This window comes from Streptomyces sp. NPDC047085 (genome assembly GCF_040643735.1).
Taxonomy (GTDB): Bacteria; Actinomycetota; Actinomycetes; order Streptomycetales; family Streptomycetaceae; genus Streptomyces.
On sequence record NZ_JBEYUW010000010.1, the window covers coordinates 165,558 to 222,495 of the forward strand.

Annotated in this window: 50 protein-coding genes and 6 pseudogenes (2 of these 56 only partly in view); 32 read left to right on the forward strand and 24 right to left on the reverse strand. The window is 69.2% G+C overall.

Going from position 1 to position 56,938, the window contains the following annotated elements:
- Window positions 1-898: the 5' portion of an alpha/beta hydrolase gene (locus ABZ865_RS29595; RefSeq protein WP_361236842.1), read on the reverse strand. It extends 32 nt beyond the left edge of the window; only the first 898 of its 930 coding nucleotides appear in the window; its start codon is at window positions 896-898; its stop codon lies off the left edge, out of view.
- Between the two features lie 110 nt (window positions 899-1,008).
- Between ABZ865_RS29595 and ABZ865_RS29600 the strand changes: the two genes are divergently transcribed.
- Window positions 1,009-1,455, forward strand: a complete 447-nt coding sequence (locus tag ABZ865_RS29600) for a MarR family winged helix-turn-helix transcriptional regulator (RefSeq protein WP_361236845.1) — start codon at window positions 1,009-1,011, stop codon at window positions 1,453-1,455.
- A gap of 511 nt (window positions 1,456-1,966) precedes the next feature.
- Here the strand turns inward: ABZ865_RS29600 and ABZ865_RS29605 are convergent.
- Window positions 1,967-2,872, reverse strand: a complete 906-nt coding sequence (locus ABZ865_RS29605; protein WP_361236847.1) for a LysR family transcriptional regulator — start codon at window positions 2,870-2,872, stop codon at window positions 1,967-1,969.
- A gap of 146 nt (window positions 2,873-3,018) precedes the next feature.
- Here ABZ865_RS29605 and ABZ865_RS29610 point away from each other — a divergent pair, with 146 nt between their 5' ends.
- The 4 genes from ABZ865_RS29610 to ABZ865_RS29625 all read left to right on the forward strand — a co-directional run bounded on the left by ABZ865_RS29610 (window position 3,019) and on the right by ABZ865_RS29625 (window position 7,080).
- On the forward strand, window positions 3,019-4,137 hold the full coding sequence (locus ABZ865_RS29610; RefSeq protein WP_361236850.1) for a PrpF domain-containing protein: 1,119 nt from the start codon (window positions 3,019-3,021) through the stop codon (window positions 4,135-4,137).
- Window positions 4,134-5,531, forward strand: a complete 1,398-nt coding sequence (dctA, locus tag ABZ865_RS29615) for a C4-dicarboxylate transporter DctA (RefSeq protein ID WP_361236853.1) — start codon at window positions 4,134-4,136, stop codon at window positions 5,529-5,531. The genes ABZ865_RS29610 and dctA overlap by 4 nt, the downstream gene beginning before the upstream one ends.
- A 248-nt stretch (window positions 5,532-5,779) precedes the next feature.
- Window positions 5,780-6,247, forward strand: a complete 468-nt coding sequence (locus tag ABZ865_RS29620; protein WP_361236855.1) for a hypothetical protein — start codon at window positions 5,780-5,782, stop codon at window positions 6,245-6,247.
- Window positions 6,248-6,684: 437 nt separating this feature from the next.
- Entirely contained in the window at window positions 6,685-7,080 is a 396-nt protein-coding gene (locus ABZ865_RS29625; protein WP_361236858.1) for a DUF3592 domain-containing protein, read from the forward strand.
- A 117-nt stretch (window positions 7,081-7,197) separates the two neighbouring features.
- On the opposite strand, the gene ABZ865_RS29630 is transcribed toward ABZ865_RS29625, so the two are convergent.
- Window positions 7,198-7,365 (reverse strand): hypothetical protein, encoded by a 168-nt coding sequence (locus ABZ865_RS29630; protein WP_361236861.1) that lies wholly within the window; start codon window positions 7,363-7,365, stop codon window positions 7,198-7,200.
- A gap of 387 nt (window positions 7,366-7,752) precedes the next feature.
- Window positions 7,753-9,000, reverse strand: coding sequence for an MFS transporter (locus ABZ865_RS29635; protein WP_361236864.1), 1,248 nt, complete (start codon window positions 8,998-9,000; stop codon window positions 7,753-7,755).
- Between the two features lie 104 nt (window positions 9,001-9,104).
- Here ABZ865_RS29635 and ABZ865_RS29640 point away from each other — a divergent pair, with 104 nt between their 5' ends.
- Both ABZ865_RS29640 and ABZ865_RS29645 read left to right on the forward strand, forming a co-directional pair.
- Window positions 9,105-10,061, forward strand: a complete 957-nt coding sequence (locus tag ABZ865_RS29640) for a DUF5937 family protein (protein WP_361236867.1) — start codon at window positions 9,105-9,107, stop codon at window positions 10,059-10,061.
- 249 nt (window positions 10,062-10,310) lie between these two features.
- Entirely contained in the window at window positions 10,311-10,439 is a 129-nt protein-coding gene (locus ABZ865_RS29645; RefSeq protein WP_361236870.1) for a hypothetical protein, read from the forward strand.
- 23 nt (window positions 10,440-10,462) lie between these two features.
- Here ABZ865_RS29645 and ABZ865_RS29650 read toward each other — a convergent pair whose 3' ends face one another.
- Window positions 10,463-12,091, reverse strand: a complete 1,629-nt coding sequence (locus tag ABZ865_RS29650) for a CocE/NonD family hydrolase (protein WP_361236873.1) — start codon at window positions 12,089-12,091, stop codon at window positions 10,463-10,465.
- Window positions 12,092-12,265: 174 nt separating this feature from the next.
- On the opposite strand from ABZ865_RS29650, the gene ABZ865_RS29655 reads away from it, so the two are divergent.
- From ABZ865_RS29655 to ABZ865_RS29670, 4 genes and pseudogenes are all read left to right on the forward strand, one after another.
- On the forward strand, window positions 12,266-12,982 hold the full coding sequence (locus ABZ865_RS29655) for a TetR/AcrR family transcriptional regulator C-terminal domain-containing protein (RefSeq protein ID WP_361236875.1): 717 nt from the start codon (window positions 12,266-12,268) through the stop codon (window positions 12,980-12,982).
- Between the two features lie 410 nt (window positions 12,983-13,392).
- Window positions 13,393-13,548, forward strand: a pseudogene (locus ABZ865_RS29660) (recombinase family protein); the annotation flags it as partial.
- A 65-nt stretch (window positions 13,549-13,613) separates the two neighbouring features.
- Window positions 13,614-13,848: pseudogene (locus ABZ865_RS29665) on the forward strand (chloramphenicol phosphotransferase); the annotation flags it as partial.
- A gap of 366 nt (window positions 13,849-14,214) precedes the next feature.
- Window positions 14,215-14,871 (forward strand): class I SAM-dependent methyltransferase, encoded by a 657-nt coding sequence (locus ABZ865_RS29670; RefSeq protein ID WP_361236878.1) that lies wholly within the window; start codon window positions 14,215-14,217, stop codon window positions 14,869-14,871.
- A 144-nt stretch (window positions 14,872-15,015) separates the two neighbouring features.
- On the opposite strand, the gene ABZ865_RS29675 is transcribed toward ABZ865_RS29670, so the two are convergent.
- Both ABZ865_RS29675 and ABZ865_RS29680 read right to left on the reverse strand, forming a co-directional pair.
- Window positions 15,016-15,390 (reverse strand): ATP-binding protein, encoded by a 375-nt coding sequence (locus ABZ865_RS29675; protein ID WP_361237301.1) that lies wholly within the window; start codon window positions 15,388-15,390, stop codon window positions 15,016-15,018.
- On the reverse strand, window positions 15,381-16,211 hold the full coding sequence (locus ABZ865_RS29680; RefSeq protein ID WP_361236881.1) for an NAD(P)H-binding protein: 831 nt from the start codon (window positions 16,209-16,211) through the stop codon (window positions 15,381-15,383). Before ABZ865_RS29680 ends, ABZ865_RS29675 begins: the two co-directional genes overlap by 10 nt.
- Window positions 16,212-16,293: 82 nt before the next feature.
- Between ABZ865_RS29680 and ABZ865_RS29685 the strand changes: the two genes are divergently transcribed.
- From ABZ865_RS29685 to ABZ865_RS29695, 3 genes are all read left to right on the forward strand, one after another.
- Window positions 16,294-17,235, forward strand: a complete 942-nt coding sequence (locus ABZ865_RS29685; protein WP_361236883.1) for an AraC family transcriptional regulator — start codon at window positions 16,294-16,296, stop codon at window positions 17,233-17,235.
- 573 nt (window positions 17,236-17,808) lie between these two features.
- Complete coding sequence (locus ABZ865_RS29690; RefSeq protein ID WP_361236886.1) at window positions 17,809-18,093, forward strand: hypothetical protein; 285 nt, start codon at window positions 17,809-17,811, stop codon at window positions 18,091-18,093.
- A 373-nt stretch (window positions 18,094-18,466) separates the two neighbouring features.
- The gene (locus ABZ865_RS29695) at window positions 18,467-19,006 is read left to right on the forward strand and encodes a hypothetical protein (RefSeq protein ID WP_361236889.1); all 540 of its coding nucleotides are present in this window, start codon (window positions 18,467-18,469) and stop codon (window positions 19,004-19,006) included.
- 85 nt (window positions 19,007-19,091) lie between these two features.
- On the opposite strand, the gene ABZ865_RS29700 is transcribed toward ABZ865_RS29695, so the two are convergent.
- On the reverse strand, window positions 19,092-19,502 hold the full coding sequence (locus tag ABZ865_RS29700; RefSeq protein WP_361236892.1) for a RidA family protein: 411 nt from the start codon (window positions 19,500-19,502) through the stop codon (window positions 19,092-19,094).
- 205 nt (window positions 19,503-19,707) lie between these two features.
- Between ABZ865_RS29700 and ABZ865_RS29705 the strand changes: the two genes are divergently transcribed.
- Window positions 19,708-20,160, forward strand: coding sequence for a hypothetical protein (locus ABZ865_RS29705; protein ID WP_361236895.1), 453 nt, complete (start codon window positions 19,708-19,710; stop codon window positions 20,158-20,160).
- A 41-nt stretch (window positions 20,161-20,201) separates the two neighbouring features.
- Window positions 20,202-20,411, forward strand: a pseudogene (locus tag ABZ865_RS29710) (transposase); the annotation flags it as partial.
- Window positions 20,412-21,019: 608 nt separating this feature from the next.
- On the opposite strand, the gene ABZ865_RS29715 reads toward ABZ865_RS29710, so the two are convergent.
- From ABZ865_RS29715 to ABZ865_RS29725, 3 genes are all read right to left on the reverse strand, one after another.
- A complete protein-coding gene (locus ABZ865_RS29715) occupies window positions 21,020-21,505 on the reverse strand; it encodes a hypothetical protein (RefSeq protein WP_361236898.1) in 486 nt (161 codons plus the stop codon).
- Between the two features lie 550 nt (window positions 21,506-22,055).
- Window positions 22,056-22,859, reverse strand: coding sequence for a phosphatidate cytidylyltransferase (locus ABZ865_RS29720; protein ID WP_361236901.1), 804 nt, complete (start codon window positions 22,857-22,859; stop codon window positions 22,056-22,058).
- Window positions 22,856-24,619, reverse strand: a complete 1,764-nt coding sequence (locus ABZ865_RS29725; RefSeq protein WP_361236904.1) for a histidinol-phosphate transaminase — start codon at window positions 24,617-24,619, stop codon at window positions 22,856-22,858. The genes ABZ865_RS29720 and ABZ865_RS29725 overlap by 4 nt, the downstream gene beginning before the upstream one ends.
- Window positions 24,620-24,888: 269 nt before the next feature.
- On the opposite strand from ABZ865_RS29725, the pseudogene ABZ865_RS29730 reads away from it, so the two are divergent.
- Window positions 24,889-25,002, forward strand: a pseudogene (locus ABZ865_RS29730) (GNAT family N-acetyltransferase); the annotation flags it as partial.
- Window positions 25,003-25,604: 602 nt separating this feature from the next.
- On the opposite strand, the gene ABZ865_RS29735 reads toward ABZ865_RS29730, so the two are convergent.
- Complete coding sequence (locus tag ABZ865_RS29735; protein WP_361236907.1) at window positions 25,605-26,774, reverse strand: hypothetical protein; 1,170 nt, start codon at window positions 26,772-26,774, stop codon at window positions 25,605-25,607.
- Complete coding sequence (locus ABZ865_RS29740; RefSeq protein ID WP_361236910.1) at window positions 26,771-27,916, reverse strand: hypothetical protein; 1,146 nt, start codon at window positions 27,914-27,916, stop codon at window positions 26,771-26,773. The genes ABZ865_RS29735 and ABZ865_RS29740 overlap by 4 nt, the downstream gene beginning before the upstream one ends.
- 872 nt (window positions 27,917-28,788) lie before the next feature.
- Between ABZ865_RS29740 and ABZ865_RS29745 the strand changes: the two genes are divergently transcribed.
- The 4 genes from ABZ865_RS29745 (at window position 28,789) to ABZ865_RS29760 (ending at window position 32,444) form a co-directional block, all read left to right on the forward strand.
- On the forward strand, window positions 28,789-29,487 hold the full coding sequence (locus ABZ865_RS29745; protein ID WP_361236913.1) for a recombinase family protein: 699 nt from the start codon (window positions 28,789-28,791) through the stop codon (window positions 29,485-29,487).
- Window positions 29,488-29,562: 75 nt separating this feature from the next.
- Window positions 29,563-30,819: an SLC13 family permease gene (locus ABZ865_RS29750; protein ID WP_361237304.1), complete on the forward strand. Its 1,257-nt coding sequence runs from the start codon at window positions 29,563-29,565 to the stop codon at window positions 30,817-30,819.
- A 5-nt stretch (window positions 30,820-30,824) separates the two neighbouring features.
- Window positions 30,825-31,325 carry a universal stress protein gene (locus ABZ865_RS29755; protein ID WP_361236916.1) on the forward strand — a complete coding sequence of 167 codons (501 nt, stop codon included), beginning with the start codon at window positions 30,825-30,827 and terminating at the stop codon, window positions 31,323-31,325.
- Between the two features lie 303 nt (window positions 31,326-31,628).
- Window positions 31,629-32,444, forward strand: a complete 816-nt coding sequence (locus ABZ865_RS29760; RefSeq protein WP_361236919.1) for a hypothetical protein — start codon at window positions 31,629-31,631, stop codon at window positions 32,442-32,444.
- 493 nt (window positions 32,445-32,937) lie between these two features.
- Here the strand turns inward: ABZ865_RS29760 and ABZ865_RS29765 are convergent, their stop codons facing one another.
- The 3 genes from ABZ865_RS29765 to ABZ865_RS29775 all read right to left on the reverse strand — a co-directional run bounded on the left by ABZ865_RS29765 (window position 32,938) and on the right by ABZ865_RS29775 (window position 34,597).
- Window positions 32,938-33,402: a DinB family protein gene (locus tag ABZ865_RS29765; RefSeq protein WP_361236922.1), complete on the reverse strand. Its 465-nt coding sequence runs from the start codon at window positions 33,400-33,402 to the stop codon at window positions 32,938-32,940.
- Window positions 33,403-33,555: 153 nt separating this feature from the next.
- Window positions 33,556-33,756, reverse strand: a complete 201-nt coding sequence (locus tag ABZ865_RS29770) for a hypothetical protein (RefSeq protein WP_361236925.1) — start codon at window positions 33,754-33,756, stop codon at window positions 33,556-33,558.
- A 259-nt stretch (window positions 33,757-34,015) separates the two neighbouring features.
- Window positions 34,016-34,597 carry a TetR family transcriptional regulator gene (locus tag ABZ865_RS29775; protein WP_361236928.1) on the reverse strand — a complete coding sequence of 194 codons (582 nt, stop codon included), beginning with the start codon at window positions 34,595-34,597 and terminating at the stop codon, window positions 34,016-34,018.
- A 124-nt stretch (window positions 34,598-34,721) separates the two neighbouring features.
- Here ABZ865_RS29775 and ABZ865_RS29780 point away from each other — a divergent pair, with 124 nt between their 5' ends.
- Window positions 34,722-35,852, forward strand: a complete 1,131-nt coding sequence (locus ABZ865_RS29780) for an FAD-dependent monooxygenase (RefSeq protein WP_361236931.1) — start codon at window positions 34,722-34,724, stop codon at window positions 35,850-35,852.
- Window positions 35,853-35,954: 102 nt separating this feature from the next.
- Window positions 35,955-36,965, forward strand: coding sequence for a GNAT family N-acetyltransferase (locus ABZ865_RS29785; protein WP_361236934.1), 1,011 nt, complete (start codon window positions 35,955-35,957; stop codon window positions 36,963-36,965).
- A gap of 552 nt (window positions 36,966-37,517) precedes the next feature.
- Here the strand turns inward: ABZ865_RS29785 and ABZ865_RS29790 are convergent.
- The 3 genes and pseudogenes from ABZ865_RS29790 to ABZ865_RS29800 form a co-directional block, all read right to left on the reverse strand.
- On the reverse strand, window positions 37,518-38,984 hold the full coding sequence (locus ABZ865_RS29790) for a membrane-associated oxidoreductase (RefSeq protein WP_361236937.1): 1,467 nt from the start codon (window positions 38,982-38,984) through the stop codon (window positions 37,518-37,520).
- 141 nt (window positions 38,985-39,125) lie between these two features.
- A complete protein-coding gene (locus ABZ865_RS29795; RefSeq protein WP_361236940.1) occupies window positions 39,126-39,548 on the reverse strand; it encodes a hypothetical protein in 423 nt (140 codons plus the stop codon).
- Window positions 39,545-39,781: pseudogene (locus ABZ865_RS29800) on the reverse strand (transposase); the annotation flags it as partial. The pseudogene ABZ865_RS29800 and the gene ABZ865_RS29795, both read right to left, overlap by 4 nt.
- Window positions 39,782-40,175: 394 nt before the next feature.
- Here ABZ865_RS29800 and ABZ865_RS29805 point away from each other — a divergent pair.
- On the forward strand, window positions 40,176-40,394 hold the full coding sequence (locus ABZ865_RS29805; RefSeq protein ID WP_361236943.1) for a hypothetical protein: 219 nt from the start codon (window positions 40,176-40,178) through the stop codon (window positions 40,392-40,394).
- Window positions 40,395-40,475: 81 nt separating this feature from the next.
- Here the strand turns inward: ABZ865_RS29805 and ABZ865_RS29810 are convergent, their stop codons facing one another.
- The gene (locus tag ABZ865_RS29810) at window positions 40,476-41,813 is read right to left on the reverse strand and encodes a PLP-dependent aminotransferase family protein (RefSeq protein ID WP_361236946.1); all 1,338 of its coding nucleotides are present in this window, start codon (window positions 41,811-41,813) and stop codon (window positions 40,476-40,478) included.
- 89 nt (window positions 41,814-41,902) lie between these two features.
- Here ABZ865_RS29810 and ABZ865_RS29815 point away from each other — a divergent pair, with 89 nt between their 5' ends.
- The 3 genes and pseudogenes from ABZ865_RS29815 to ABZ865_RS29825 all read left to right on the forward strand — a co-directional run bounded on the left by ABZ865_RS29815 (window position 41,903) and on the right by ABZ865_RS29825 (window position 43,080).
- Window positions 41,903-42,526, forward strand: coding sequence for a DJ-1/PfpI family protein (locus tag ABZ865_RS29815; protein ID WP_361236949.1), 624 nt, complete (start codon window positions 41,903-41,905; stop codon window positions 42,524-42,526).
- Window positions 42,527-42,824: 298 nt separating this feature from the next.
- Window positions 42,825-42,899 (forward strand): annotated as a pseudogene (locus ABZ865_RS29820) (cyanate hydratase); the annotation flags it as partial.
- A 67-nt stretch (window positions 42,900-42,966) separates the two neighbouring features.
- Complete coding sequence (locus ABZ865_RS29825) at window positions 42,967-43,080, forward strand: hypothetical protein (protein ID WP_361236952.1); 114 nt, start codon at window positions 42,967-42,969, stop codon at window positions 43,078-43,080.
- 333 nt (window positions 43,081-43,413) lie between these two features.
- Here the strand turns inward: ABZ865_RS29825 and ABZ865_RS29830 are convergent, their stop codons facing one another.
- The gene (locus tag ABZ865_RS29830; RefSeq protein ID WP_361236955.1) at window positions 43,414-43,950 is read right to left on the reverse strand and encodes a hypothetical protein; all 537 of its coding nucleotides are present in this window, start codon (window positions 43,948-43,950) and stop codon (window positions 43,414-43,416) included.
- A gap of 359 nt (window positions 43,951-44,309) precedes the next feature.
- Window positions 44,310-45,227, reverse strand: a complete 918-nt coding sequence (locus tag ABZ865_RS29835) for an NADP-dependent oxidoreductase (RefSeq protein ID WP_359556751.1) — start codon at window positions 45,225-45,227, stop codon at window positions 44,310-44,312.
- 576 nt (window positions 45,228-45,803) lie between these two features.
- Between ABZ865_RS29835 and ABZ865_RS29840 the strand changes: the two genes are divergently transcribed.
- Window positions 45,804-46,724: a Ku protein gene (locus tag ABZ865_RS29840; RefSeq protein WP_361236958.1), complete on the forward strand. Its 921-nt coding sequence runs from the start codon at window positions 45,804-45,806 to the stop codon at window positions 46,722-46,724.
- 303 nt (window positions 46,725-47,027) lie between these two features.
- Complete coding sequence (locus ABZ865_RS29845) at window positions 47,028-47,213, forward strand: hypothetical protein (protein WP_361236961.1); 186 nt, start codon at window positions 47,028-47,030, stop codon at window positions 47,211-47,213.
- Window positions 47,214-47,289: 76 nt separating this feature from the next.
- Here ABZ865_RS29845 and ABZ865_RS29850 read toward each other — a convergent pair whose 3' ends face one another.
- Together ABZ865_RS29850 and ABZ865_RS29855 are read right to left on the reverse strand one after the other, a co-directional pair.
- Window positions 47,290-48,816, reverse strand: coding sequence for an alpha-N-arabinofuranosidase (locus tag ABZ865_RS29850; protein ID WP_361236963.1), 1,527 nt, complete (start codon window positions 48,814-48,816; stop codon window positions 47,290-47,292).
- A 206-nt stretch (window positions 48,817-49,022) separates the two neighbouring features.
- Window positions 49,023-50,444 carry an endo-1,4-beta-xylanase gene (locus ABZ865_RS29855; RefSeq protein ID WP_361236966.1) on the reverse strand — a complete coding sequence of 474 codons (1,422 nt, stop codon included), beginning with the start codon at window positions 50,442-50,444 and terminating at the stop codon, window positions 49,023-49,025.
- An 848-nt stretch (window positions 50,445-51,292) separates the two neighbouring features.
- Here ABZ865_RS29855 and ABZ865_RS29860 point away from each other — a divergent pair.
- The 3 genes from ABZ865_RS29860 to ABZ865_RS29870 form a co-directional block, all read left to right on the forward strand.
- Window positions 51,293-52,720, forward strand: a complete 1,428-nt coding sequence (locus tag ABZ865_RS29860; protein ID WP_361236969.1) for a non-reducing end alpha-L-arabinofuranosidase family hydrolase — start codon at window positions 51,293-51,295, stop codon at window positions 52,718-52,720.
- Window positions 52,721-53,559: 839 nt separating this feature from the next.
- Window positions 53,560-55,014, forward strand: coding sequence for a glycoside hydrolase (locus ABZ865_RS29865; RefSeq protein ID WP_361236972.1), 1,455 nt, complete (start codon window positions 53,560-53,562; stop codon window positions 55,012-55,014).
- Window positions 55,015-55,250: 236 nt separating this feature from the next.
- Window positions 55,251-56,938, forward strand: the 5' portion of a protein-coding gene (locus ABZ865_RS29870) for an alpha-glucuronidase (RefSeq protein ID WP_361236975.1). The gene runs 289 nt beyond the window's last position; only the first 1,688 of its 1,977 coding nucleotides appear in the window; its start codon is at window positions 55,251-55,253; its stop codon lies off the right edge, out of view.

The following is a 56,938-nucleotide window of genomic DNA, read 5'->3' on the forward strand; positions in this document are numbered from 1 at the left end:
GGCGCCCGGCGCTCAGGTGGGCGGTGAGGAAGCGGGCGGCGCGGTCGAGTGCGGCGTCCGCCTCGTCGAGGCGGCCGTAGTGGTGTTGGAAGACGTGGGGGAGGCCGGGGCCGACTTCGAGCGTGACCTCGACGCCGTCGGCGCCCGCGCGGCCGGCCAGCCGGACCGCGTCGTCGAGGAGCACCTCGTTCGCCCCGACCTGCACGAGGAGTGGGGGCAGTCCGGTGAGGTCGGCGAACACCGGGCTGGCCAGGGGATGCGCCCTGTCGCCTGCGCCGACGTAGAGATCGGCGTAGGCGTGCATGTCGGCCTCCGTGAAAATGGGGTCGGCGCTCTCCTTGGAGCGGATGCTTCCCCCAGTGAGGGTGAGGTCGGCCCAGGGGGAGAAGACGACCACGGCGGCTGGTTGCGGCAGCCCGGCCTCCCGGGCGGCGAGCAGCGTGGCGATGCTCAATCCGCCACCGGCGGAGTCACCGGCCATGACGAGGTCCCGTGGGTCGGTGCCCGACGCCATCAGCTCGCGGTAGGCCGCGAGCCCGTCGTCGACAGCCGCGGGAAAAGGGTGCTCGGGCGCCAGCCGGTAATCCACCGACGTCGCGCGCAGCCCGGCGCGGCGGGCCAGTTCACCGACCAGCCCTGCGTGGGTGTCCGGTGAGCCGATGACGTAGCCGCCGCCGTGCAGGTACAGCAGTCGGCCGCGGCCGGAGGCTTCGGCCGGCTCCAGCTCCAGGGTCGGCCGCCCGCCCAGGACGGTCCTGCGGGTGACCACGCCCTCCGGTGCGGGGCGGGTGACAGCCGCGGCGAAACCGCTGCGCTGCTCCTCGGGAGTGGGCCGCATCGTGCTGCGAGGGGCGGAACGGAGTACGGCGTCCAGGGCGTCGCGCTGCTGTCGGGACATGCGGGGCCTCCATGGGTCGGGGTGCGAGGATGGATTCCTTGGAATCCACCTGCCTGACCCCAACCGGATTCCAAGGAAGATGATTCCCAGGAATCTACTGGAAGGCCAATGTGAGCCACATCACTCCGATCTTCACTGATCTGGTCCGCGTCGAGACCCGGCTCTACAACGCGGTGAGCGCCCGGTTGCGCGCCGAACAAGGGCTGGGGCTGGGACAGTTCGAGCTCTTGGAGATCATCGACCGCGTGCCGGGGTGCCGCGTGCTCGACATCGTCGGTGAACTGGCGATCACCGTGGGGGCCGTCAGCAAGGCGGTCGACCGGCTGGTGGCTGCGGGCTGGTGCCTGCGGGTCGCGCACCCCCAGGACCGCCGCTCGTCCGTCCTCCGCCTGACATCCGCGGGTGAGAAGCAGTTGTCCGCTTCCCGCCCCATTGTCGAAAGCGAGCTCATCTCACTGACCGCGGCGGTTCCCCCCGACGACCTGGCCCGCATCGCCTCGACCCTGGCCACCCTCCGCGCAAACCTCGAGGCGGGCTCCCACGGCCGGCCGGGATGAGGGGACATGACCCGCGAATGGCATCCGACCCCCCAGAGCTGAGTGACGCCGCTTGGCCCCGCAATGCACATCACGAATTCAATGAGGATCTACCATCTTGAATTCGCTGGTCACGGGGCTGGTGTGTGTGGTGGGTTGTGTACTCGTGCTGGTCGGGAGTGATTGTCTGGCGTCAAGATCGTCTGTCGGCGCGCGATCTCGATGTTGGTCAATACGAGCAGGGCGGGCAGGAGCGTGGTGGCGTGACGGACGTGCAGGCGGAGCTTGGTGAGGATGCGCCAGTTCTTCAGGTGCGCAGCGGAAGACATCGACCATGCCCTCGGCCTGGTCACTGCCGGAGCCGACGCTCGCCACTCTGACCCCGGACCCGTGCTCCTTCCGGATCACGAACCCCACGCACGGCCAGGGTTGCTTGGCGCCGTCCGTTGCCCACGTCCAACACCGAAGTGCGGGGGCCTGGGTTCCCCGCGGTGAGCGCGACGGTTCCATGACCGGTGGGCGTGGTTCGGTGTCAGAGGGTTCGGGCCGCAGCGGCGTCGCGGAGGAGTCCGGCGAAGGTCAGGGCGGCGGGGGTGAGCGAGTGGTCGGCCATGCGGACCAGGAGGATGCGGCGGACGGGGGCCGGTGGCTGGAGGGGCAGGACGTTGACGCCGGGTCGGATGCCCTCCAGGGCCAGGGTGGGGGCGAGGGCGACGCCGATGCCGGCGGCGACCATGGCCTGGGCTTCCTGGTAGTCGTGGGCCTCGTAGGCGATGTGGGGCTCGAAGCCGACGGCGCGGCAGCCGCGGACGAGGGCTTCGGCCACCGGGTGATGGTCGGCGCGGGTGATCCAGGGGTCGTCTGCGAAGTCGGCGAGTGAGGCGGCGTCACGGCCGGCGAGTGGATGGTGGTCGCTGACGAGAAGGGCCGGCGGGTCGTCGAGGAGTGGGGTGACGACGATGTCGTCCCGGTCGATTCGGCTCCAGTCGTAGTCCCACATCAGCGACATTTCGATCTCCCGGTTCTCCAGCATGGTCCAGAGTCCGGCGATGCGGGCGCTGCGGACGGTCAGCCGTACGTCGGGGTGGGCGTCCCGGAAGGCGATCACGGCCTGGGGGAGGAGCGAGGCGCCGACGGTGGGGAAGGTGCCGATGCGCAGGGTTCCCGCGCGCAGACCGGCGTAGTCGGCGAGTTCGTTTTCCGCGGCCTGCAGTTCGCGTTCGATCCGTTGCCCTCGTTCGGCCAGCGCCCGTCCGGCGTCGGTGAGGGTGACACCCCGGGCGTGGCGTTCCAGCAGGGGCTGTCCTGCCTCCGTTTCCAGGCGGCTGATCTGCTGCGATACCGCTGACGGTGTGTAGTTGAGGGCGCGGGCCGTCGCTGTCACCGAGCCGCGCCGGGCGACCTCCGTGAACAGCAGGATGCGCCGGACGTCGAGCATGCCGCCACCTCCAGCGTTTAGTTCAGCTTAATAGCCATACAGATTTCCGAGATTGTACTTCACGCTGCCGTAACCCACCGTGGAGGACACCACGCACGGCGAGACCGCCGGTGGGCTTCCCCTTTCATGTCTGTGAGGAGTCAGTTGTGCTGCGTCTGCAGGGCGAGATGATCCGCGGAGGAACCAGCAAGTGCTGGATCTTCGACCACCGCGACGTGGCCGCCACGGGCGTGGACGTCGATACCCTCCTGCTCGCCGCCTTCAACGCCGCCGACCCCCGCCAGATCGACGGGGTGGGCGGCGCCTCCTCCACCACCTCCAAGGCCGCCGTCGTACAGGCGTCGACCCAGGCCGGCGTGGACGTCGAGTACGCCTTCGCGCAGGTCGGGATCGGCGACGAGCGCGTGGAGTGGGCAAGCAACTGCGGCAACTGCGCCACCGCCGTGGCCCTGTACGCCGTCCACCACGATCTCGTGCCGATCACGTCGGACACCACCACCGTCCGTATGCTCAACGTCAACACCGGGGCCCGCCTCACCGGCACGATCCCCACCCCCGCGGGCGTGGCCCCGGAGGAGGGCACGGCCGTGGTGCCGGGTACCTCGGCACGGGGCGTGCCGGTCCTGCTCGGGTTTCAGGACCCGGCGGGCTCGACGACCGGCCTCGCACTGCCGACCGGCCGGACGCTGGACGAGCTGACCGGCCCGGACGGTCCCGTCGAGGCATCCCTGGTGGACGCCGGCGCGCCGGCCGCGCTGTTCGAGGCCAAAGCGTTCGGCCTCGACGGCACGGAATCCCTCACCGCGTTCGCCGCCGCAGTACCCGCGCTGACCCTGCTGCGCCGCCAGGCAGCGCTGGCCATGGGCCTGGCCCGAGAGGGCGATCCGGTCAGCCACGCGGTGCCGAAAGCGGGCATCGTCGCCCGGCCTGCCCCCTATCGCACCGCCCAGGGCATACTCGTCAACCAGGACGAGTACGACCTGGCCGTGCGCATGGTCTCCATGCACGCCCCGCACCCGGCGATCGGCCTGACCTCCGCCGTGGCCATGGCCACGGCCGCCGCCACCCCCGGCACCCTCGCCCACCGCGTCGCCCGGCAGACCGCCGACGGCACGCTGCGCCTGGGCACCCCCGCCGGCGTGATCACCACCCAAGCCGTCCCCGCACCGGACGGCGCGTCCCCCACGGTGCTGCTGCACCGCGCCGCCCGGCGTATCGCCCGAGCCGAACTCCTCGTTCCCGTCCTGGAAGGACGCCCCGCATGAGCCGCAACGACGCCGCCCCGGGTACCGTCACCGCACCACCGGGCCGCATCCGCCGGATGCTGTCCCACCTCTACATCCAGTGCCTGATCGCCGTCCTCCTCGGCGCCGCCGTGGGCGGGCTGTGGCCGTCCGTCGGCGCTGACCTCAAGCCGCTCGGCGACGGCTTCATCGCGCTGGTGAAGATGTTCATCGCTCCGATCATCTTCTGCACGGTCGTCCACGGCATCGCCTCCATGGGCAACGCCCGCGCGGTCGGCCGCGTGAGCCTGAAGGCTCTGGTCTACTTCGAGGTGCTGACCACCGTGGCCATGGTGATCGGCCTGATCGTCGTCAACGTCGTCAAGCCGGGCAGCGGTCTGCACGTCGACCTCTCGACCCTGTCCGCCAAGGGCCTGCCGCCGGAGGCGACCACGGCCCAAGAGGGCTTCGCCGAGTTCGCCCTCGCCATCATCCCGGCCACCCTGGTCAGCGCCCTGACCGGCAACGAGATCCTGCCGGTGCTGCTGGTGTCGGTGCTGTTCGGATTCGGCCTGCACGCCAGCGGAGAAGCCGGCCTGGGCATCGCCAGGGGCGTCGAGAAGTTCTCCACGGTCCTGTTCACGCTCATCCGGTGGATCATGCGGCTGGCGCCGATCGGCGCGTTCGGCTCGATGGCCTTCACCATCGGCAACTACGGCCTGGGCACCCTGCGCCACCTGGGCCTGCTGGTCGGCTCGTTCTGGCTGACCGCCCTCTTCTTCGTCCTGGTCGTCCTCGGGGCCGTGATGCGCCTGAACGGACTGCGGCTGCTGCCCTTCCTGCGCTACATCAAGGAAGAGCTGCTGATCGTCCTGGGCACCTCCTCCACCGAGCCCGTCCTGCCGCGCATGATGGCCAAGCTCCAGCACGCGGGCGCCTCGAAACCGGTCGTCGGCATCACGCTGCCCGCCGGGTACTCCTTCAATCTCGACGGCACCGCCATCTACCTGACCATGGGCTCGGTCTTCCTCGCCCAGGCCCTCGGCATCCACCTCAGCCTCACCCAGCAACTGGCCATGCTCGCCGTCATGCTGCTCACCTCCAAGGGCGCCGCAGGTGTCACCGGCTCCGGCTTCATCGCCCTGGCCGCCACCCTCAGCGCCGTCCCGCACGTCCCGCCCGCCGCCCTCGCACTGATCTTCGGCATCGACCGGTTCATGTCCGAAGCCCGCGCCCTGACCAGCCTGGTCGGCAACGGCGTCGCCACCCTGGCCGTCGCCCGCTGGGAGGGTGAGCTCGACGAGGACCGCGCCAAGGCCGTCCTGCGCGGAGAGATCCCCTACGCCCCCACCCCCGCTCCCTCCGCGGTGACAGCCGAGCCCGGTCCGAAGGAGACACCCGCACCAACCTACGACCCCGTCCCCGCCGCAAACTGATAGTGAGTGGGCGGGCCGGCCCGGAGCAGATACTCCGGGCCGGCCCGGCCACGTCTCAACAGGATGTCGTACTCGCCGCCCGGGCTGATCAGGAACTTCTGACCCTCCGGTACGCCCAGTCTTCCAACCACTGCTCAAGTCCGGCGAACGCCGCACTGAACTCCCGCACCGTCTGCCGTTCAGGTGATCAGAGGTCCACGGATTCCCCGACGTGAGCAAGGTACCTATCCGTACGATCCGGGCGGGAGGTGCGTCAGGTGGCCAGGTATACAGAACCGGACCTTCATGGACTGATCACGGCCCGCAAGGCCGAACTGGAGCTGCAGGCAGAGAAGTTGAGCCAGCAGCTTCAAGAGGTGCGCGACGAGCTCGAGGAACTCACCGTCGCCGAGCGGGTCGCACGTCGGCTGGTCGAGCAGTTGCACGCCGAAACGAGGACGACGCCTGGGGGTGCCGGCCAGGTCGCGGGCCGCGCGGTGCTGCAGCGCGAACGCGACACCGACGAGACGGGACTGCCTGTGGACTACCAGCGGATCATGGACGTGGTGCGACGGGCGGCTACGCCGGTCATGGTCAAGCGCACACGAGCGGACAACCGCCGCAACTACAGCGGGAAACACAAGGCCCACGGCCTGCTCTTCCTCGCCCTCACCGACCGCCCGTTACAACAAGCTCGTCGAGCGCCTGCGGGCCGTCGAGCTGGGTGCCATCGGTGACCTCGGCTTCGTCGGCCTGGACGACGACCCGGACAACCCCGTGGTCATCACCGGCTACATCCCTGCGAGGAAGCAGGTCAATAAGCTGATCGCGTCTGTCCGCGCGGTCTGCGAGCGCGCCCGGCGCGAAGTAGACGTCGATCGCATGCCCGGCTTCGGCGGATCGCAACGGGTGTACATGTTGGGCACGGTCACCCCGCGCGGACCGCTGTCGCACGGGATGCTCAGGACCAGGGGGTGTCCGATGGGTCAGCGAGCCTGCCCTGCCTGGTCAGTTGACCTCACTGAATACCGGCCCTTCGTGGCCCCGCCACGACCACGTAAGCCTGAGGAGCCGGTTGCCCGCGCACCTTCGTGAACCATCGGGCTGCGTGCCGCGTCCTCCTGATGCGCGGCCCGTGCCGGGCGGGCGCTGTGCGAGGAAGAGCAGGGAACGGATGACGGGTGAAACGATCGGTATCGGGCTCGCCGTATTGGCGGGCCTGGTGAGTCTGTGGGCCGGTGCCCGGGAGGCACGGCTGCAGATGCGGCTGAGCCACTACGGGCTGCACGCCGAGGGGGTGGTGGTGGACCAGGAGCACGCGCCCGGGGACGATTATTCGACGCCCGTCATCGAGTTCACCGACCGGCAGGGCCGACCCGTCAGGTTCCGGCCCGCCGCGACAGGGACGGGACTGGCCCTCGGAACCCATGTACCGGTCGTCCACCTGCCCGAAAGGCCGGAAAGCGCAAGGGTATTCACCCGGAAGTACCGCCTGTCTCCGATCGTCGGCCTGTTCGCCGGAGCCATGATCTTCCTCGGCGTCGCGCTTGGGTGCGTGCTCACGCGCTGAGCTCACAGCTCGCAGACTCGTAGGACGGTCAGGCTGGCGTGGGGCAGCCATGGCCAGGGTCATGTGTCGGTGCCGGCCGGGGGAAGGTGATGCCGCACCAGAGACCGGTACCGGGGATCACTGCCCGGCATCGGCAGCGGCGCCCCAGGCCTTCCTCCACCAATAGGTCATGTTGCGCAGGGTGGTGAGGGTGTCGGTGTGGTCCGGGCCCAGTATCTGCCTCTGGCTGTTCAGGAGTTCGGCGTAGGCGTACGCGGCCCCGGCCGCGTCCCGGGGTGGTGTCACCGGGTCCGGAGAGGTAACGGGGGGCAGGGCACTGTCATCGGTGCTGTGCGCCTGTTGCTGGCGGGCTGTTCATCCGGCTCGCCCTCCGGGGTCGGACACCGCAGGCAAGGGCAGGACCCCGGCACGGTGGCGTCCAGGACGACTGTGTCGGCCGGGTCGGCGGAGCTCGTTCGGGGCCAGGTGCAGTGGACATCTTTTGGCTGTCGGTACGCACCAGGTGTCTCGCGAGGTGTCACAACTCTGAGGGCGGGAGTCGTTTCGAGGTGAGTGGGGGAGTCACCTTCCGACCGAGCTTGCAACATTGGATTGTTTTGACGTCACCCAGGGGCTCGCGGTGGGATGGTGGAGTGTGCTTCGGCCACAGGAGGCCCGGCGGGGATGTCGCGCTCAGCCGCGGAGTTCGTTCAGGTGACGTACGTTCCGCAGCGGTGAGCAGAACACGACGAGCCAGTTGATGGCGAGCAGGACAGCGCCGGTCCAGATCGCGGCGCGGACCCCGAAGCAGGTGCCGATCAGCCCGGCCAGCAGGGCGCCGACGGAGAGAGCCCCGGTGAGCAGGAAGCGCAAGGTGGCGTTCATCCGACCCAGCATCGCCGCAGGGGTCACCGTTTGGCGGGTGCTGACCGCGAGGACGTTGGCCAGGCCGGTCTGAACGATGGTGACCATCCAGCCGGCCGCGCCCACCCACAGCAGGGGCCCCGGGGCCATGAGAGCGGTGAGCAGAGCGAAGGGACCCGTTACCGCGCCGACGATCCACAAGGCCCGGCCGTGCCCGAGGCGCCGGCCGACGGCGGGCGCGACCATCGCGCCGAGGAAACCGCCGATACCACCGGTCGACAGCACCAGCCCCAACATTCCGGCCGACAGGTGCAGTTTCTCGGTGAACAGCACCACGAACGACACCTGGCACAGCTGGATCGCCAGGTTGGTCACAACCCCCTTGACAGCGAGTGCTCGCAACATCGGATGGCCGAGCACGAAGCGCAGCCCGGCGGCTGTATCCCGCCAGAGCCGGGGTGTGGCCGTGGCTGTATGTTGCGGGCTTGGCTCGGCGGCCCGGATCCGCGCGATGCACCAGGCCGACCACAGAAAGCCGAGCGCGTCGGCGACGATCGCTGCCGCCGGCCCGACGAACTGCACCACCAGGCCGCCAATGCCGCGTCCGGAGACATCCGCGGCCTGATTCAGCCCAGTGAGGGTGGAGTTGGCGGCGACGAGCCGGTCCGCGCCGACGAGGTGGGGGACGTACGACAGATGTGCGACGTCGAAGAAGACTGTCGCCACCCCGGTGAGGAACACGACCACGTACATCTGAGGAAGCGTGAGTACTCCGCAGACCCAGGCCACGGGGATCGAGCCGGTCAGTGCGACCCTGCTCAGATTGGCCGCGACGAGCACGGTCCGTTTGGGCATGCGGTCCACCCATGCCCCCGCGGGCAGGCCGATGAGCAGAAAGGCCGCGGTGCCGAGCGCGGACAGCAAGCCGACTTGTCCCAGCCCTGCGTGGAGCACGGTCTGCGCGAGGACGGGGAGCGCCAGGAAGCTGACCTGTGCGCCGAGCCTGCCGGCCGCGTCGGCCGTGTACAGAAGCCGGAAGTCACGGTCGGTGAGCACGCTGCGGTGCCGCCGGTCCACGGTGGCTAGTGGTGCGGGTGTGACGAGTGCGCGAGTCATGGCGCCGAGGCTCGCGGACGTATGGCACGGCTCGCCATGAGTTCAGAAATGCCTAAACTCAGCGGATGCTTGAGCTGGAGTTCACCACCGAGGACCTCGCGCTGACCCGCTTGGCGATCTCGCCGCTGTGGGAGGCGATCGCGAGCCTGCGTGTCCTGACGCTGCCGGAGGGTCACCCACTGCACGACCCGTGGCTCGCGGCCGTACGCCCTCGGTTGGCGCGGGCACGGCTGGACCTGCGGCCGGTCACCGAACTTGTCACGCCGAGGGTGGCCGCGTTCGTCGCGCCGGCTCCGGTGATCGCGGCCCCGGACATCCGTCTCGAACTGGCGGCGATGCGTACGCACCCGGTGGAAGGGATCCAGGCCGACCTCGATGTCCTGGGGCTGCCCCGGTACGCGGATCCCGTCGCAGCGATCGAACGAGTGGCCACCACCATCGAGGCCTACTGGGAGCTGGCGGTGGCACCGTACTGGCCGCGCATCCGCGCGGTACTCGAAGCCGATGTACGGCACCGGGCACATCTGCTGTCCACGGGCGGCAGCCGCCAGCTCTTCTCCGACCTGGACCCCAACCTCCGCTGGGAGGACGGCAGGCTCGGGGTCAGACTGCGCAGCAACCGCTCCGGCACCGTCGAGTTGGACGGGCGGGGCCTGGTCCTCGCCCCGTCCGCCTTCGCCTGGCCTCGCGTGTCACTGCTCACTGCGCCTCCCTGGCAGCCGCTCCTGCGCTACCCGGCGCGCGGAACCGGCACCATCTGGGAGTCACGCCCGGCCGCTCCCTCGCACGCCCTCGCCCGGGTGATCGGCAGACCCAAGGCGCGCCTGCTCACCCTGCTCCATGAACCCGCGACCACCACCCAACTTGCCGCACTCACCGGGCTCACGGTCGGCGGCGCGTCACAGCACCTCACCGCGCTCCGGGACGCGGGCCTGGTGTGCCCCACCCGGATCGGCCGCAGCATCCTGTACGCCCGGACCGAAACGGCCGAGGCGCTCATGTCCGAGGCATCCGAACACTGACCACGCCTCAGCCCGGCCCGCCGTAACCTGCCGAACGCGCCCTCGTCCACGCCTTCCCCATCCTGACTGCCACCACTGTCCAGACCGACCACTCCCGCCGGCACCGATCCCCACGCTCTACTCGCCCACCACAAGCGGCACCGCTGACGGCGGCCCCACGCAGCACCGACATCACTTCTCATCGACATTGATCATGAGAACGCGTCGCGAGTGACTCCCGGACTCACGTCGAAACAACATCCACGAAAAGTGACACAGCCAGACCTGGAGCACTTCGTCGCGACCTTCCGCCCCTCCACCCCGGCCGGCGGCGGCCTGCGTGCCTTGTGCAACCCGGAGGCGGTCGGCTTGGACGACGAAGACGGCGCCGAGGAGTGAGCCGGGCCGTCGGGTCCGGCTGGTCAGCCGTTCCCCGCAGGGCTGAGCCCGGAACTGTGGGCGTGCATCGCAAGCATCAGCGCCGAGTCGGTGTGGAGCGTGATGCGCACCGGTATGAAGGTGGTGGCGTCCACTGGCGACTCCCCGGTGCCGGGATCGCGGGCGTAGCGCGGATGGGCGCCGCCGCTGATCTGCCAGCGTATGCGGTGACCGACGGCAAATCTGTGGGCGGTCGTGCTCATCGGCACGGTGATCTGCGACAGCTCCTGCCCGTCCGTCCGCAGTCGGCCCAGCCCGTCACAGATGTTGACGGAGCGGCCTTGTGGGTCCACGTCGCACAGGCGGGTGAAGACGTCGGCATGACCGGTGTCCGTGGAGATACTCAACCGCGCCGAGACCGGCCCGAGGATGTCCACGGGCTCGGTCAGCGGGGGGCCGGTGAACGTCAGGACGTCTTCCCGTGCCTCCAGGCTGCTGTTGTCACGAGGACCGGCGGTACGGGAGAGCAGAGGGCCGCCGAGGGACGGGGTGGGGTCGCCCGGGTCGTAGCGGAACGACGCCAGTGGTGCGGAGTCCGTGGGAGCCTGCCGGGTGAGATGCCCCTGCGCGGTGGGAAACCAGGGGCCGACGGCCGTGGTCGGCGGCCAGTCGTCGAGGTCCCGCCAGGCGTTTTCGCCGCCGATGTGCACGCGCACCCTTGTGGGACGCATGCCGGAGGGGTCGGCGTACAGGTGAGCGCGCAGCCAGGTGAGGCTCTCGGCGAACACCTCGGGCCATCCCTGTTGCAGGGCGGAGGTGTGGGTCCAGGGGCCGACAAGCAGGGCGGTCTCGCATCCGGCCTGACGTAGCCGGGTGTACTGCTCGAAGGTCTGGTCGGCCAGCGCGTCGTGCCATCCGGTGATCAGGCTCGTGGGCACGCTGAGCCGCTCCGCCACCTGCGCCAGGGACGCGCCGCGCCAGTACGCGTCCTTGGCGTCCGGGTGTGTCATCACGTCGTCCAGCCAGGGCACTTCGCCCCCGAGGGCCGATGCGTACGCCCCGCGCAGCGGCTGCGCGGTGGTGACCTCACGCAGGCGTCGTTGCAGGCGCAGTGTCGCCCTCAGGAACGGTGCCATGCCCTGGTGCTGGTAGGTCATACCTACGCCGACGGCGAGTGCGGTCTCCAGGCGTAGCGCACCGTGCGCGTAGAACAGAGCGTAGGGATCGTGCAGGCCCACCTGCACCACCATTGCCTTCAGTTCTGGTGGCGGGTCCACGGCGAGGGCCCATTGCACGTAGCCCAGATAACTGGGGCCGACGGTGCCCAGTGTGCCGTTGAACCAGGGCTGCTCGCGCAGCCAGGAAACCGTGGCCTGGCCGTCAGCGGCCTCGTTGCGCCACAGGTCGAACGCACCCCCGGAACCGCCGGTGCCGCGGCAGCTCTGCAGGACCACGTGAAAGCCCTGTTCGGCGAAGAGCAGGCCGTACATGGGGGACCACGGCAGGCCCCTGCCGTACGGCGAGCGCACCAGGAGGGTGGGGAAGTCGCCCTCGGCGCGCGGAAAGTAATGGTCCGTGATCAGCGGGCTGCCGTCGTCGGCCGGCACCAGCAGCCCCGGCTCCCACCCGACATCGTGCCGTTTGGCCGGGAGGCCGCGCCAGGTCGCCCTCATTATCCGTGAGGCCAGTGGCGGCTTACCGGAAGGCGGTGCCCAGGTCGGCCTCGACGCAGAACCGTGCGTGCGTGACGTCATCGTTCCCCTCCTTGATATCCGTACGATGTACGAGAATAGAGGATGCTTGACTGAGGACCGCAAGGGCCGCCGATCAAGGAAGGAGCGTGGACCATGCCCCATGACGGAGGAGCCGGCGCCCCAGGCGTCGACCCTCAGCAGCTCTGGCTGACCTCTGTCCAGCCCCGCAGAGGTCGCAAGCCTGCCTACAGCCGGGAGGCGATCACCGCGGCCGCCGTTGCCTTGGCGGACGCCGAGGGGCTCGAAGCGGTCACCATGCGGAAAGTCGCCGCACGGGTCGGAGCCGGCGTCATGTCGCTCTACAGCTACGCCCCCGACAAGGAGACGCTGCTGAACCTGATGGTCGACCACGTCAGCGGCGAACTGCCGACCACGAACACGCTCACCGGCGACTGGCGCGCCGACCTGAAGGTCATCGCCCACCTCCAGCGCACTCACATGCTGCGACACCCCTGGCTGCCCGCTGCCCTGTCCACCCGCCGCATCCCCGGACCCAACACCCTGGCCTTCCTGGAACACGCGCTCGCCGCCCTGCGGCCCGCCGGACTGGACGGTACGGCGAAGCTGGAGATCTTCGCCCAACTCACAGCATTCGTGGCCGGGCACGTCGCCCACGAAATCGCGCAGGCCGCAGCCTCGCAGTCCCCCGACCGAGCCGCAGCCGAAGCCCGCTACCTCGCCGCCGTCGCCGCGGACGGCCACCACCCGGAACTCGCCGAAGCCCTCTCCGCCCCCGGGCGCCCCCTCACCCCCGAAGCCACCTTCACCCGGTTCCTCAACCGCCTGATCGACGGCCTCGACACCGACTGATCCCGCACCGCCTCTCACCGCGCCCGTTCTCACTAACGAACAGATGCGAGAGTTCTGCGAGAGACCCGGAGTGTGATCCGTTGCCGCAGGTCGCCGTTCGCAAAAGTCCTCTCGAAACCGGCGTGTTGTGCAAGGCATTTCTGAGAGGCTGCCGTCATGAACTGGACGCCCATCAGGCCGCATTAGCCGTCGAACGTCACGACTGCCCGAACTGTGACGCGCCGGCCGGGAGTGCCTGCCGCACCCGGGGCGGAAGGACGGCCGCGAAGTACCACACCCCGCGCTTCGTCCTCGTGCCCGCGCTGCGCGAGGAACTCGAAGTGCCGGTGCCCGCCGACCGCGGCCCCGACCGGACGTGGAAGCAGGGCCCCGCGCTCGCCGTGGTCCCGACACCGCGTACCGAGCGGCCGGTGCGCATCGGGTACGCACGGACGTCGACCGCTCGCCAGGAGCTGGCGAGCCAGCTCGAAGCCCTCCGCCGGGCCGAGTGTCACAAGATCTTCCACGAGCAGATCAGCACCCGCATCAAGGTCCGGCCCGAGTTGGAGAAGGCGCTCGCGCTGGCCCACCAGTTCAAGGAAGCCGCCCCCGAGACTTCCGTCATCTTCACCGTCCACGAGCTCAAGCGCCTCAACTGGCCCGGCGCGAGCCCGCCAGGGGCGACCGCCCGCCGGGACTCGCGGTGCACCAGTACGGTCTCGTTCACACCCACGGCGACTATGACGTGGAGTGTGACACCAGCGCGGCAAGTCCACGCGAATGCGCAGCGGATCAAGGAGATTTTCCCGCACCGCCCCAGCCCTACCGCCTTCGCTCGCCTCCGTCGACGCTACCTGGCAGGCGGACAGGAACCGTTGACAGCGTAAGGCGTGCCTACAATTATCGACCGTGCTGATCTCCTCGTCCGGAACCTGAGCCCCGAGCCGGATCCATATGGGCAAGAGCGTGCGCATGAAGACCACATATACGGCTGGAGTATGAGGCTGGTGAAGGGTCTCGCAGCTCGTGGCCCAGGCTGCGCTCGCTGATCAGCGCTCCTTGCGCTGTCTCAGATCGGGGGTGAGCGGCTCGGTCTCATGCGGGTGGCGTTTCCTCACGGTCTTGGAGTTGGGGCCGGCTCAGAAGGTGCTTTTCAACTCGCCTCTTTGGACCGAGTCCGGCGGTCCGGGGAGCGGTTGACCGGTGTTCCGGAACAGGGTGTGCCTGCCGCCGGGAGTTGATGGACTGGCTGGATGAAGATCCTGTCGCCTCGTGTCCTGCGGGCCCTTGAACGGTTCAATGCCGCCTATCCGTGGGATCACAACGCCCACTACCACCGCTGGATCCTGCGGCAACTGCCCAGACGCTTCAACCAAGCCCTGGACATCGGATCCGGCAGTGGTGAGCTCGCAAGGCTGCTGGCCGGACGTGCCGCCGCCGTGAGGGCAGTCGATTCTGATCCGGTGATCACCGCCCAGGCCCAGGAGCTGACTCCTGCTGCGCTGCCCGTGACGTTCACCGTCGCGGATGCAGTAGCCGAGTTCCCTGCCGGCTCCTACGACGTCATTACGTGCGTCGCCACGATCCACCATCTGCCGTTTGCCCAGGCACTCGCCTGTTTCCGCCGTCATTTGGCGCCGGGAGGGACCTTGGTGGTCGTCGGCCTGTCTCGCGCCCAGACCCCTGTCGACCACCTGCTCGGTGCCGTTGCCATTCCGGCCAATGCCACCATGGGCTGGCTGAAGAACAGAGGCCGTCCCTCGCCCCGGCCCGTCTCCATGACGGCCCGTACTCGCTCAGCGGACATGACGTTCGACGACATCGTCCGTGAAGCCGGAGACGTCCTCCCCGGAGCCCGGCTGCGGCGACGGCTGTTCTGGCGCTATACGCTCGTATGGAATCACCCCTGAGCAGCCTGAGACTTCCTCGACCAGCTGTCGGTGCGCGGACTCTTGCGGGTCAGGCGCCGGGTCATCATGGTGATGAGCGATCAGTTCAGGTGGGATTCGGGGTGTGGGGAAGGCGTTCGTAGTCGCGTGCGTTACGGCGGGCGTTCATGCCCCAGCCGATCGTGGGAACGGGCGATGGTGCGGCCCGTACTGGGCCTTGGCGGCCGGGCCCGCGGCGGCTGCGGCCGGCGTCCCGAAGGGGAGGCCGGCCGCAGTTGTCGGTGCAGGCCGGCGGCGGCGTTTCCGCTGGCTCTGCGCGAACCGGTGGGACTGCGTGCCCGTCTCGACGATGTGCGCGTTGCACGTGACCCGGTCGACGATCGCCGTGCAGAGACGGGCATCGGTGATGGTCTGCTTCCACTCCGAGAACGGAGCGTTCGAGGCGATCGCGATGGCTCGTCGTTCCGGCTGTGAACGCTTCGGTTGGCCACTTTGGCGCTCACGCCGTCCTGCTCGGCATTGAGGGAACGTCAGTTCCAGTGGCCCGCGGCGGCGGTCTCGGTGACGAAGGTCTCGAAAGTTCTCGGGGGTCGGCCAAGGGCTCGTTCCACGCCGTCCGAGATCGCGGCCTCCGAGCCGTTGCCGATGGCCACCAGGAGCCGCGTGAGAAATCGGGCGACGTCGGGTGAGGCGCCGACAGCGACCTGTCGCTCGACGAAGACCTCTGGATCGACGTCGACGTGGCGGATCGTACGGCCGGTGGCCCGGGCGATGAGGCCGGCCGCCTCACCGAAGCTGATCGGCCGCGGGCCGGTCAAGTCGTAGACCTGGCCGCCGTGGCGGTCCTCCGTCAGCGCCGCCACGGCGACCTCTGCGATGTCCTCCGCGTCGACGAACGGTGTGCGCCCCTCACCGGTGGGCAGGGCCAGCGTCCCGGCGAGGATCCCGGTCCGCCAGGGGCCCTCGCTGAAGTTCTGCGCGAACCACTGGGGGCGCAGGATGGTCCAGTCGACGCCGGAGCCGCGCACGGCCTGCTCGGCGGCGTGCAGGGGATGTCCGTCTTCACCCGCGCGTGGGGCGGAAATCAGCACCAGGCGGCGCACACCGGCGGTGACGGCCTCGGTCACCAACCGGGGGATGCGCGCCTGGTGATCCGTGCTCGCTGACAGGCTGGGCTCCACGAGGTAGGCGGCGGTGACACCACGAAGCGCGGGCGTCCAGGTGGCCGGGTCGTCCAGGTCGAAACGGGCGTCGCCGCCGGTTCGGGATGCCGTGCGGACCGGCAGGCCGGCGACTTCGAGGCGCCGGGCGATGCGGCTGCCGGTCTTGCCGGTGCCGCCGAGGACAAGGATGGTCTTCATGCCGTCCAGCCAACCTGAGGACCGCGTGGACGATCCATGGGAGCCCGTCGCTGATTCCTTTGTGAGCGTCTAGCGTGTCGGCGTGGACGTCCTCAGTGATCTGCTGCATCGGGCCCGGGCCAGGAATGCGTTGGTCAGGCAACTGATCCAGCGTCCTCCGTGGTCGCTGGCCTTCACCGATCCGCCACCTCTCACCGTCGTGACCACGCTCGTCGGCCATGCGTCGGTGCGGATCGACGACGCAGGCACCGCACCCGTCCGTCTCACCGCAGGCGACATCGCCCTCATCACAGGCCCCGGCTCGTACACGATCGCCGACGACCCCTGCACCCCGCCTCAGGCCGTGATCCACGGGCGCAGGAAATACTGGGTCGACGGGGTGGCGGAAACGCCTGACATGCAGCGGAACCTGGCTCCCCGTACATACGGCGATGGTCGGCCCGGGGCCACGATCATGCTCCGCGGCGCATACGACGTCCACGGCGCTGTCAGCGACCGCCTGCTCGGCATGCTGCCACCGCTGGCGGTCGTACCCGCCGGGCCTGCGACCCGCGCGGCACTGGACCTGCTCGCCACCGAGGCCACCCACGACGAACCCGGTCAGGACGCCGTGCTCGGCCGGCTGCTGGACCTCGTGCTCGTGCAGGCGTTGCGGAGCTGGTGCGCCGGAGCACAGACGGCGCCCGCCTGGTACCAGGCGCTGTCCGATCCGGCCATCGGCGAGGCGGTACGCCTGCTGCACGAGGACCCTGCCCGTCGGTGGACGGTCGCAGAGCTGGCCACCCGGGTCGGCATGTCGCGTGCGGCGTTCGCAGCCCGCTTCACCGCACTGGTCGGCGAACCTCCGCTCACCTATCTCACCGGCTGGCGGATGAGCGTGGCGGCGGACCTGCTCCGGGACACCGAGACGACCGTCGCCGCCGTTGCCCACGAAGTCGGCTACGAAGACCCCTTCGCCTTCAGCGTGGCGTTCAAGCGCATCCGAGGCGTCAGCCCCTCCACCTGGCGCCGCCAGGCGCACTGATCCGGGCGACGAAGAGGGCTCCACCCCGAGGCCGACTGTGACGCTCAAAGTGGCCAACTGAGCGGTTCTGACCGCCCATTGGTGATGGATCGACTCGACGGAGCACGGCCGACGGTGCATCCAGAGCCGTTTTCAAGAATCCCCATCAACGCGAGGCCTGCCCCCACGTACCCGAAGGGTGAACGAACCAGGCCCGGCTTGTGCGGCCCGAGGCGGGTGTACGAGCGGGATTGCTCGATAGCATGCAGCACCCCCACCCGGCTGATACGCGAGCCGCTGATCCTGTTTGAGGAGCCTTGTGTCCAGCCGGTGCACTCTGGCGATCCCCGCCGCATGGGCCCCTGTCGAGTCATGGGCGGCTCGGGACGGGCGGTATGGACACGGTGTATGCCGCGCTCGGCCAAGTCCTCGGTGGTCAAGTCGCGTTCACAGGCCATCAACAGCTCAAGTCCTGGTTGCCGCAGACCCTGCCCTGCTGCACCTCACCGACGAGATTGAGAGTTCTCGGCGAGATCTTCCAACCTCCCCGAAAGGGGGATAATGAGGGCTGTCGCTGATCTAGAGGGGGTATCCATGGCGGAGTCATACGAATCGCCTCGAGTCCTGCGCATCACGTTCGAGTTCCGCGTACCCGTCGGCCTGCGCAAGAACGTCCGTTTCGAGCGCGTAAAGGCTGCAGTGGAGGCCTTCACCAGTTCCATCCAGGTCCTGGCCGGCCAGGTGTTCCCGTGGGCCAACGAGATGAGGGTGCGTCACGAGTGGTCGTACGCCTGGTACGACCACCAGCCCGATCCCATCCAGCTCCCGGCCACGGCCGACAACACACTCCCGGTCAAGGACGAGGACGCACCGAAGTAGACATCAGCCCGGCGCTGAGGCGCCGCTGGCACAACCGGACATCCTGGCGCCACGGCCAGGTACCGGTGTAGAGCTTCCCGGCGTCGGCGAGGGTGCCGATGAGCACCACGGCATGGGGTTGCCCAGGTCGACAGAGGAGCGGCCGCCTGAGCAGTCAGCTGCCCTGGGTGACCATCATGGCGTCGGCGGGCGCACCGGCTGCTGCTCTTCCGCAGCCAGCAGCACCGGGAGGCGACCGAGGACCTCCACGAGGGCCTCGGTCGCCTTGCCTCGGCTGGTGGCTGAAACGGCACTCCTGCACCCAAGCCCCGGCATGCCGGCGCCACATGTCCGGGCAGAGAGCAGCAAAGTCGGCAGCCGCGAGGGGGACCGGATGTCATTGGACTGGGCGACGACCATCACTACGGTCGGCGGTGCCGCCGCCACGCTGATCGGCGTTGTGGCCGGCTCACTCCTCACCAGCCGCACCAACCGCATGCACTGGTTACGCGACAAGCAGATCGAGGCTTGCTCGGCGATCGTTGCCGAATCCACCCGGATTCAGCTCGCTCTTCGCCGTGCGTGGACGCACGGTGACTCCGTGGACTGGGTGCCCTGGAATGTGGCCCTGGGAACGATCTGGCTCGTCGGCAGTCCGGCGGTGGTCGAGGCGGCGGCGCGCATGGACAAGGTGTTCTGGGATTACAGCGACCGGTTCATCCGACAGACCGCAACCGGCGAGCAGACCTGGGGTCAAGCCAGAGACCAAATGGAAGCCACCCGTCTTGAGTTCATCAACGCCGCCCGTCTCCACGTCGACCCGCAGCACACGCCGATGAATCAGGCCCCCGTTGCCCGGCCGCCCCTCCCCGCCACCGGCGACCCCACCGTCGCCCCAGGCCCTGACCACGGGGCAGACGCCGACGCCGCGTGAGAGCTCGGGTGGCCCGGAGGCATCGCACCTCCCAGCGTCCCGCGAATGCCCAGCTGACCTACCCAGTTCGATACGCCGTTCGAAGTCAGTCAAGCAGCGCCACGGTGAGATCCACCTCGACGAGTTGTCCCGGAAAGCCCAGCTGGGCGACGCCCAAGAGCGTGCTGGCGGTGGTGAACGCCGGACCCAGGGCAGACTCGCTGAGCCGACGCCATGCGGCTCCGAGAATGTCCCTCTCATCGCTCCGCACGTAGATCACTGACCGCACCACATGTTCAGGCTGGGCACTCACCGCTGCCAGGGCAGTGAGCGCGTTCGCGACAACCTGGTCGACCTGCGTCTCGAGGGAACCGGAACCGACGAGGCCGCCATTCCGATCAAGCGGGCACTGACCCGCCAGATAGGCGGTACGGCCTGCCTCCACCACGGTGATGTGGTGGTAGCCGGGTGTCTCATGCAGCTGCTCGGGGTTGATGCGGGTGATCTTCTCAGTCATGTCAGCGAGTCTGCCCAGCGTGGTGCCAGCACGCACCGCATTTTCCCCACCGGCAAGCATTCCGCAGCGACGTGAGGTTAAGACGTCGTTTCACTTGGTGAGTCGGCGGCAGTTGATGAGGCTGGTGGTGAAGGCGGGGAGGTGCTCGGGCTTGTGTTGGTAGCGCCGGTTGCCGGGCGGGCACGGTGCGTGGTCCCATCTCGCCATGAGCAGAGCCGCGGACGTCATCGTGCTGGCCCCCTACTGTGACGCTGTGATGGAACCGCTGACCCGAGAAGAACCCGGGCGCAGCTGGCGGGGGCGGTTCGAACCGGTGCAGGCCCAGGAGGGCGGGTTCGGCTACGGCTGGGCGATCGAGTTCGACAAGGCGCGGGGACGGTCCGGGCTCCTCAAGGATCTGGAGTCGCTGCCTTGGCCGCATCCGGGCGGGGTGCAGGTGCTGATCCGCGACCAGGACGACGACTGCTTTGGCCTATGGATGCTGTACGACGGCAAGCTGGTGGAGGTGCCGTTGCCGCGCACGGAGCGGTTCCACCGGCCTGCACCGCCGACCGACCAGTTCCCGCCGGACCCTGGGATGCTGCTGCGCACTGACATTCGCCAGCAACTGCCCGAGCAGACCCCGTCGGAGCTCCGGGACCCCCGCCCGGCCTGGTAAGACATCGTCTCCTTTGGACCGTTGGGGTCGTTGTGCTGCGCATGACGAGTTTGATCGTGCGGTTGGTGCCGGAGGAGTTGTGGGTGTTGTTCCGGCGTGTGGTGCCGGAGAAGGCGGTCATACGCCCGCAGGGTGGCGGGCGGCGTCGGGCGGGGGATCGTGAGGTGCTGGCGGCGGTCGTGTTCGTCGCGACGACCGGATGCACCTGGCGGCAGTTGCCTCCGGTGTTCGGCCCGGCCTGGCTGGCGGCTCGGGCGGCGGTCATCCAGTCCAAGTACTACCTCCCGGAGCCGTGCCTGTTCTCACCGGAGCAGGTCACTGAATACCCCCACCCCAGGGAGCTGGACAAGGAACTCCGGGACCGGTTGGACGACTTCAGCCGCTGGGAGACGATCGACCCCGCGGTACAACACGTACGCGTATGACCCGGGCGAGCTCTACCTGGGCAACCTCTCCACCGCCCCCGGCTGGAAGACCGGCGGCTGGACCCGCTGGGACCCCACCGACCCCGTCGACCGCCCCTGCCCCGAGTGCGGCACCGAGGAGGTCCCGCTCCTCACCATCGCCTCATCGGAATGGGACGGCATCAGCAAGTCCTGGAGCCCCGAGGAGGAACCGACGAACCCGGCCCCACCTCCCCTGGGCGCCCAGGACGGCAACTTCACCTTGATCGACATCGTCGGCGGCTACAACCTCCAGCTCCACGCCTGCCCGGCCGACCCGTCCCACCCCCACATCGAGCTGGTCCAGTGACCGGCACGCCGGAAGCCGACATGAGTCTCTCCACCTCGCCCGCGTCCGGTCGACGTGACCGCGCTCTCTCCTCAACCACCTCAGGACACGATTTCTGACTTGCGTATCAGGCTCTGTCTCCTTGGCCATCCGGCGGCCGGAGCTCTTGTCCTTGGTTCATGGTGGTGCCATCGGGCTTCCGCCCGAAGGCTGCCTCAAGAACGGTGGCGAGGTCCGCCTCGGGAACTGCGGTACGCACCTCCGCCAGGACATGAGGAAAGTCGTCATCGTCGATGACGCCGAGGTACTCCTGGCGCAATCGGTGAATGACCTCGACAAGCTCGGGTCGCAGCCGCATCCAGGCGCGGGACGTGCGGATCTCCTTCTCGACCTGGTCCATGAACCAGCGCATGACCTCGTACGGGACGTCCAGGTGCCGCCCATGAGGGTTGAAACACACCGTCGGCTCCCGCGCGGGGTCCTCGTCGGGGACGATCGCGGTCACAAGGTTTCGCTGCTCGGCAACGAGGTCCAGTTCCAAGTACCAGGCGTCATCAGGTACGGAGTACATCGCGGTGATCGCGTAATCGCCGTCGGGGTGGGGATAAGGCATGGCCGCATGCTGTCACGCCCGTCTGGCGGCAAACCGGCCACATGGACGGCGTCCAGTCACGCGGTGTCACGGATCTTGGCTGGCAATCGCGCCGTTTCCGTGCCCTCGCGTGCATCGACTGCCGGTGAACGCTCCCTGAGAACAGCGCAGGACACCGTGCAACTGTCATCGATGAACTGCCAGTTCCGTCCAAGGGGGGAGGGGGCCCGGTGGCCTCGTCCCAGCATGACCTGCTTCGCCTGCTCGAGTCACTACGTTCGGCAGATGGTCGAGAACTCGCCCCCGAGGTCGCCGAGCGGCTGCCGCAGGAACTGATCGAGGCCGAGGCGACCGCCCGCATCGGTGCCGAGCGGGGCGAGAGGACCGAGACCCGCACCGAGGTCGAGGGCCGGCATTCCGGGCCGATCCGGAAGTGGATCTATCCTGAGCGCCTAGGGAGGAGGTGGCATGGAGCGAGATGTCCAGCTGGTGCTGACTGTCCCTCAGAGCAGCCGCGTCACCGAAGTTGAGCCAACGCCGCCTGCCGCGTATGAAGCCACCACCGCGTGGCTCACCCCAGCACCAACAGCACCGCCAGAGCGACGAGGAGGGAGTCGACCCGGTCGAGGATGCCGCCGGAGCCAGGCAGCCACCGGCCGGCGTCCTTGGCGCCGGCGCCCCGCTTGACCATCGACTCCAGCAGGTCCCCGAGCGGGCCGCCGACCGCCACGGCCACCGCCGTCTGCCACGTCAGGGAGGACAGCACGGCCAGCGTGACGAGACCGGCCGCGGCCCCGGCCAGCGTGCCGCTCCACCGCTTGGCAGGCGACAGCGGAGAGAGCCGGGGGCCGCCGAGACGGCGACCTGCCGCGTACGCGGCGATGTCGGCGATCGACACGGCCACGAACAGGACGAGGCCGAGGGCGCCGGACGATACGAGGCCGGCCAGGGCGCCCAGCCACACGAGCCCCAGCAGGCCCGCCCCGAGGCGGCGGAGCCCGTGCTCCGCGTCGCCCGAGAGCAACGGCACCCCGGCAATCGCAAGCGCCCCGGCCGCCGCCACCCGGAGCACCTCCCCGGGGGCCAGCCAGGCGGTGAGGACGAGTCCGACGATCGCCGCGTCCAGCACCGCCCGGTCCACCGGCCCCAGCCGGAGCAGCCCGCCGAACTCCGCCACCGCGACCACACCGACCACGGCCGCGAGCACCGCGATCCCCGGCGGACCGAGCCAGAACGCGGCGGTCACCAGGGGCACTCCGAGCGCCCACACGCACCAGCGGACCATCAGTTCACGGCGCCGGGTCGCCGCCACCGCGACGCCTCCGACCGCCAGTGCCCCGCCGAGGTACGGCACGAGACCGGCGACCGTCGTCACCGGGAGACCCGTCCCGGCGCGCCCGACACCACTGCGGCCGGCGTGCGCAGCGCGTCCAGGGCGCTCTGGCACGCCGCCACGATCCACGCGTTCTCCGCCGTGTCGCGGACGGCGATCCGGACGGTCCGCCCCTCGTACGCCGGGGACATCGGCGACAGGTCACGCAGGAACACGTCGTGCCGCCGGCACTCGCGCACCAGCCGCGCCGCGCTCGGTCCGTCCGGCGGCAGGGTCACCGTGAGGAAGTTCGCCACCCCCTCGTCGACCGAGGAGAACCCGTCCAACTCCTCAAGGTCGTACGCCAGTTGCTGGCGCAGCACAGAGGTGCGGGCCCAGCGCTCCGCGTAGTAGGCAGGGTCGCGCAGCGCCGTCACGGCGGCCAGCTGGGCCGGCAGGCTCACGGGCCACGGTGGCGTCCAGCGCCGCAGCTCCCCGGCCGTCTCCGGACCGGCCACCAGGTACGCGGCCCGCATCCCCGACAGCGCGTACATCTTCGACAGCGAGGTGCAGACCACGACCCGGGCGTCGACCGAGGCGAGCTGGGCAAGCGAGTCCGCCGGATCGACATACCCCAGGTACGCCTCGTCGATCCACCACCGGGTCCGCACGGGCGAGGCCTCGATCACCGCGCGCAGCGCGTCGGCCGGGGCGTGGCGGCCGGTCGGGTTGTTCGGGTTGACCACGACCACGAGGTCGTACCGTCCGTCGCCGGTCGCGGTGGCGAGCCGGGCCGGGTCGAGCAGCCAACCGTCCTCCCGGCGCAGCTGGAGCCGGTCGACCCGGCAGCCGATCACACGCTCGGTGACATGGGCGTACTCCCCATAGCCCGGATCGAGCAGGAGCACCCGGCTCCCCGGCGTCAGCCACCGGCCGAACGCGCGGAAGATCAGATCGGACGAGCCCGCCCCGACGACCAGCGACTCCACCGGCAGCCCGCGGACCCGGGCGATCTCCGCGAGCAGTCCCTCCGCGCCCGTCGGCGGCGAGGTCCGGGCCGCCCACCCCGGATCCTCCGAGAGGACCGCGCGGACCCCTGGGGACGGCGGGAACCAGGCGTCCAGCACATCCGCCGCGACCACCTCGTGACGGCGGGTCAGGGTCCGGAAGTCGGTGCCGATCGCCGAGAAGAACGCCCCGCCGTGCTCACAGCCGTCCGCACGCGGCGCGAAGGGCACGTCGAGCTGCCAGTCGAGGCCCGTCCGCAGCCGCTCCAGGATCCGGCCGTGGCGCTCCGCGACCGTCCTCGTCAGCTCGGCCACGGAGCCGCTGAGGACCTCGAACGAGACCGCGCCCGAGCGGACCGTGCGCCCCACCGGCCGCAGGCCGGCGGCGAGGTACATGTCGAGCAGCTCCGTGCGTCCCATCGCCACCACCCGGCGGCCGCCCCGCGCCGCGACCCAGCGCAGCGCCGCGTACATGAGGAGGGGCGCCGCCGCGGTGGACCGCCAGTGCTCCTCGACGGTCAGGACGCGGATCTCGAACGGCGCCTCCTCGGTCAGGACCGGCAGCTCCTCGCGCGTCAGGTACTTGTCGAGGGAGTAGCGGCCGACCCACGGCGGGGTGAGGCTGACGAAGCCGATCCGCGTCTCGCCGCGCGCGGCCACGAGATAGACGTTGTCGCCGTCGAGTGCGTCACTCAGCCTCCCCGACGGATCCACCGGATGCTGGCCGAGCTCCTCCGCGTAGACGCGGTGGCGCAGTTCGTGGATCCAGTCGTGATCCCGAGGCGTGGCAGTGCGCAGCTGCAGGGCGTGGTCCATGCGTATGTCCCTCTGAGACGGTCCGGCGTTCGCGCCCCAGCATGGAGGAGTCCGGCAGACGGCACCTGAGTACGCGTACTCAGCCGGACAGCCCAGGAGTTGGAAGCGGCCCAGGCCAGGGCCGAGTCCATGGGCAGGCGCCGAACCACCGGCGCCGGCCGTGCCCCGGCACAGATGTCCGGCCGCGCCGGCTTCCAACTCCGCCGGAAGCGAGTCCTGTTGTCGTGACGGACGGTGATGGCGTCACAGAAGTTGTGCCGGAGCCGGTTCTCGCGCACAGAGCACTGCAGGCGCTCACGGACTGGGCCTTCACCGCCTTCCCCGGTGACGGACTGACACGCCTTGAACTCTTGCACCAGGTGGACAACACCGCGTCATGCCGCGGCATCTTCTCCGACAACCCGTTGGATGGCGTCAAGCCGCCGCAGTGCGACCCGGCTCGGGCGGTGATCCCGTCTCTCGAACAGGTTCGAGCGATACGGACCGCGGGTGACCACGCCTTCATCCAGGCGCCGGTATGGCCGCTCAAGCATAGGAAGGCGGGGGAGTACCGCGATGTGCCCCTTCCCGCTCGCATCGGGGAGACGATCGAGTGGTACGCCGAGAAGTACGGCACGTTTGACGGTTACCTGCTGCGTCAGCCGACCGACCCTCGCAAGCCGTATCGGCATTGGGGGATGGACAACCAGTGGAAGCGGATCAGGACATCGGGGGAGGTGGACATCCCGGATGGCATGGTCCTGTACGGCAACCGCCACTTCTACGCGTCGAACTGCCTGAGCAACGGCATCCCGATCACGGACGTCGCCGAGTGGGATCCCCTGGCCTCCGCCGATGGGCTGGCGCAGGTACCTGGAGGCGAAGTGGAGGGGAGAGGTTGTCGGGCCGCTGCCCCGTGACGAACCGGAGCAGGACACCCTGTTCTGAACAGCGGCAGCGGCCCACCACAGGCCAGCGGGGCCCGAGACAAGTGTCCGGCCGGGAGTCAGCGGCTCCCGCCCGGCTGTGGCAGTTTCAGGTTCAGCGGGCCGCAGCCGAGGCGGGCTGCCTCGGCCTCGACGTAGCGGGGGAAGAGGGTGCGCAGGTCCGCGCTCATCTCGGCCTCGTTGGCCTGTACGAGGAACACTGTCGGGCCCGCCTGGCAACGGGCCCGGAAGACGCCGAGGTTGGGGCCTAGGCCGCCGTATCCAGCGGCGGAGTCCACCCGGTCGCCCTCGTGCAGCGTCATCCTCGTGAAGATCGCGGCGAGCCGTGGGTCCTCGACGGTCATCAGGCGCTGCTCCGGCTGCGAGCCCGTGATGCCCCGGTCACAGGTGCGCACCGGTCCGTGCCCATCGGTGATCATGGGGTACTTGTCCGGCTTGCGCTTCTTGCCCAGGCTCAGCCCCTTGATGCCGCAGAGCGCGTCTGGCTTCTCCGTGCGGGTATAGCGGGCGGCCTTCGGCAGGCGTTCGACCGGATCGGCGATCGTGCCGGTGCAGCCCAGGTCCGCGCTGACCTTGTTGACGAGCTTCACGACCATGCGGGCCATCGCGTCCCGCTCCTTGGTGAGCGGCTCCATGTCGGTGATCGAGCTGCCCTGGGCGATGTCCACGACGGTTGGCCCGTCGAGGTCGCCCGGGCGGCCCAGGCAGCCGTCCGGGACGGCGAGCCAGGCACGGTTGTCCGAGGCCATGCCCAGAAGGCCGCCCCCGAGCGGGGTGAGACGGGCGGAGAGGAACTCATCAGCCCACTTGTCGTCGTCGCCGGCCCGGTCGTCCAGCCGGTGCACCCGAGCGGTGAGCGCCCATTCGTCGCCGTCGCTGTTCGTCAACTGGCAACTGCCGGTGGGGCCGTCCATGGAGCGCCCGCCGTGCAGCACGGGTGCCTCGACCGCCTTGACGTCCTCGGGCTTGCGGAACGTCGGGGCGAGGTCATCGCGGGACAGCGCGCCCCAGCACACCTCGTCCGGCGCGAACGGTCCGGCCTGCGTCTGCCAGGCCATGCCTCCGGCGCCGAGCAGCGCCCCGGCGAGACCTGCGGCCAGCAGCGGCCGGACCCGGCCGCGCAGCAGTCTGCGCCAGTGCCACCGGCTCAGGCGCCGCTCGCTGAGCAGTTCCCGATCGGCGGGCAGAGGCTGGTCGTATCGGTTCGGCTCGTCAGCAGTGCTGCTCATCGGGCGGCTCCCTTGGGGGCAATGGGGGCGCAGCCCAGGCGGGCGGCGGCCGCGTTGGCGAAGGCGGCGAGGTGGCCGGGGTCGGTGGAGGCGCCCATCAGGAACGTGGCGGGCCGGCCGGCGCAGTCCGCTCGTACGATCGCGTGCTTCTCGCCGATGGTGCCCGTGCCGCGCCAGCCGCGGGCCGCGGGTTGTTCGCCCGTGATGCCGTCGAACACCGCGGCCAGCCGGGGTTGCGCGACCATCGCCAGCTCCAGGTACGGCACGCCGTCGTGATCGCCACGGACGCTGCACGTTTGCAGGTCGCGGGTGACCGCGCCGGTCTGGTCCTCGATGTCCTCCGTGTCGAGGTGCAGGCCGCGGATGCCGCAGACGTCGTCAGAGGTGCTGAAGACTGCCTCCGGTTCGCCCGGCAGGTCGTAGAGCGGCGAGCTGACCCTCAGCGGCTCGTCCGGCGCGCAACCGGCCGCCGCCATCCCACGGTTGGCCGCCGCGACGAGCAGCACCGCCGCCTGACGGGCGCCGCCCAGATCGGCCGGATCGTTCTGGGTGTACGAGGGGCCGCTGGTGTATGTGCCGGACGCCTCCATAGTGACGACGGTGGGCCGGCCGTCCTGCGTATCGCAGGACTTCGGGAGCACCAGCAGGCCACCACGCCCGTTCACCGTGCCTGGCAGGCCGTCCGGGAGCGGGACCATGTCGCCGCGCAGGAAACCGTCGAGGACCATCGCGAGCCGGGCCTCCGCGGCCTTGGGAACCGGGCCGTACTCGACGGTCACCTGCTGGTCGGTGGATACCTTGTCGCCGTCGTAACGACTCTTGTAGTCGCTGGCGATGGCGACCTCGCAGCTGCCGGTCGGGCGCTCGCGGGTGGGCGCCGTCTCCTTGCCGGTGCGTGACCCGTCGTCATCGTCGCCGAAGGCCTCGTCGCCGAGGAAGTCCGGGCCGCTGTCCTCCTCCCATGCGCCCCAGCAGTAGCGGTCCTTCGGCCACGGCCACGTGTCCGCCGCCCACGTACCGAGCCCGGTGCCCGCAAGCGCGAGCACCAGCGCTGATATCAGCGACAACCGGCCGCGCCTGCTGCTCGGCAGCGCTCCGCGCAGCCGACCGCGTGACGCGGGCGCTTCGTCTGTCTCACTCACCCCGTGATCCCCTCCGGCGCAGCAGCCGGCGCGAACCGGTCCCGCCCGTGCGCCGTTCCCGTAACTGCACACTCACCCGCAGGCACACCAAAACTGTGCATGCCCTACACGTCGGAGTGGGCACCTGCGGATCTTGACCAGCAGTGTATTCATCTGTTGACAGCAGCAAAGGGAGAGCCCGCTTCGGGCACCGAACCTTCGCCAGAGTCAGGACGAACCACCCAGCCATTTCGCGAGATGCAAGCAGCGGCCAGTCAATGCCCCCCACATGACATCGACATCGCAACAGCAGAGGGCCCGCGGCCCCCAAGTTCAGCAACCACGGGCCCTCTTGCAGGCGGGGCTTGCCCTATACCTTCGGCGCGTGCAGCGCTTTGTTCCCGGGGCGACACGCAGATCGCTGCCCTGTTGAATGCTCGCGCGGATCATGGCCGAGCACTGGGCCAGTTGCCGTTGTCCTGACCATCACGGATCGGGGGAGTCTCCTCAGCGGCTGGCTGGTCGCCGTGCTCCTTCGTCCAGGTCCGGATCGGCTGCATGTGTCCGTCACCTGTTTCCTCCGGGAGGGAGATCGTCACCCCGGGGAGGCTGCCGTGGCTGCCGATCCAGTCCCGGTAGCGGTCGAGGGCGGCGGCAGAGTCGATGACGACCGTGCGCGGATCGCGAGGGGGACGTGCACTGGACTCTTGCGCTCGGGTAGCGATGAGCCTCCCGGCCATGGCGGACCAAATAGGACGGACGGCTCTACCCGGCTTGGGTGACCATCCTGTCGGGCGTGCGCGCCCGGCTTGGGTGACCATCCTGTCGGGCGTGCGCGGGACGGCCATCTGTCGTCGAAGCCCCCCAGGGCTTCGTGCAGTGTCAATCCGCGGTTGCGATGGTGCGGGCCAGTTCGGGAGAAGCCAGTTCCCAGATCAGCACCCGCATCAAGGTCCGGCCCGAGCTGGAGAAGGCCCAAACTGGCCCACCAGTTCAAGGAAGCCGCGCCCGAGACGCCGGTCATCTTCACCGTCCACGAACTCAAGCGCCTCGCCCGCAACGCCACCGAGCTGATGACGCTGTCCGCCGAACTCCAGGCCGGCGGCGTCCAGCTCGAACTCCTCACCGGCCCGCTCACCGGCATCTACGGCCCCAACGGCATGGGCGCCATGTTCTTCGCCGTACTCGCCGTCGCCAGCCAGATCGAACGCAACTACATCCGGGAGAAGACCCTCGATGGCCAGGTCACCGCTGCCGCCAAGGGCAACCACGGCGGACGGCCGAAGGTCATCGACGACGACATGCTCACCTTCGCCATCGCCCTGAAGGACAAGGGCGTCCCCGTCCCCGAGATCGCGAAGAAGCTCACCATCAAGACCGGCAAGAACGCGGGTAAGTCCCCGTCGGTCGCCTCCCTCTACCGGGTCCTCGCCGAAGCCGAGCAGACAGCAGAGGACGACCACCTGCCGCTCAGGCCCAAGCCCGTCCGCATCCGCCGGCCCAAGGACCCGCTCACCCCCGAAGAGATCGACCTGCGCGACCGGCTCCAGACCCAGCCCCACCCGAACGCCACAGGCTCCCCCCGTGGATGACGTCGCGACCGTACGCGCGAAGGTGTATGACGAACTCCTCGCGCCAGCAAAACTCCACCCGGAAAGGCTCCGGCCCTGAACGCCTCACTCGCAGAAGCACTGTCCGTCGTCCTGCTCCTGGCGGTGCTGGCCTGTGCGGTGATCCGGCCGTGGGGCTGGCCGGAGGCGGTCGTGGCCGTCCCCGCCGCCGGGGTGGTCATCGCCACCGGCGCGATCTCCCTCGACCACGCGGCGGCCGAGGCCGCCCGGCTGGGCCCGGTGATCGGCTTCCTCGCGGCCGTCCTGGTCCTGGCCCAGCTGTGCGACGACGAAGGCCTGTTCCACGCCTGCGGCGCCTGGATGGCCCGCAGGGCGGCCGGCCGCCCCCGCCGCCTTCTCGTCCTCGTCTTCGTGACGGCCTCACTGATCACCGCGGTGCTCAGCCTGGACGCCACAGTGGTGCTGCTGACCCCGGTGGTGTTCGCCACCGCCGCCCGCCTCGGCGCCCGCGCGAAGCCGCACGTCTACGCCTGCACCCACCTGTCGAACACCGCCTCGCTGCTGCTGCCGGTCTCCAACCTCACCAACCTGCTGGCGTTCGCCGCCAGCGGCCTGACCTTCACCCGCTTCGCCGCCCTGATGGCGCTGCCCTGGCTGGTCGCGATCGGTGCCGAGTACGTGGTGATCCGCCGCTTCTTCGCCACCGACCTGGACGCGGGCGCCGAGGCCCCGCCCGCCGACGAGCCCCGCGAACTGCCGCTGTTCGCCCTGCTCACGGTGGCGGGCACCCTGGTGGGCTTCGTGCTGACCTCGGCGGTCGGCATCAACCCGGCCTGGGCGGCGGCCGCGGGCGCGGCCGTCCTGGCGGCCCGTGCCCTGGCCCAGCGCCGCACCACCCCCACGGCGATCGTCCGGGCCGCGGCCCTGCCATTCTGCGCCTTCGTGCTGGCCCTGGGCATTGTGGTCCGGGCGGTGGTCGACAACGGCCTCGCGGGCGCGCTGGGACACGTGGTTCCCAGCGGCACCGGCCTCCCGGCCCTCCTCGCCATCGCAGCACTCGCGGCCCTACTGGCGAACGTCATCAACAACCTGCCCGCCGTCCTGGTGCTGCTGCCGCTGACCGCCCCCACCGGCCCGGGCGCCGTCCTGGCCGTCCTCCTCGGCGTGAACATCGGCCCGAACCTCACCTACGCCGGCTCGCTGGCCACCCTGCTGTGGCGGCGCATCGTGCGCGAACACGACACCGACGTGGAGCTGGGCGAGTTCACCCGGCTCGGCCTGTTCGCCGTGCCCGCCGCCCTGCTGCTCGCGGTGGTGGCACTGTGGGTCTCACTCCAAGCGATCGGAGGCTGAACACCGTGACCGTCATCGTCTGGATCGTGGAGGGCACCTGGCCCGCCTGCGTCGATGCCGCGCGCACCCACGCGCCCGCAGACGCCGACTTGGTGCTGCTGCACGTCACCGGCCACGAGGTGCCGGGCGCCGCACACGGTGCCTATGCCGGACTGCTGGGCCGCGCACGCCCCGACCGCGACCCCGGCACCGCAGTGGAACACCTGGCCGCCGCCTCAGCAGAACAACTCCTGGCCAGCGCGGCCGAGCGGCTGGGACGCCCGTGTATCCGGCAAGAGCGCTCGGGCCGTGTCGAACGGGAAGTCGTGGCCGCCGCAGAAGGCGCCGACCTGCTCATCCTTGCCCGCGACGGGGACCGCACCCACCTCGGCCCCCGCAGCCTCGGCCCCGCCAGCCGCTTCATCGTCGACCACGCCCCCTGCCCCGTCCTGCTGGTCTGGCCGGACACCGCACCCAGTACAGCCACCATCCCGCCACCACCGCCTCACCCGCCGCACCACCGCTAGCCGCAGCCAGGCCGGACCCGTTCACCGGTCAAGATCAAGTCCTTAGCGCCAACGGCTGTACCGATGGTCCCCACGGCCGGGTTCCCCGGAATGGCGAGGCCTGCGAGCACCTCGCCTCACCGCGCGGCTATAGGCCGCCCCGCCCGCCCGGCAGCCGTCCGCGTCCGTGCCTGGAAGCAGCGTCTGACCGGACGTCCAGGGCGGAGCGGTCAAGATCACGCCCTTAGCGCTAACGACTGACCTGCCCCACGGTTTGGGTTCACTGAAGTCGACCGGGCTGCTGAAGGTGTCCATCCTGGATAGGTGAGCACGGTCGGCCGCACGGCGGCGGCTTCCCGCCTGAGCGGGTTCCTGGAGAGCCCCGTCGTCGGCATGGCTCCGTGGATCGTGTTCTCTCTGCTGGTCGGGCCGGGCCGCTTCGAGATCTCGACTGCTCTCGCCCTGGCATGCTCGATCGCCCTGGTCGGCCTCGGCAGGCTGGTTCACCGGGGTGGCTCGTGGAAGCTTCTCGAACTCTGCGACCTGGTCTTCTTCGCCGGCATGGCCGTCGTCGGCGTCCTGGCGAGCGACGGCACGCTGCGCTGGCTGGAGACGTACGCCGGGGAGGTGTCCAACATCGCCCTGGTGCTGATCGCCTTCGGTTCGATGGCGGTCCGGATGCCGTTCACCCTCCAGTACGCCCGCGAACAGGTCGACCCGTCCCTGTGGCACACGCCCGCGTTCCTGCGCACCAACTACGTCGTCACCGGCGTGTGGGGGCTCGCCTTCCTGGTGGCGGCGCTCGCGGGCGGCTACGGCGACCTCGTCCTACGCGACCCGGACGACCTCTGGACCGGATGGATCATCCAGATTCTGGCCATCGTCGCGGCTCTCCGGTTCACCGAGTGGTACCCGGAGGTGGTCCGCGCCCGTGCCCGGCGCGACAGCGGCCGGCCGGGCCCGGACCCGCCGCGGGTGGCCGACCTGCTGCTGCCGCTGGCCGGCCTGCTGGTCCCGATCGGGATCGCCGTCCTCGTCTTCGACACCGTGTGGTGGCTGGGTGCGACCCTCATCGTGGCCGGCATCCTGCTCACCAAGGCGCTGCGGCGGCCGGGAGCCGGTCCGGCGCCGGACACCTGACGGGTGCGGACCGCAGCCCCTGGTCCTCGATCCTTGAGCCAGGCAGTCACGAAGTCACAGCCTCTCGGACGGCGGCCCGGCGAGGAGGGTTGCCGGGTTCCCCGTCACCGCTTTCGGGCCGGGCGGTCACGCTGGTCGGGCTGCTGACGCGCTGTGCCCCGGGAGGTTGCTTGGCCCTCGACGCTGACGGAATGTTGGTCGCCGAGATCGCAGAGGCTGGGCGGCGAGCGGTGCTCGGGCTGTGAGGCATCGGGCGGAGCCACGGCTCGCTGAACCGGCCTGTGCGGGACGCGCACAGCCCGGTTCAGCAGCTGTGACGCGGGCTTCTTCGCCACGGCTGAATCCTTCGCCGCCACCATGGCCCCATTGCGAGAACGCACGTGAACCACCGGATCGACGGCGCCGCGAGAACGACGCCTACCGGGAATCTCCACAACGCAACGCGGGATCCTCGCACAGCCTGAGCCGTGTTTCTGCAGGTCAGCTAATTCCGTTACTGTTCGGCGATTGCGTCGATGCGCTGACGGAGGAGGTCGGCGTGGCCGTTGTGCCGCGCGTACTCCTCGATCATGTGGGTGAGGATGTAGCGGAGGGAGAAGACGTCGTCTCGGTAGCGCCCGGTGACGTCGGGGGAGGGGGCGGCATCCACGATGTCGCGGGATCGGGCGCACTCCTCGTGCCAGATCGCGAACGCCTCGGACGGGTCTGCGGTGTCGACGTCGAAAGCGCCGCCGTCCCTTCGGGGCCAGTGCGCATCGCTGTGCTCGCCGTTCAGCACGTTCCGGAACCAGGTCCGCTCGACGTCGGCCATGTGGCGGACGAGGCCGAGCAGCGACAAGCCCGAGGGCCGCACGGCCTTGTCCCTGAGCTGCTCGGCTGTGAGCCCCGCACATGCCATGGCCAGCGTGTCACGCTGGCGCTGCAGGAAGCCGGTCAGCGTGGCGTGCTCATCGGCCACCCGCGGAGGTTCGGTCCTTTCCGGGTTGTCCATCGGGCCATCATGGCAGCGAGGGGCGCACGGCAGTCGGATCTCTGCGGCTGATCCGGTCAGCTACCCCGGGACCCGAAGCCAAGATCCAAGGATCAGGCAGGGGGCAGGACGGCGCAGACGTCACCACGTCGCCGCGTCCAGTGCCAGTGCTGCGCCGGCGCCGGTCGCTCCTGCCAGGGCCGAGACCGAGTACCAGCCCCGCCGACTGGTGGAACGCGCGCAGTACATCGGTCCCGCGTCGTCGTTGAATGCGACGACCAGCGGCATCAGTCCGGTCAAGGGGGAGATGAAGAAGGTGCCTGCTGTGCCGGAGGTGATCATCAGTCCGTCCGGACCCCGCCCACCGGGGAGAGTGCGGCATGGGCGCCGGTACGGCGGTTGCGACCGCACCGACGGCGGAGGTGGATCCGCCCACCGAGAGGACGGCGAAGGGCATGGCCACGAGCGACACGCGCTCGCCCAGCACGCAGGGGCGGCCCGATGGGCAGGCGGGCGACCTGCGACTCGTCCGGCAGGGCGCCGGGAACTGCGGGGGTGGCGAGCGCACGCGGACGCTCCTTGCGCTGGTGAGGACGTGGCCCTACTCGGGGTCGAGCACGGCCTGGATGGCCGGGGCGAGCCCGGCTTCGATCTCGCCCGGCGTCAGGGTGGTCACGGCCGGCAGGCGCAGCAGATAGCGGGTGAGCCCGAGGCCGAGGAGCTGCGCCGAGACCAGGCCCGCGCGGTGTGCGGCGAGCTCCGGGCCGAGGGCGGCGGTCAGCGCTGGGGCGACCTGCGCCGCGAAGATCTCGTGCATCCGTGCCGCGGCCTGTTCGTTGGTGACGGCCGAGCGCATGAGGACGAGCAGCGCGTCGTCGGCCGGGTCGCCCTCCCAGCGTTCGAGGAAGTGCCCCACCAGGGCCTGGGCGAGCTCGCCCGCCGGCACGCCCGTGAGGTCCGGCAGCCGCAGGTCGATGGCGAGGGTCGCGTCGAAGAGCTGTGCCTTGTTGCCGAAGTAGCGCATGACCATCGACGGGTCGATGCCGGCGTCGCAGGCCACGGCTCGGATCGTCGTGCGCTCGTAGCCCTGGGCTGCGAATCGCTCGCGTGCGGCGCGCAGGATCGCGGCCTTGGTGCGGTCCGACCGTCTGTCGGTGCTGGTGATCTCGGTTTCTCGCGTCATGCCAACGACTGTAGGCCAACGTGTGTTGACTTTCCAGATGGCGTCGAGCATGATGTCAACGAACGTTGGCCAACAATCGTTGGCAAACGCCCGTTGACTTGCCTTCTGGAAGGAAGAACCGGCCATGAACACCACCGCACTGCCCGGCCGCACCGAGGTCGCCATCGTCGGCGGCGGTCCCACCGGGCTCGCACTCGCCACCACGCTCGCTCGCGCCGGCATCGACTTCGTCGTCCTGGACCGGCTGGCCGAGGGCGCGAACACTTCGCGCGCCGCCGTCGTCCACGCCCGCACCCTGGAGGTCCTGGACGAGTTGGGAGCCTCCCAGGAGCTGATCGCGCGAGGCGTTCAGGTCACCCGGTTCGCCGTCCGTGACGGCGCCCGCCGGCTGCTGACCGTGCCGTTCGACCAGCTGCCCACGCCCCACCCGTACACGCTGATGGTCCCTCAGTACGAGACCGAGAGCGTGCTGCTGGACCGGCTGCGCGCGCTCGGCGGCGATGTGCACCGCCCCTACGAGGTCGCCTCCGTCGTCCAGGACGAGGACGGCGTGACGCTCACCATGACCACCGGCGAGACGCTGCGCGCCGCGTACGCCGTCGGCGCCGACGGTATGCACAGCACCGTGCGCGAAGCCGCGGGCCTCGGGTTCACCGGCAGCGCCTACGCCGAATCCTTCGTGCTCGCCGACGTCGTGATGGACTGGGCCCCGGGCCCCGGCGAGGTCTCGCTCACCTTCGGCACCGCGGGTCTCACCGTCGTCGCCCCGCTCCCCGGCGCTCACTACCGGGTCGTCGCCACCGTGGACGACGCGCCCGCCACACCGGATCTCGTCTTCGTCCAGCAGCTGCTCGACGAGCGGGCTCCCGGCCAGGCCAAGGTCACGAGCCTGGCATGGTCGTCACGGTTCCGGGTGCACCACCGGGTCGCCGACCACTACCGGGCCGGCCGTCTGCTGCTGGCCGGCGACGCCGCCCACGTGCACAGCCCCGCCGGCGGGCAGGGGATGAACACCGGCATCCAGGACGGCTACGCACTGGGCCGGGCGTTCGTCACCGGGCAGCTCGACGGCTACGAGGCACAACGCCGCCCCGTCGCCCAGCGGGTGGTCGCCTTCACCCACCGCATGACCCGCGTGGCCACCACGCGCAACCCGATGGCCCGCGGGGCACGCAACATCGCGCTTCCTCTGCTCGGCCACACGGGCATGCCCAAGAAGCTGGCCACCGAGCTCGCCGAGCTCAACTACCGGTAGAGCGGTTGGCCGTTGTTCAGCAAAGGTTCTTGAAATGGCGTTGTCGGTGCGAAACGGCGAGCAGCATCCACTCCGGACGCGTTCACGCAAGGATGAATTGATTTGCCCAATAGTTCTGTTGATTCCGGCGCTGCCATAGCGATTGAAACGCTCAGTTCGGCTCATCTGGGCCACGCGGCAGAACTTCTCACGGCTCGGCATCAGCGTGACGTCACGCTTGAGCCTGCACTCGGGGGGCGCTTCAGCGTTCTGGAAGAGTGCAAGGCCCTGCTGGAGCAGGCGTGGGAAGACGGGGCTCGTGGTGCGGTCGCGGTACAGGGAGGTGAGGTGATCGGCTACCTGCTGGCCCGGCCCGGGGACGGGCAGCGTGGCCGTCATTGTTGGACACATCCGCAGGACGCCGTCTACTCGCCGGATGCGGGTCCGGTGATTCTGCAGCAGTTGTATGCCCACCTGTCGGGGCAGTGGCTTGCCGACGGACGCCTGCATCACTACACGGTGGCACCCGCCGCCGATCTCCCGCTGTGGCTGACGCTCGGATTCCCGCACGAGCAGGTCCACGCGATCATGGATGTTCCCGCCAGGACGTGGGCGCAGGCGCCGCGCGGTATCCGTCAGGCAAGTCCCGCCGATATCGACGCCCTGGAACCGCTGCTCGGTCTCATCAACGAGGCGCATGCGGCGCCCCCGGTGTTCGCTTTCACCGACCGGCCGATGTGGGACATCCTGCGGTCCGGCCACCTGGAACTGTTGAACGATCCGGCCGTGGCGTACTGGGTGTCTGAGGGACCGGAGGGCATCGACGGTTTCGTCGTCATGCGCCCCGTTCCCGACGACGAGTCCTCGATCCTCGAGCCCAAGGGCTCGGTCGAACTGATCCTGGCCTCGACGGCTCCTCACACTCGCGGCACGGGAGTCGGACGCCGGCTGACCGAGTGGGCGCTGGCGGACGCAGCACACCGGGGATTCACGGTCTGTGTCACCGACTGGCGGGCGGCGAATCCCCTCTCGTCCGTCTTCTGGCCCCGCCGGGGATTCCGGCCTGTCGCCTACCGGCTCCACCGCATCCTGGACCCGCGTCTCACGGGCCCCGAACACGTTCCGGGACCCTGAACGGACCGCGTGCCAGCTGTGATCCTTTCTGGACGGACGCGAGCATGCCCGCATATCACCGCAGTCGGGGCCGACGACCCGTCCAGGCCGAACTGTCTCCCGACTGCCTGCTGAAGGCCGACGCCGAAGCCCTTGTCGCCGCGCTGCACCAAGCGACAGCCGAGAACCAACTCCTGCGCCGGCAGATGGCAGACCGTACGGCCGTGCTCCGTTCGCTGCCCCTTCAGCGTCAGCCGGAGGCACCTCGCCCTGAGAGCAGGCAACCCGAGATCGAATTCGAGCCGTGAGGAGCACGGGGTGCGCGTGGCGGGCGCGGAGTACCAACAGGGGATCGCCGCGTCGGCAGGGCAGTTCTCGGCAATCTTGTCGGACTGCAGGGTGTTGACGGCCCGCTCGCTGAACTCCATGGCGACCGGCTGTCAAAGTCGGCTCCGGTGTGCAACTCGACGGCCTCGCCGACGTTGGGGCCACGCCGGCTGCGAACCGCATTCGGTCCAGGCTTAGGTGCCCTCAGAGGGCGTTCTGCGAGGTTTTCGCGGTTTCTGGAAGGGGTCATTGGCGACTGACCGTACGGGTCACGCCCGCGACGATCGTCGTCGCCAGAATCCAGCCGGTGATGATCAGGGCGTACGACAGCCACTGGTGCCATCCGTCAGGGGCGAACGCTGGCTCCTGGCCGAAGTTGATGATCGGCAGGAGCAGGTCGAGAGTGTAGAAGACGGGGTTGAAGTGGGGGGCCTCCTCCGCCTTGATGGGGCGTGGGTGGTCCAAGCCGTATGCGATCGATCCGATGGTCATGAGGGACAGCAGCCAGACAGCCGCGCGCAACGGGCGGAAGCCGTAGCCGACGGTGACGTCCTGGACGTACCCCCACAGCCGTCCGTACCAGGCGAGCGTGGTGCGGCGGCGGCGCTGCTTGGCGAGCTGGACGAGCCGGGCCGCGTCGTCGTCACCGATGTGGCGGTAGGCCGCGGTCAACTGCTCGTAGGCGTATGGCTCATACCGGTCGCCGTCCCGCTCCAGCATTGGAAGGCGGCGCTCGGCAGGCTCGTGCGGGGTGAGTGCGGTGTACGTGAGATTGCTGAGATACACCTGGTCCGGCAGCATCTCCGGTTCAAGGGTCAGGATCTCTATTTGAGAGCGGCGCAGATTCAGGGCACCGTCGATGCGGTCGCCCCCGCGCAGCCAGAGTTCACCGATGACACAGCTGCTCGCCCGCAGTGCTGTGTCGCCCGGATGCGACAGGTGGGCGTGGAGCAGGTCGAGACGGCCCGATATGCGCGAGCCTCGGAGCTCGATCCGGCCCTGCGCACGTACGCATCGTGCCCGTATATGGGCTCCCACGTTGAGGTTCTGGGCGTCCAGCGCGGTGCCATCGGGCTTGTTGAACTCGGCGTCCTGAACGTTGATCCGTCCGGCGATGGAGGCGCCAGTGAGCCGTACCTGTCCGTGTGCGCGCATCTCTGGCGCCCACAAGTCGTCGCCGATCGCGGCCTGGTTGAGCTGCAGCACCGGCTCGGAGTCGTCCGGCGCCGTGAGCTCCGCCCGCTCCATGAACAGCGCCCCGGAGATCCGTGCTCCGCCGAGCCGCACCGGCCCCCGCATACGGCAGTCCGTCATCCGCAGCACCCCCTCGACCCGCAAGGTCGCCGAGGTCAGGCCCGGCAGAACGGACTTGCTCAGATTGAGCTGGCGTAGCTGGGCACCGTACAGGTCGGGAGCGCCGTCGAAGTGGCAGTGGCTCAGCCGGATGGCGGCGTCGATCGTGGCGTACTTCAGGTCCAGTACGCCGGTGATCCGCGCCCCCGTGATCTTGAGCGCGGCGATCTCCCCCTCCTCCTGCGGAGCCTTGAGCAGCAGCACCCGCAGGACACTCGCCCGTACGGTCCGCTCGGCACCCCAGGCGTTCCCCAGCGCCGGATCCTCGTTCTCGGCCGCGCGGAAGTCCACGGACTCGCCTCGCGGAAAGGCCTGCCATACCCGCACCTCGGCTGGCGTAAGATCGTTGGTCTCGCTCACGCCGGGACTCTGACGTGCTGGCTTCGAGCTGTCAACTGCCGTGCGGAGCACGCCATGCTGTCCGAGAACTTCGGTGCCGCCGCGCTCCGCCAGCCCTCGCCGAGCCCGACCCCTACCCCATCGACTGCGAGTCGCTGACTGTTAGGTTGAGGCGGGCTGTGGGGCGGGGCGAGCAGGCTGCGCCAGGGTGAAGAGGCCGGGTTCGGGTTCGGTGAGGATGTCACGGCTGACCAGGCGTTTCAGCTTGGCCCGGATACCTTCGACGTGACGGGGCTCCGTCCCTGTGCCCAGTGCCTGACAGACGTCCTTCGCGCGGAGCGCGCCGTCAGCCTTTTCGAAGGCGGCCAGGATGTCCCGGTATCCGGGCGGGAGCGGCTCGGGCAACGGGAGACCATCCTCGGCGGCCAGTTCCAGGACGGTCTCGCGGGTGATCTCCAGACGTTCCAAGGTCTTCTCGGCCGTGGCGAGTTGCTCGGTGAGCTGGGCGATCTGCTCACGCAAGTGCCCGGCGGTCTCGCGGATCAGCCGCTGTCGTGTCTCGACCTTCTCCAGCAGGTCTTTCATCGACGCTCCCGCTCATTGTGGGGGGCCGGCCGCTGCCAGGGGAGTGGGTCGCGCCAGGTCGGGGTGGTCGTGTGGGTGAGGCGGCGGAGCATGATGTCGGTCATCGTCCAGTGGATCATCGCCACGGAGCTGGCTGGCAGTGTCTCGAAGTCGCGCGCGAGGCGCCGGTGTTGCATGAGGGTGCCGTAGGTCTGCTCGACGATCCACCGCTTCGGTTCCGGGGTGAACCCTCGCAGGCACCTCGAAACCCCGGCTCGTCGCTTTGGCCATGGCCGGTGATCGCCAGGACGCGGCCTGGCGGGTCGGAGCGGGTTCACGTTATCGCCTGCCCTCGGCATCGATGCGGTAGGCAGCGCGTTTTCCGCGGCATCGGTGCGCGCCCGGCCGCCGTCTCGGGTGGGGCTATGGCCGGCCGCCCGCTCTCGGGGGTGGGTTGCGGGCGCCCGGTGCTTCGGGCTCCCGTCCTGCCGGACGCCGTGATGCGACGTTACGCCGTGACGGGTCATGGAGGCCTGCGGCGGGGCGCTGTTCGGGGCAACAGCCCCCGGGGGGCCTGGCGGGGCATCTGGCGGTGCCGCGGCGGGCGAGGGCGCTTTGGACAGGTGCGAGCGGCGCACAGTGGGCGGTGTGGATGTCGAGCAGATCACCGAGGGGCTGTACGGGCTGGTGCCGGCCGATTTCGTCGCGGCGCGGGACGCGCACGTCGCCAAGGCTCGCAAGGCGAAGGACCTGGTGGCGGCGAAGGTGATCACCGCGCTTGGCAGGCCCGCGGTCGCCGCGTGGGCGGCGAACCGGCTCGCCCGTGAACGGCCCCAGGAGGCGCAGCGGTTCCTGAGGCTGACATGACAGGTCTGTGGCCGTGGCGCTCGACCGGACAGACTCGTTGGGGCTGGATGGGTGGGGAGATTGAGCGAGTGCGGGCTGAGTTCAGGCGTAGGCGTCCTCGATGGCGACTCGGCGCACTGTGCGCAGCGTCGATCGGAGGCTGTCCAGGTCGGTCGAGCCCAGGGCGAGGCGGATCGCCTGTGGTGTGTGTGTCGAGGTGGTGTACGGCTCTGCCGTGGTGACCGAGATGTGCCGGCGCGCGAGGGTGGCGGTGAGGCGGTCGGCGCGTGCGTCGTCGGGCAGTGGCAGCCAGGTGAAGTAGGACGAGGGGTGGCCGATGAGCGGGAGGCCCGCCAGCTCTTGACTTGCGAGTGCCTGGCGCGTCTTGGCGTCGTCTCGTTTCTGTGCTTCCAGTTGGTTCACCGTCCCGTCGTCGAGCCAGCGGCAGGCGATGGCGGTGGTGAGGGCGGGGGTGTTCCAGGTGGTTGCCCGGATGGCGCGTTCGAGGTACGGGACCATGGTCGGCGGGGCAAGGACGAAGCCGACCCGCAGGCCGGTGGCGATGCTCTTGGACAGTCCCGAGACGTAGACGGTGATGTCCGGTGCGGTTGTGGCCAGAGGCGGTGGAGGGGCTTCGACCAGGTAGGCGTATGAGGCGTCTTCGATGATGAGCGGACCGTGCTGCCGGGCGATCCTGATCAGGCGGGTGCGGTCGGTGGCCGACATGACCCAGCCCAGGGGGTTGTGCAGGGTGGGCATGGTGTAGATCGCGCGCACCGGGCGGGTCGCGCACAGTTTCTCCAGGGCATCGAGGTCTGGCCCGTCGGTGGTGGTGGGGATGGGCTCCAGGTCGAGATGGAAGGCGTGCGCGAGTACCTTGAAACCGGGGTAGGTGAGGGCGTCGACCGCGACGACGTCGCCGGCGCTCAGCGCGGCCATGACGGTGATGGCCAGGCCGTGCTGGGCGCCGTTGGTGATGAGGATCTGATCCGCGTCGGTGGTGATTCCCCGGCGTGTGAGGTGTCGTGCGATGGAGGCTCTGTCCTGGGGGCGCCCTCGGTGTGGTTGGTAGCGCAGCAGCGCGTTGAGATCGCCGGAGGTGGCTATCTCTCGCAGGGCCTGGCGCAGGAGGTCGGCCTGGCCGGGCAGCGACGGGTAGTTGAAGTTGAGGTCGACCGCGTCTGTGGCGACGGCCTGCTGATCGATGCCGTGACCGGCGGGGACCGCGATGTCGCGGACGAACGTGCCGCGGCCCTGTTCCCGGCTCACCAGGCCCATCGCTTCCAGTTCGGCGTACACCCGGGTCGCGGTCACCACGGCGATGCCCTCGCTGGCGGCGAGAGCGCGGTGGGTCGGCAGCCGCACCCCCGGGGCGAGCCGCCCGGCCCGGATGTCGGCTGCGAGCGTGTCGACCAGCTTCTTGTATCGCGAGGCTGCCATGCATCGGATTGTATCCATGACAATTCTTTGACTGTCCTGCTCGCGGGTTCTTACCGTCGAGTCCCACTCACCCGGAAAGGACAGCCGCCGTGCATATCGCCATCCTCACCTTCGAGGGCTACAACGAACTCGACTCCCTGATCGCGCTCGGTGTGCTCAACCGCATCAAGAGCGACGACTGGCGTGTCACCATCGCCACCCCCGGCCCCAAGGTGACGTCGATGAACGGGGTGGTCATCGAGCAGATGTCCACGCTGGAGGAGGCGTGCGCCGCCGACGCCGTCATCGTCGGCAGCGGCATCGCCACCCGCGAGGTCACCGAAGACCCGGCGATCATGAACATCCTGCGGGGCCTGGACCCCTCGCGCCAGCTCATCGCGGCGCAGTGCTCCGGCGCGCTCGTGCTGGCCAGGCTCGGTCTGCTCAACGACATCCCCGCCTGCACCGACCTGATCACCAAGCCGTGGGTCATCGCCGCCGGCGTCGAGGTCCTCAACCAGCCCTTCTACGCCAAGGACAACATCGCCACCGCCGGCGGCTGCCTGGCATCGCACTACCTCGCCGCCTGGATCATCACCCGCCTCCAGGGCCAGGAGGCCGCCGAAGGCGCGCTGCACTACGTCGCCCCGGTCGGCGAGAAGGAGGAATACATCGCGCGCGCCTGGCGCAACATCACCCCGTACCTGCCCGCTCCCGCCCCGGCGCTCGTCTGACCCACCAGCCCGCGAGCTGCGGCCGGCCAGGAAGCCGCGCCTTCGGCAGCCCGGCCGGCCGCCCGGGGCCCGCACACCCACCGGACTCTCAGGGAAGGACTACGCACGAACCGCGACGAGGTAACGGCCGCGATCGTTGCCGGCAGACTGGCCAAGGGCCTCACGTGGCAGGAGCTGGCTGACGCGATCGGCCGGCCGCTGGTGTGGACCACCACGGCATTGCTCGGACAACCCCCTTCCCGAGGACAGCGCACGTCAGGTCGCCGAGCTCCTCGACCTGCCGGCGGAAGCTGTGCCGGTGCTCGCCACCGTTCCCTACCGCGGCGGGCTGCCCACCGCGGTACCGACCGATCCGACGGTCTACCGCCTCTATGAGGCGCTGCAGGTGTACGGTCCGGCCCTGAAAGAAACTGATCCACGAGCAGTTCGGCGACGGGATCATGAGCGCGATCAACTTCAAGCAGGACATCGGGCGCGCCACCCACGACGGGGCCGAGCACGTCGTCATCACCTTCCACGGGAAGTTCCTGCCCTACAACTGGCCCAGTGACTGAGCCGCTTGAGCGGGGTCCATCGGGTCATTCCCCACGTCAGGGGAGAGGTGTGTCGCACTCTCCGCCGCAGGCGTGACGTCGCGAGCAGTAGACGGCGTTCGACCGCCGGTCCACCCGCGCCACCCAAGTCGCCCCGCAGACCAAGCACTTGGCCACACCATCGCCGTCCAGCTCGGCCGCCACCCGCTTCCGCAGTCGGCGGCTTCGACGCCACTGCCTGGCACGACACACCGCCGGGGGGTTCATCGACGGCACCCCCGCCCGCCCCGGCTGGACGAACTCGCCGACGTGTAATTCGGTCAGGTCCCACGCTCCTGCGGGGATGCTGAATCGTCAGTCTTGGTCCGAGTCGGACAGCGCCTCAGTGATCAAGCGGGTGGCGAAGTCGCGGTCGCCGGACATCCGGTTGATGTGCTCTGCGAGCAGGACGGCCGTGGCCTCCAGTGGATTCATCTCGGCGTCGGTCCAGCCTCCGTACTGCGCGCGCCACAAGTTCGGGCTCAGGCCGGTGCCCGCGGCGACGAGCAGGCCGGCCATGGTGGGAATGACCTCGGGACGGAAGGTCCTGGGCATCATGCGCATCGTGGCCACGAGGGTGGGCACCACGTATCCGATGATGTCCTTGTCGTGGTCCTCGCAGGCCGTCCGCAGCCACCTCATGAACATGTAAATGATCGTGCAAGCGCCGTCCAGCAGCGCATCGAATCCGGCAGGGCCCAAGGACGCGGCGAACTGGTCGACCAACTGCTGCTGTTCGGGGTCGGTCCCGGTCCTGCTGTCGTAGACGGCTTTGAGACGGGAGTCGATCATCATGAGCGCTGCGCCCACATCGCCGACGGGAGCGTACTCGGGATCACAGGGCGATGACACAGGACTCCTCATCGTGCGACCGGGTGGGGGGCGCGGCATGTCCCTACGGTAGACCGCCGATCGGATGGGGTCTGGCGTAATGCTCTTTCCTCGGCGTTGAGGCAAGCCAGGGCGGCGAGTGGGGGTTGTGCGCGGGCGTGCGCGGAGCGGCCCTGCGGATCGGTGAGGCATCCCGGCTGGCCCGGCCAGTGGTGCGCCGGGTGGCTGAGGGTGGCGGAGATCTTTTGCGACCTGGGCTTTCTTGGTTGTCTCACGGCCGTGTCACCATGATCAGTCTCAAGTCTGTGGCATTTCCTCGTCCGACACCGGGCAGGTCAGCGGTCGTCCAGCCCACCACCGCTGTTGGCCCACCAGGGCGCTCAGGGGCGCACGCGAATGACGGTCTTGCCCTTGCGTCGCTCGGTCGGGTTGAGCGCAGGGACGGCGTCGTCGAGGGTCGCGACGGTTCCGATGTGCGTGCGAAGGCGCCCGTCCCGCACCCGGTCGACGATCTCCACCAGCTGACTCGGAACGGACTCGACGACGAAGTCGACCGCCAAGCCGTCGACAGGGCGAGCCTCAACAGGCCCGACCACCGACACCAGCGTCCCGCCAGGCCGGATGATTCTCGCCGAGCGCCTTTGGATGTCAGCGCCGATGACATCGAAGACCACGTCGACCCCGCCGATGTCGTCGAGATCCTCGGTGGCGAGGTCGAGGAACTCGTTCGCGCCGAAGTCGAGCGCCGCCTGGCGGTCCGCCGCCCGCCCGGTACCGATGACGTAGGCGCCGAACTCCCGGGCGAGCTGCGTAACCACGGACCCGACCGCGCCGGCGGCGCCGTGTGCGAGGACGCTCTGCCCCGCCTGAAGACGACCGTGCTGGAACAGACCTTGCCACGCGGTCAGGCCGGAGATCGGCAGGCTCGCACCCACCGTGAAGTCGACGTTCCCCGGCAGCGGCGCCAGGTTGCGTGCCTCCACGGCCGCGTACTCGGCCAGGGTTCCATCGCGGTGCCAGTCCGTGATCCCGAACACCCGCTGTCCCAGCGAGAGCCCCGTCGTGCCGTAGCCGAGGGAGGTGACCACTCCGGCGAACTCGTGGCCGATGATCGCCTGGGCTCGATCGCGACCGGCGCGATCGACCCACGTCGAGGGCCACTCCCACTCCGCGGGGACGAAGCCCGACGCATGGACTTCAACGACGACATCGTTGATCGCCGGCGTCGGCTCAGGCCGCTCCGCGAGTGTGATCCCGGCTGCTTCCGCGGCCGGATCCGTCGCGACGATTGCCTTCACTGGTACCTCCGTATATCTCGTGCTCGCCGGCTCTGTGCGCCGCCCAAGCCATGGAGTGTGCTGATTAGCCCACAGAGGAACGGCAACAAGATCTGTCACCACAGACGGATGGACCACTGAAACGCGTCGAGTCCAACCGGAGCTCGACGAGCACCACACACCCAGGGCAGCAACACCCACCCACGCGCTAGTCTCACGGCGATGTCGCATACGACATCGGTACGACACGGCTCGTGCGATTACGACATCAGCCGTAAGACCCAACAGCAGGTTGATGTAGGTTCTCACTTTCGGTGCCATGCGCCGACGCTGTGACCTGGATGTTCGTCTTCAGTCTCACGACATGCCGGCCGGTGACTGTCTCGGATCGATGTCATTTCCTCAGACTGTCCAGCAGGCTGCACCGCTGCCCACTCGGTACGAGCCGGAACTCCCTCACCCGAAAGGGTGAACACCCCGACCGGCGAGTCTCACAACGACGGCATAAGTGCCATCGATGTGCCATCGGAGATGAGATTGTGCCGCGAAATTTGAGACCCCACACTGATGATGCTCGGGGTTACTGCGGAGGTTGCCATGCCCCGAGCCATCTGGTCCGGCGCCATCAGCTTCGGGTTGGTCACCGTGCCCATCCAGGTGATCAGCGCCACCGAGGATCACAGCATCAGATTCCACCAGTACCACCTGGCCGACCAGGGCAGGATCCGCTACCGCAAGGTGTGCGAGCTGGAGGACCGCGAAGTCTCCCAGGACGAGATCGGCAAGGGCTACGAGCTGACAAAGACGCAGGTCATCCCAATCACGGACGAGGAACTCAGTAACCTGCCGCTGCCCACGGCCAAGGCCATCGAGATCGATGCCTTCGTGCCGCTCCAATCCATCGATCCGCTGAAGATCGCCGAGGGCTACTACCTGCAGCCCGGCAGCCAGGTCGCGGCCAAGCCCTACAAGCTGCTCGTCCAGGCGCTCGAGCGCTCCTCCAAAGTGGCCGTCGCGAAGTACGCCTGGAGCGGCAGGGAGAGGCTCGGGCTGCTGCGCGTGAAAGACGACGTGCTCGTCCTTCACGCCATGCGCTGGCCGGACGAGATCCGCGACCCCACCGAGCTTCTGCCGACGCCCGTGGAAGTGCCCGAGGAGGAGATCGAAGCCGCACTGGCCCTCATGGACACCCTGACGACCGACTCTTTGGAGGGGGAGGACTTCGTCGACCGCTACACCGAGGCGCTGGCGCAGATCATTGAGGCCAAGCGGGAGGAGCGTCCCCTGCCCGAAGCGCCGGAGCCGGAGAAGCCGACGCAGGTTCTTGACCTCATGGCCGCGCTGAATGCATCCGTCCAGCAGGCCAAGGCATCCCGCAGGGAGGGTGAGGCTGCGGTGCACGAGTTGCCGAAGCCACAGAAGAAGACAGCAGCGAAGAAACAGCCTGCTCAGAAGGCGCCCGCGAAGAAACCAGCGGCAAAGAAGACGGCCGCCAGAAAACCCCGGCGCAGTGCGTAGCGCAGGGCCACCGGGTACGAGGATGGGGGACGCTTCGCTCACCCCTCCCCATCGGCGGCGCGGTCGAGAGGGCTCCGGTCCTGCCTGACCTCGACGCCCTCACGCGGGAGCCGTCGAATGGCTATTTCACCGATGCGGCCGATCGACTCGGGCCACGACATCGTCACTGGAGGGGACGGCGGTGCCGGCCCCTGACGCCTGTCCGACGAACTGCGCGCCCTTGGCACCGTGCCGCCGGGACTTGCAGGGGATCTGCTTAATCCTGGGACAGGTGGGGTTGGTTCGGGCAGCATCAGCAACATCGTGGCCAACCTCGTCCGCCCGTTGCCCACCTTCGACGTCGAGCAGATCGAGGACCCGAACCAGCCTGGTCACGGCATCGTGATGATCGCAGTGCCCCGCAGTCCCTCCGCTCCGCACGGGGTCCTGGTCAACGAGGGCCTGCGCTACCCTCGCCGGAACGGCGCCGGCATCAGCTCGGGGGCATGATGTCGGCCCGGGATGTCCGGTCTCCTCAGCGGATGGGGAAGGCGGAAACGTCACGCACCAGAGGCGACAACTTCGGTCAGCCCTCCGAACACGCGAGGCGGATCATGTTCCAGGAGAGTGGCTCGAGTTCGGCCTGCAGGACCCCGCCCGTGACGATGGTGCCGGTGGCGGGGTGCGGGGCAACACGGTCCGGCTGGTCCGCCGTGTTGCGGGCCTCTGGGTCGGCGTCGGCCAGGACCAGGTGCTCCACCACGGCAAGGGCCTCGAATCCCCGAAGGTCGATCTCCAGCGGCAGGGCCGCGTCCTGGCCGCGGTTGACGGCGAAGATGGTGACGGCACCGGTCTCGTCGTCGGTGACGGCGGTGGCGTGCAGCAGCGGGACGTCGCCGAAGCGGGCGGTGGGGTAGGTGGGGCTGTCCACCTCGACCCGCAGGACTTGGCCGCGTCCGTGCGCCGACGCCTGCGCGAAGGGGAAGAACGTGGTCTGCCGCCAGGCCGGTCCGCCCGGTTCGGTCATGATCGGCGCGATGACGTTGACGAGCTGGGCGAGCGAGGCAGCGGTGACCCGGTCGGCGTGCCGCAGCAGGGCGATGAGCAGCGAGCCGAAGACCACGGCGTCGGTGACGGTGTAGACGTCCTCCAGGATGCGTGGCGCCTGCTGCCAGTCCTCCACCGGGTGCGGATTGGGCCGCTGCTGATACCAGACATTCCACTCGTCGAACGACAGGTTGATGCGCTTGGTCGCCTTGAGGCGGGCGCGGACGTGGTCGCAGGTGGCGACGACCGACTCGATGAAGTGCTCCATGTCCACGGCGGAGGCCAGGAAGGAGGCGCGGTCGCCGTCGATCTCCTCGTAGTAGGCGTGCAGGGAGACGTGGTCGACGAGGTCATAGGCGGCTTGCAGGACGGTCGACTCCCAGGCGGCGAACGTCGGCATCGAGGAGCCGGAACTGCCGCAGGCGACCAGCTCCAGGCCCGGGTCGAGCTGTCGCATGGCGCGGGCGGTCTCGGCGGCGATGCGGCCGTACTCCTCGGCGGTCTTGTGGCCCGTCTGCCAGGTCCCGTCCATCTCGTTGCCAAGACACCACATCCTGATGCCGTACGGCTCCTTGCTCCCGTGGGCGGCACGGCGGTCGGACAGTTCGGTGCCACCCGGGTGGTTGCAGTACTCCAGCAGCCGCAGGGCGTCCTCCACCCCGCGGGTGCCCAGGTTCACCGCCATCATCGGTTCCATGCCGGTCTTGGCGCAGAAGTCCATGAACTCGCCGAGGCCGAACTCGTTGGTCTCGGTGGACTTCCAGGCCAGATCCAGGCGGGTGGGTCGCTCCTCACGTGGGCCGACACTGTCCTCCCAGCGGTAACCGGAGACGAAGTTGCCGCCCGGGTAGCGCACGGTGGTGACGCCGAGCTCGCGGACCAGCTCCAGGACGTCCTGCCGCAGGCCGTCCCCGTCGGCCATGGGGTGGCCGGGTTCGTGGACGCCGGTATAGACGCAGCGGCCGAGGTGCTCGACGAACGATCCGTACAGACGGGGGTTGACGCTGCCGACGGCGAAGGCCGGGTGGAGGGTGAAGCGTGCGGGGGTGGTGCCGGGGTGGGACATAGCTGCCTTTCGGACAGGTCGAGAGAGGCGGATGCCGCTGGTCAAGGGGTTCAGGGCCCCTGCCGTACGGGGAGTGGAGCAGGCCGATGCGCACGCCGCACCGAGCGCGGCAACGCGGGGAGAGGCGCACCGGCCGGCCGGTGAGGCGGCGACGGATCGGTCAGGGTGCAAAGCGGGCTGTGCGCTCAGCCCTGGCTGCAGGTCCATCAGGTGCGGGTCCAGCGTTGGTTGCTGCCGTTCGAGCAGGAGTAGAGCTGGATCAGGGTGCCGTTGGCGGTGCCTGCTGCGACGGCGTCGAGGCAGAGGCCGGACTGGACGCCGACGATCGATCCGTCGGAGTTGAGGCGCCATTTCTGGTTGTCGCCGCCCCAGCAGCTGTAGATCTGGGCTTTGGAGCCGTTGCCGGTGCCGGCCGCGTCCAGGCACTTGTTGCCGTAGACCCTGAGCTCGCCGGCGGCGGTGTACGTCCACTGCTGGTTGGTGCCGTTGTTGCAGTCCCACAGCTGGAGCTGGGTGCCGTCGGTGGTGCCGGCGTTCGGTACGTCCAGGCAGCGGCCGGAACCGACGCCCTTGATCTGTGCGGAACCCGCAGGGGGCGTCGTGGAGCCGCCGTTGAGTGCGTTGAGGACGGCGGTGTAGGCGGGCTTCTTGCTGCCGTCGCCGTTGAACAGCAGTGGCGTGTCCCCCGATCGCCAGGAGTCGGTGTCGCGCACACCCCAGACGGTGATGCCGAGGCAGCGCGGGACGGCCAGGCAGTCGTTGGTCACGTCGGCGTAGGTCGACGCCGGGGCGCCCTGGATGTCGAGTTCGGTGATGGCCACGTCGACGCCGAGGGCGGCGAAGTTCTGCAGGGTTGTGCGGAAGTTGCTGTTGTAGGGGCTGCCGCTGTTGAAGTGCGATTGGAAGCCGACGCAGTCGATCGGCACACCGCGCTGCTTGAAGTCCCGGACCATGGCGTACACGCCCTGGGTCTTGGCCCAGGTCCAGTTCTCGATGTTGTAGTCGTTGTAGCAGAGCTTGGCCGCCGGGTCGGCGGCGCGCGCGGTGCGGAAGGCGACCTCGATCCAGTCGTTGCCGGTGCGCTGCAGGTTGGAGTCGCGCCGGGCTCCCGAACTGCCGTCCGCGAAGGCCTCGTTCACGACGTCCCACTGGGCGATCTTGCCCTTGTAGTGGGTCATCACGCCGTTGATGTGGTCGATCATCGCCTGGCGCAGTGTGGTGCCGCTGAGGCTCTGCATCCAGCCGGGCTGCTGGGAGTGCCAGGCCAGGGTGTGGCCGCGCACCTGCTTGCCGTTCTGCACCGCCCAGTTGTATACGCGGTCACCGGCGGTGAAGTTGAACTGGCCTCTCTGCGGTTCGGTGGCGTCGATCTTCATCTCGTTCTCGGCCGTCACCATGGTGAACTCGCGGGCCGCGATCGACGTGTACGCCGAGTCGCCCAGCCTGCCCGAGGCGATGGCGGTGCCGAAGTAGCGGCCGCTCTGCGCCGCCGCGGCGCCGAGCGTGCTCTCGGCGGCGTGTGCGGTCGGCGGCGTGACCAGTGCGGCGGCCGCACCCAGGACGCCGACGACCAGCGCCAACAGCAGACCGCGGATCTTCCGGCGGACAACGGGGGCATACAAGCCCATGACTGTGCCTCCAAGGTAGAAATCCTGGAATGACTGAAGGTGGAGAGGAAAGCGTCGTCCGCTCCCACTCGGCACCGGGGACCGCCACGTGGCGTCGCGTACATCTCCAACTGCACGAGGAGCAGGGATGCGCTGGTGCGAACCTCACCGGAACGAAACGGGGTGGCGCAGGTGCTGTGCTGCGCGTATCTGTCGTGCGGCTGTGCGTGGAACTGCCGGTCAGTACGGATCCGCCGGGCCGAGGTGGTTCGACATTGCGAACCACAGCCGGTGTCTCAGACAGGGATGTTGAAGTAATGACGATGGATCGTCAATACTCACCGCAGAAAAGATTTCTGTTCTAGCTCGAAACTTTCGGAACCGGTCGAACGGCGAACCCACGCGCCGTCGAGCGCGACGGCGTTCGGGGGAACCGGTGTGTCACGCACGCTGGAGACACGCCTGCCGGGTGTCGGCACAGTCCGCGAGATCGCTCCGCTCCCGCATCAAGCCTGATGTGACTCCGACCTTTTGACGGTGTGACGTGCACGGGTTCGGGCATAGGGCCTATCAAACGTTTCGACGTTGGTAGCGATACATGCGAGAAGCGTTGACGCCGTTCACCGGTTCCCTATCATGCAGGTTGCTCGACACTTCGACCTTTGTTCGGCATCGCGAACACCTCGGAGTGCTGCATCGCAAAGCCGGGCAACTCCGGGTCACGCCGCCCCAACGCAGAGCCGCAAGGAGCCGCACCGGGTGGTCTGCCGTGTTGCTCACAGACCGCTGCACACCGCATCACACCGACAGTCCGGACAGCCTCTGACGAGGCCACCCGGAAACACCTACTCAAGGTTGAGGAAGTCCGCATGCGCAGTGGAAGTTTCAGCCGCAGGCATCCGTCTGTGGTGCTCGGCGCCCTGGTTGCGGTCCTGGCCGCGTTGGCGGCGATGCTCGTCGCTGCCCCGGCTCAGGCGGCTTCGAGTGGCGCCTTGCGCGGTGTTGGTTCCGGCCGGTGTCTCGATGTGCCGAACTCCAGCCAGGCCGACGGCACGTACCTGCAGATCTGGGACTGCTCGGGCGGGACCAACCAGCAGTGGACGTTGACGGACAACGGCCAGCTCACCGTGTACGGCAACAAGTGCCTGGATGTGCCGGGCCACGCCACCGCGGCCGGTACCCGGGTGCAGATCTGGACCTGTAGCGGGGGTGCGAACCAGCAGTGGCGGGTGAACTCCGACGGCACGGTCGTCGGCGTGGAGTCCGGTCTGTGCCTGGACGTGACGGGCTCGGGTACCGCCAACGGCACGGCGGTGGAGATCTGGACGTGCAATGGCGGCAGCAACCAGAAGTGGACCGGCCTGACCGGGACGCCGCCGACGGACGGCTCATGTTCCCTTCCCTCGACGTACCGGTGGACGTCGTCGGGTGTGCTGGCGCAGCCGGCGAACGGGTGGACCGCGGTCAAGGACTTCACCACCGTGACGCACAACGGCAAGCACCTGGTCTACGCGTCGAACGTCTCGGGGTCGTCGTACGGCTCGATGATGTTCAAGCCCTTCACGAACTGGTCGGACATGGCGTCGGCCGGCCAGGCCGGGATGAGCCAGGCCGCGGTGGCGCCCACGCTGTTCTACTTCGCGCCCAAGAACATTTGGGTGCTGGCGTACCAATGGGGTGCCTGGCCCTTCGTCTACCGTACGTCGAGCGACCCCACCAACCCCAATGGCTGGTCGGCGCCGCAGCCGCTGTTCACCGGGAGCATCTCCGGCTCCGGCACCGGCCCGATCGACCAGACCTTGATCGCTGACGGCCAGAACATGTACCTGTTCTTCGCCGGTGACAACGGCAAGATCTACCGGGCGAGCATGCCGATCGGGAACTTCCCGGGCAGCTTCGGCTCGTCGTACACGACGGTCATGAGCGACACGACGGCCAATCTGTTCGAGGCGCCGCAGGTCTACAAGGTGCAGGGCCAGAACCAGTACCTCATGATCGTCGAGGCTCGGGGCGCGAACGAGCAGCGCTACTTCCGCTCGTTCACGGCCTCCAGCCTGAGCGGTTCCTGGACCCCGCAGGCCGGCAGCGAGAGCAACCCCTTCGCGGGCAAGGCCAACAGCGGTGCCACCTGGACCAACGACATCAGCCACGGTGACCTGGTCCGCAACAACCCCGACCAGACCATGACCATCGACCCCTGCAACCTGCAGTTCCTCTACCAGGGCAAGTCCCCCACCGCGGGCGGCCCGTACGACCAGCTGCCGTGGCGGCCGGGCGTCCTCACCCTGCAGCGCTGAACCGTCTGATCCATGGCGATCGCGATGTGATGCGGTCCGCCGACGCGTGGACGAGCGGTTCACGGAGTGGGTGACTCCATGTGCTGACCGATACGCACCGCCCCGAGGAACCCCAGCCGTGCGTCAGCTGGGGTTCCTCCCGCCCCCGGTGCCGTTGTCGCGGCCCCTGTGCTCCCGGCGTCAGTGCGGCGCTGAGCAGGATGGTCGGTTCGTCAGCGCCGCTGTGACGTTGAGACTGGGGCGGGCTGCGACGGGGCGGCTTCGGCAGCGGCGCGGGTGAGCGCGGCCGCTTCTTCCGCACTCGGCCAGGACGCGTCCTCGGGGCGCGAGGGAAGCCGCAGCCGCAGCAGGATTCCAACCAGCACACTGGCGGCTCCCTTTGGCGAGGCACTCGTGGGGTACCGGCTGAGCCCGCACGCGGCCCCGGTAGTGGTCCTGTCCAACGGCGGCGTCCTGGCCGAGGTCCACGCCGACTCAGCGGTCAGGCTGGCACCCGTGACCCGGGACGGCCTGGCCCACGCTGCCGGTGGAGAAGGCTGCGGTGTCGGCGCCCACTTCCTTGCCGTCCCGCCCGTGTCGTTGCGGTCCACGGCGCCGACGGTGAGCACGGCCGGGGCGCAGCCTGGAGGAGCTGACGGTGCCCGTGTGCCAGCGCCCTCACCCTGTCCGCCGGCGTGGACACCGGGCAAGGGCATTCCCGACCTCGGACCGAATTTGTTAAGTGCCTTGACAGATTGGTCGCCGCTGGCGACGGTACCTGGAGCACGACGCACGTCTACCACCCACCGCACCGCACGCCCTCTGGAACCACAGGTTCACCGGACTACGGGAGCACATGGATGCCGTCGAAGCTCAGGCCCCGCCGCCTCACCCTGCTCGCCTCCGCCCTGACGCTGGCCTCGGCCGCGCTCGCCCTGCCCGGGGCCCCGGCAAGCGCCGGCACCGCGCCCGGAAGCATCGACTTCTCGGCACGCCACCAGCGCATCGACGGCTTCGGTGTCTCGCAGGCCTTCCAGCGCGCCGCCGTCATCCACGGCCTGAAGGGCCTGTCTGCCGAGAAGGGCGACGAGATCGTCGAGCTGCTCTTCTCGCGGGAGGACGGCGCGGGCCTGAGCATGCTGCGCCTCGGCGTCGGCTCGTCCACGGACGAGGTGTACGACCACATGCGGACCATCGCCCCGAACGCGCCCGCGAGCCCCGACGATCCGCTGACGTACACCTGGGACGGAAAAGATGGCGGCCAGGTCTGGCTCGCCAAGGAGGCCCGGAAGTACGGGGTGAAGCGGTTCATCGCGGATGCGTGGAGCGCCCCCGCGTACATGAAGGACAACAACTCCGACTCGGACGGCGGCACCCTGTGCGGAGTCGTCGGCACCGACTGCGCAACCGGCGACTGGCGCACCGCGTACGGCAAGTACCTCGCCCAGTACGTGAAGTTCTACAAGCGAGAGGGCATCCGCATCACCGACCTGGACTTCACCAACGAGCCCGACTGGAAGGCGTCGTACGCCTCCATGCTCTTCACCCCCGCACAGGCCGCCGATGCGGTGAAGGCGATCGGCCCGGTGCTGCGCGCCGAGGCCCCCGGCACCAAGCTGTACTGCTGCGACAGTTTCGGCTGGAACCAGGGGAAGGCGTACGCGGCCGCCATCGCGGCCGACCCGGCTGCCGAGAAGGAAGTGGCCGCGTACAGCGCCCACGGTTATGCCTCCGCCGCCACCAGCCCGCTGATCGACAGTGACAAGCCGGCGTGGATGTCGGAGTGGGCGGGCAGCGGCGTCTGGCCGAGCAAGTGGGACGACGGCACGAACGCGGCCGGTCTGTACGTGGCCGAGAACATCCACAACGCCCTCGCCCAGGCCGACGCCTCCGCCTACCTCTTCTGGCTCGGAGCCTCGATCGGCGACACCGGCGCGCTCATCCGCATGGACGGCGACAGCTACATGGTCTCCACACGGCTGCGGGCGATGACCGCGTTCAGCCGGTTCATCCGTCCCGGCGCAGTCCGCGTGGAGGCCTCCTCCGGCGACGAGGCGGTGCTCGCATCGGCGTACCGGAACACGGACGGGACCGACGTGGCCGTCCTCATCAACACCGGTACCCGGGCCACGACGACGGACATGGCCCTGAAGGCGGCGAAGGGACAGCAGGTGACCGGATACCTCACTGACGGCGATCACGACACGAGGGCGGTGGAGGGCCTCGCACAGGTCGCGGACGGACATCTGACGGCGAAACTCCCGGCCCGTTCGGTCGCCACCGTGGTCCTGGATCCGGGCCGGTCCCAGGGCTGACACCGGTTCGTCCCCGGGCTCGAGCGACAGGACGGCATCCAGTGCCGTCCTGAGGAACAAGCAGGCGAACTGCGCTGAACAGCCGGGGGACGATGACGAGCACAACCACTCCGCGAACCGACTGTCCTCACCTTCGACGCCGAACGTACAGGAAGGATCCGCCCCGAAATGACCAGCAGCGATCCCGGAGCCGTCGAGGGCGCCCTCGGCATCATGGCCCTTGAGGCGGCGGCGTCATGACCACCGTCGAAATAGATCCTGCCTGGCTGCCTGACGAGGCACTGCGCGGCGTGGGGACACGGCGGGTGTGCGTGCGCGGCGAAGGACTGCTCGTCGACACCGTACGGGCAGAAGTCGACCGCGCGTGCCGGGAGTTCGGTGGCAGCGATGACGCGGACGACACGGCGTGCGACCTGCTGCTGCAGGTGGTCGCCGGCGGTGACGACGGTCCCGAGGGGTTCACGGTGACACGGACCGCGCGGCACACCACCGTCACCGCCGCCGCCCCGGCCGGGCTCCTCCACGGCTTCTTCCACATCGTACGGATCGGCGAGGCCGCGTTCACGGAAGGCCCCGACGAGACCCACCGCCCCGCCCTCGCCCTGCGCATGCTGGACCACTGGGACAACGTCGACGTGCACCCCGTGATGGGGCAGGTCGAGCGAGGCTATGCGGGCGGCTCGCTGTTCTGGCGGGACGGACGGGCGCGAGGTGACCTCTCCAGGATCCGCGCGTACGCAAGGCTGCTCGCCTCCTGCGGCATCAACGCGCTCGCGGTCAACAACGTCAACGTCCACGCGAGCGAGACCCGCCTGCTCACCGAACGGTTCGTGGAAGTGGCCGCCATTGCGGCCGAGTTGAGGCCGTACGGCATCCGAACCCACCTCTCCGTGAACTTCGCCGCACCCCTCCAGCTCGGCGATCTCGACACCGCCGATCCGCTCGACGAGGGCGTGCGTGCGTGGTGGCGCGAGGCGACCGACCGGGTCTACGCGCTGGTCCCCGACTTCGGCGGCTTCGTCGTCAAGGCCGATTCGGAGGGGCAGCCGGGCCCGTTCGCCTACGGACGCAGCCACGCCGACGGCGCGAACCTCCTGGCCGGCGCGCTCGCCCGGCACGGCGGCACCGTCCACTGGAGGGCCTTCGTCTACGACCACCGACAGGACTGGCGCGACCGCTCGACAGACCGGGCGCGCGCCGCGTACGACCATTTCGCCCCGCTGGACGGTCAGTTCGCGGACAACGTCATCCTTCAGGTCAAGCACGGGCCGATGGACTTCCAGGTCCGCGAACCCGTCTCGCCCGTGATCGGCACGCTGCCCCGCACCCGCGTCGCCGTCGAGCTGCAGGTCACCCAGGAGTACACGGGCCAGCAGCGGCATGTCTGCGCGCTCGCGCCGATGTGGTCCCAGGTACTCGCCTTCCGGCCGGAGGGGGAGGGCGGCCCCACGGTCGGGCAACTGGTTGCCGGCGGAGGCCTCGTGGCGGTGGCGAACGTCGGTGACGACCCCTTCTGGACCGGCCATCCCCTTGCCCAGGCCAACCTCTACACCTATGGCCGCCTCGCCTGGGACCCGACCGCAGATACAGTTCAACTTCTCGACGAATGGGTGGAGTTGACGTTCACGCCGGATCTCACCGCTGACCCCGAGCGGCTGCGCTCCGGGCTTCGGGCGGTGCTGCACGGTTCCTGGGCCACGTACGAGAAGTACACCGCGCCCCTCGGCGTCGGCTTCATGGTGCAGCCCGGACACCACTACGGGCCGAGCGTCGACGGCTACGAGTACAGCACGTGGGGGACGTACCACTTCGCCGACCGCGACGGCATCGGCGTCGACCGCAGCCGGGCCACCGGCACCGGATACGCCGGGCAGTACGCGAAGCCATGGGCGGACACGTACGAGCGGGTGGAGAGCTGCCCCGA

Coding starts and splice junctions, on each gene's coding strand:
- ABZ865_RS29605 (WP_361236847.1), bottom strand. CDS start 2,872: ATGCTCGACGTCCGGCGCATCCTGCTGTTCACGGAGGTCGCCCGGCGC.
- dctA (WP_361236853.1), top strand. CDS start 4,134: ATGAGCCGCAACGACGCCGCCCCGGGTACCGTCACCGCACCACCGGGC.
- ABZ865_RS29625 (WP_361236858.1), top strand. CDS start 6,685: ATGACGGGTGAAACGATCGGTATCGGGCTCGCCGTATTGGCGGGCCTG.
- ABZ865_RS29640 (WP_361236867.1), top strand. CDS start 9,105: ATGCTTGAGCTGGAGTTCACCACCGAGGACCTCGCGCTGACCCGCTTG.
- ABZ865_RS29650 (WP_361236873.1), bottom strand. CDS start 12,091: ATGAGGGCGACCTGGCGCGGCCTCCCGGCCAAACGGCACGATGTCGGG.
- ABZ865_RS29655 (WP_361236875.1), top strand. CDS start 12,266: ATGCCCCATGACGGAGGAGCCGGCGCCCCAGGCGTCGACCCTCAGCAG.
- ABZ865_RS29670 (WP_361236878.1), top strand. CDS start 14,215: ATGAAGATCCTGTCGCCTCGTGTCCTGCGGGCCCTTGAACGGTTCAAT.
- ABZ865_RS29680 (WP_361236881.1), bottom strand. CDS start 16,211: ATGAAGACCATCCTTGTCCTCGGCGGCACCGGCAAGACCGGCAGCCGC.
- ABZ865_RS29690 (WP_361236886.1), top strand. CDS start 17,809: ATGGCGGAGTCATACGAATCGCCTCGAGTCCTGCGCATCACGTTCGAG.
- ABZ865_RS29695 (WP_361236889.1), top strand. CDS start 18,467: ATGTCATTGGACTGGGCGACGACCATCACTACGGTCGGCGGTGCCGCC.
- ABZ865_RS29700 (WP_361236892.1), bottom strand. CDS start 19,502: ATGACTGAGAAGATCACCCGCATCAACCCCGAGCAGCTGCATGAGACA.
- ABZ865_RS29705 (WP_361236895.1), top strand. CDS start 19,708: ATGAGCAGAGCCGCGGACGTCATCGTGCTGGCCCCCTACTGTGACGCT.
- ABZ865_RS29715 (WP_361236898.1), bottom strand. CDS start 21,505: ATGCCTTATCCCCACCCCGACGGCGATTACGCGATCACCGCGATGTAC.
- ABZ865_RS29725 (WP_361236904.1), bottom strand. CDS start 24,619: ATGGACCACGCCCTGCAGCTGCGCACTGCCACGCCTCGGGATCACGAC.
- ABZ865_RS29735 (WP_361236907.1), bottom strand. CDS start 26,774: ATGAGCAGCACTGCTGACGAGCCGAACCGATACGACCAGCCTCTGCCC.
- ABZ865_RS29770 (WP_361236925.1), bottom strand. CDS start 33,756: ATGATCACCTCCGGCACAGCAGGCACCTTCTTCATCTCCCCCTTGACC.
- ABZ865_RS29775 (WP_361236928.1), bottom strand. CDS start 34,597: ATGACGCGAGAAACCGAGATCACCAGCACCGACAGACGGTCGGACCGC.
- ABZ865_RS29780 (WP_361236931.1), top strand. CDS start 34,722: ATGAACACCACCGCACTGCCCGGCCGCACCGAGGTCGCCATCGTCGGC.
- ABZ865_RS29795 (WP_361236940.1), bottom strand. CDS start 39,548: ATGAAAGACCTGCTGGAGAAGGTCGAGACACGACAGCGGCTGATCCGC.
- ABZ865_RS29810 (WP_361236946.1), bottom strand. CDS start 41,813: ATGGCAGCCTCGCGATACAAGAAGCTGGTCGACACGCTCGCAGCCGAC.
- ABZ865_RS29825 (WP_361236952.1), top strand. CDS start 42,967: ATGAGCGCGATCAACTTCAAGCAGGACATCGGGCGCGCCACCCACGAC.
- ABZ865_RS29840 (WP_361236958.1), top strand. CDS start 45,804: ATGCCCCGAGCCATCTGGTCCGGCGCCATCAGCTTCGGGTTGGTCACC.
- ABZ865_RS29850 (WP_361236963.1), bottom strand. CDS start 48,816: ATGTCCCACCCCGGCACCACCCCCGCACGCTTCACCCTCCACCCGGCC.
- ABZ865_RS29855 (WP_361236966.1), bottom strand. CDS start 50,444: ATGGGCTTGTATGCCCCCGTTGTCCGCCGGAAGATCCGCGGTCTGCTG.
- ABZ865_RS29860 (WP_361236969.1), top strand. CDS start 51,293: ATGCGCAGTGGAAGTTTCAGCCGCAGGCATCCGTCTGTGGTGCTCGGC.
- ABZ865_RS29865 (WP_361236972.1), top strand. CDS start 53,560: ATGCCGTCGAAGCTCAGGCCCCGCCGCCTCACCCTGCTCGCCTCCGCC.